We start from the raw sequence: 56,589 nt of genomic DNA, 5'->3' as shown, positions 1-56,589 counted from the left end.
GTGAGATCGGTGCAGGCGGTGGCGCCGTGCTCGCGCAGGCAGGCCGCGGCCCGGCGGCTGGACTGGCACATGCTCTCGAGGGCGGCGTCGATCCAGCGGCCCCGGGCGCCCAGCCGGGCGTGGGCGGCGAACAGCGTGCCGGTGCCGATGGGCTTGGTCAGGATCAGCACCTGGCCCGGGCGCAGGCCGCCTTTCGTCAGGACGCTGTCGCTCAGGGCACCGTCGCCGTCGGCGTCGATCAGGCCGTTGACGGCGAAGCCCAGGGCCAGTTCCATGCCCTCGCCGGTGTGTCCGCCGACCAGGGCGCAGTCGGCGGCGTTGAGCACCTCGAGTGCACCGCTCATCATCTGGAAGACGGTGTCCTCGACCTTGGCCTCGAGCCCCTGGGGGACCGTGGCCACGGCGGTGGCGGTCTGCGCCTCGGCGCCCATGGCGAAGATGTCGCCCAGGGCGTGGTTGGCGGCGACCTTGCCGAACACATAGGGGTCGTCGATGAAGGCGCGGAAGAAGTCCACGGTATGCACCATGGCCTTGCCCGGCGGCACCCGCACCACGGCGGCATCATCCGGGGCGTGAAGGCCCACCAGCACTTCGTCCCGGTCCACCGGCCGAAGGGTCGCGAGGGCCCGGGACAGCACCGAGGCGCCGACCTTGGCCCCGCAACCGCCGCAGCGCATGGCGATGGCCGAGATCGCCTGGGCGTTTTCCTCCTCGTCGAGGGCCACCCGGCTTGTCCGGGGCGCCTTCAACGCGTCGCCTTCCATCGGCGGCAGGTCGTTGAATTTGGCCATGAAGCGCTGATCGATCCAGTCTTTCCAGCGCCACACCCAGTCGCCGGCCAGGCAGAGCCCGCCGCGTGATGCCACGGCGTGACGGTCGCCGGTGCTGATCAGGGCCAGCCACTTCGCCTGGGGGCGGTAGGGCTTCAGGGGGCGGCCGGTCACGGCGGCGCGCAGGTTGTCGGCCAGCGGACGTCCCTGGCGCACGGCGAAGACCCCGGCCTTCTCGCGGGGGTGATTGACCTGGCTGGCGATATCGCCGGCGGCGAAGACCCGCGGATCCGACAGCGACTGCAGGGTGTCGTCGACCCTGATGAAGCCGTCGTCGTCGAGCGCCAGGCGGGTATCGCGCAGCCAGGCGGCGCCGCCGGCGTCGGTGACCCAGACGATCTCGTCGGCGGCGTACCAGGTGCCGTCGGCACCCTGCAGTCGCCCCCCCGCGACGTCGACGATGTCGGTGGCGGTATGGACCTCGACACGGCGCCTGGCCAGCGTGGAAAGGAAGTGCGCGCGCACGCGGGCATTGTGGGTGGGCAGGATCCGCTCGCCGCGGGTGAACAGGGCAAAGGTCAGCTCGCCGGGGTCGCGCTCCAGGGCCACCAGCTCCCTGCGCAGCCGGTACTGCATGGCGAGCAGCAGTTCGACCCCGCCGGCGCCGCCGCCGACCACCGCCACCCGGGTGCGGCCCGCATGGTGCTTGACGCGCTCCAGCAGCGTCTGCCAACGGTCGTTGAAGCGATGGATGGGCTTGACCGGCACGGCGTGATCGCCGGCGCCGTTGACCGAGTCCACGCGGGGCGTCGAGCCGATATTGATCGACATCTGGTCATAGGGCACCGGCGGCCGCGTGCGGCAGAGCACCTGCCGGGCGTCGTGGTCGATGCCGACGACCTCGTCGCCGAAGAAGCGCGCCCCGGCGTACTCCGCCAGTCGGCGCAGGTCGATATGCACCTCGTCGTAGCGGTAATGCCCGGCGACATACCCCGGCAGCATGCCCGAGTAGGGGGTGTGCGTATCGCGGCAGATCAGGGTGAGCCTGACGCCGGGTTCCGGGCGCATGGCGAAACGCTTGAGGACGCCGACGTGAGTGTGGCCGCCGCCGACCAGCACGATATCCCGTAACACCGGTTGCTGCGGTTGCTGCATGGTCAGGCTCGCTCTAGATTGATGAGACGTTGGCGTTGCCGCCACAGTCTAAAGGTAAACCGATAACGCGACGCCATCCCGGCGTCGGCGTAGTGTCGAATCCTGCCCCAGAACCTTTCGCCAGCGAGGGTCCTTGATGTCCACTGCCGTGCATTTCCATGACCAGCACCTCGACGAAGCAGGACTGTCGTTTCGCGATGAGGTGATCGCCGGGCTTGGCGACTCTCCCAAGGCCTTGTCGCCCAAGTACTTCTATGATGAACGGGGCTCCCTGCTCTTCGAGGCCATCTGCCGCCAGCCCGAGTACTACCTGACCCGGACCGAGGAGGGCATCCTGGCCGAGGCCGCCGAGGAGATCGCGGCGCTCGTCGGGCCGGAGTCGCTGCTGGTCGAGCTGGGCAGCGGGGCCAGTCGCAAGGTGCGACTGCTGCTGGAGGCGATGCGCCCGAGTCGTTACCTGGGGGTGGATATCTCCCGCGACTTCCTGCTGCAGAGCACCCGTCGCCTGGCGGCCGACTACCCCTGGCTCGAGGTGCACGCGGCCTGGGCGGATTTCTCGGAGCGACTGCACTTGCCGGCGGGTATCGAGGGGCGGCGGGTGGTGGCCTTCTTTCCCGGCTCGAGCATCGGCAACTTCGCGCCGGCCGAGGCCGAGGCCTTTCTCGGCCGGCTGCGCCAGGCCCTGCCCCCGGGCAGTGGGGTGCTGATCGGCGTCGACCTGGTCAAGGACCGGCGCCTTCTCGAGGCGGCCTACAACGATGCCGCCGGGGTCACGGCGGCGTTCAATCTCAACCTGCTGGAGCGCATGCGCCGGCAACTGGGTGCCTCGGTGGAGCCCGCCAACTTCCGGCATCGGGCGTTCTTCGATGCAGCGGCATCGCGCATCGAGATGCACCTGGTCAGTCAGTGCCCGCAGACCATTATCCTCGATGAGCACCGCTTCGAGTTCGCCCGGGGCGAGACGCTGCATACCGAAAACTCCTGCAAGTACAGTCGCGAGGGGTTCCAGGCGTTGGCCAGGCGAGCCGGGTATCGGTCGAGCGCGGTCTGGAGTGACGCCGAGGGGCTGTTCAGCGTGCACTATCTCTCGAGTGACTGATTCTCGAGTGACTGATTCTCGAGTGACTGACACTCGAGTGGCCGCTGCGGCGCGGCTGGAAGATCCGTTCGGGTGACCGGCCAATGGCTCGGCAGAGACGCTGAGCGAGGGTGGGGCCCTCTGCGCGAGCACGAGGGGGGCGCCCTTGCCGGTTGGGCGGAAGAGGCGCCCTGACGGAAACGTCCCGCCGGATGGCGGGACGTTCGGCGTTCGGGAAGAAGCGCGGCGACTAGTGTGGCGAGGTCTGGGAATCGATGGTGCGATAGAGCTGGCGCAACTCGTCGATCGAGAGGTGCTCGAGGCGGCCGGCCAGCAGGTCGCTGATCTTCTGCATCGGCAAACCGGCGCGGCGGGCGATCTCGCGGCTACCGAGATCGGACACGGCGATCAGCCGGGTGATGATGCGCATGAGGCGTGTACGGTGTTCCAGGTCCCTGACGTCAAGGTCAGGGCTGCTTCGCGGAGGGTCGATCAGTTCCGCGTGGGCGGTATGACGTGCCGTGCTCATGATGCTCCAGGTAACGATGGCGACGAGTACATCATGGGGGCTTTGCGCGCTTTTTGCCAGTGTCGATTCGTTGATGTTCTGGTGGCATGGGAAACGGGGGCCTCGGGGACGCAGGGGCGGTTCGGTCGTGCAAGATAACGAACGCTTCGCCCGGTCGGCCGATGCGCCGACTCGATGCCCCCTGTTGTCGGGTGTTCGTTGGTAACTATTTGACGTAAAGATTGTTTTCTTGATTTATTGACCGAGCCGGAGGGGCCGCGCGAGGCCCGGAGCCGGATGCGGTTGCGACGAAAGCTTGGCGATATTTTACAAAGATATCTTGCTGGGGCTGACCGCCATGTACCTGCCGGGCAGCCCCTCGGCGCTGGCGCCGGTGGAGTGGGCGATGTTCGCCGGCTGGATGCTGCTGGGCCTGGCGCGGGAGCCCAATATCACCTACCGCCGAGCCAAGGCGTTCGCTCCCTGGTCTGGCGGGGGAGCAAAGCGCTTCAGGATATGGTTGGCCATCCCCTTCGCCAGCTCATCATCACCGAAGAAGACGCGATCGACCGCTTCCCTGGCCAGCAGCCTGGCGTCGTCTTCACTCTGGGCACGCACCGCCACTTCGATGTCGGGGTTCAGCGTTCTCGCCGTCTCGGTCATCTTGTGCACGTCGAGGGTATCGGGGATGGCGACGACCAGCATGGCCGCACGGGCGATGTGTGCCTGTATCAGCACGGATGGCTCGGCGGCGTCTCCCGAGACGGCCGCGATATCCTGCTTGCGCAGCGATTCCACCAACTCCCGGTTGTGTTCGACCACGACGAAGGGGATAGCGTGTCCGCGCAGCGCTTCACCGATCTGCTGTCCGACGCGGCCATAACCGACCAGGACCACTTGCCCCTCGAGGTAGCGCTCTTCGGTCGAGGCGGGGAGCTCGGCGAAGGGATCCCGGCGTCGATCCAGTTGGCGGGCAAGGCTGGAGTTCTCCAGCACCTTGCTACGCAACGGCTCGATCAGGCCGAAAATCATGGGGTTGAGTGCGATCGAAATCAGGGCTCCGGCCAGGATCAGGCTCTGCCCTTCCGCCGAGAGCAGACCCAGTGACATGCCGAGACCGGCCAGGATGAAGGAAAACTCCCCGATCTGGGCGAGGCTCGCCGCCACCGTTAAGGCCGTGCTCAGCGGATAGTGAAAGGCGGTGACGAGTACGGCAGCAGCGACGGACTTGCCGATGATGATGATGGCCACTACAGCGATCAGTCTGAGTGGGTGCTCGATGAGCACGCCAGGTTCGAACAGCATGCCCACGGAGACGAAGAACAGCACCGCGAAAGCGTCCCGCAGAGGCAAGGATTCTTCAGCCGCCCGGTGGCTGAACGTCGACTCTCGCATGACCATGCCGGCGAAGAAGGCGCCGAGCGCAAAGGAAACACCGAACAGTTCGGCGGCACCGAACGCGATGGTGATCGCCGCCGCAATGACCGCAAGCGTAAACAGCTCCCGTGATCCTGTCCGGGCCACCTGCCACAGCATCCAGGGCATGACGCGGCGCCCCACGATCAACATCAATGCCACGAAGGCGCCGACCTGCAGGAGCGTCAGGCCCAGTGTCCGCCAGAGGGGAGGCTGGAAGGTGCCGTCTGTCTCGGCCCCGCCGAGTATCCCGGCCAGGGGAGGCAGCAGCACCAGCACCACCACCATGGCCAGGTCTTCCACGACCAACCAGCCGACCGCGATGTATCCATTCATCGACTCGAGGATCCCTCGGGCTTCCAGCGCCTTGAGCAGCACCACCGTACTGGCTACCGACAGCGACAGGCCGAACACCAGGCTGCTGCCGAGACTCCAGCCCCACGTCCCCGCGATGGCCATGCCCAGGAGCGTCGCCACCGTCATCTGGGCAATGGCGCCAGGCAGCGCCACACGCTTGACCGAGAGCAGATTATCCAGAGAGAAGCGCAGGCCCACGCCGAACATCAGCAGCATGACCCCCAACTCGGCCAGTTGGGTCGCGGCCCCCATGTCGGCCACGTAACCCGGCGTGGCCGGCCCGATGGCAATGCCCGCCAAGAGATAACCCACGAGAGCGGGAAGCTTCAATTTTTCGGCGAGGATGCCGAGAACCAGGGCGAGGCCGAAGCCTGCGGCTACCGTTGTGATGAGTGTCGTGTCGTGGGGCATGGACCTTGTATCGCTGTGATCGCTATTGGCTGGACGTCAATTCAAACCATGTCTTCAAATGCCCAGGCTGAACCCAGTATATGACCCAACCTCCGGCGACGCCGTCGACGACGAGTCGCTCCTGGGCTCGCCCTACAAGCAGGGTTCTCCGACATCGCGATCGCGCGCGAGTATTGCCCGAGCCTGACCCCGGACGATGGTGGCGATCCCCATCGGCGCCCATATCGTCGCCAGGGTGAAGGCGCAGGTCGCGGGGTAGGGCGGTGCCTGGCCGCTGGTCGACCATCGGGGAGTTGCCGAAAATCCCTGAAAACGTAGAAATAGTGCCATTGGCCTCCCACGCGGGGGGGTGCTAGCTTTCCGACAGGCGCCCAGTCCTCCCGAGCGCCGTCGATCATCACACCACAACCTGGTTCCAAGGACCGGAGGAGTTCCATGCACATCTTCAAGTACGCCGTTGCTGCCTCGCTGATCGCCACGGCCCCGCTGGCCGCGGCCCAGCAGCTCTCCATCGCCACCGGCGGTACCGGCGGTGTCTACTATCCCTACGGCGGCGGTCTGGCGGAACTGATCAACAACCATATCGAGGGCGCCAGCGCGGTGGCCGAGGTGACCGGCGCCTCCGTCGAGAACATGGGCCTGGTATGGCGCGGCGATTCCGACCTGGCCCTGGCCCTGGCCGACACCGTCTACCAGGCCTACTCCGGCACCGGGGACTTCGAGGGCCGCCAGCTCGACAACATCCGTGCCCTGGCCTCCATCTATCCCAATGCCGTGCAGCTGGTCACCCTGGCGGATTCCGACATCGAGTCGCTCGCCGACCTGGAGGGCAAGCGCGTCTCGGTGGGCGCGCCGGGCAGTGGCACCGAGCTCAATGCCCGCGCCCTGCTGGAAGCCAACGGCATCAGCTACGATGACTTCATGCCCCAGCGCCTCAACTTCAACGAGACCGCCGATGCCATCCGCGACGGCGACATCGATGCCGGCTTCTGGAGCGTGGGGCCCCCCACCAGCTCGATCCTCAACCTGGCCACCACCCGCGACATTCGCCTGATCGGTTTCTCCGACGAGGAGGTCGCCAAGGCGCGGGAGAACGAGCCGGTCTTCGCGCCCTATGAGCTGCGTGCCGGCATCTATGATGGTGTCGAGGAACCGGTCCAGACCATCAGCATTCCCAATGTGCTGGCGGTGAGCAGCGAGATGGACGAGGAACTGGCCTACCAGATCACCCGGATCCTGTTCGAGCACACCGACGAGCTGATCGCCATCCACCCGGCGGCCAACGACACCACCGTGGAGTTCAGCATCGACTCCACGCCGATCGCCTTCCACCCCGGCGCCCTGCGCTACTACGAGGAGGTGGGCGTCGAGGTGGCGGACCACCAGCGGCCGGAATGATCCACCCCCTCGGGCACTGAAGATGGGTGCCACGATGAACCCCCGGAGTCGCCGTGCCTTCGCGCCGGCGACTTGGCGTGCGCTGGCCCTGGGATTGATGCTGGCCGTCTCCCCGGTCGGGGCCGACGACGCGGGGCGGCTGGAGGTGCGCGGTGACGACGACCGCCTGATCCTCGCCCTGCCCATGCCGGAGGGCGAGCGCTGGTGCCTGGAGTGGAACCACTCCGTGACCGGTATCCGGGTCCAGGACTGTTACCGCCACCGCGCGGGGCGTATGGTGCTCGAGCGCAGCCATCAGCCCGATTTCGCCGCGGGGCTGGGCCATGTGCCGGGGCGCGGCCGCCAGGTCTCCGATGGCCGGGGCGGCTACTGGATCGAGGAGATCGACGAGCCCGTCCCCGGCAACCGCTACTACCTCCGGGTCGGCTCCCCGGGGGTCGATCACCGACTGCTGCATGCGGGGCGCCGGCTGAGCATCAGCGAGCGGGCCGCCGGCGAGCGGGTGACGATCCACCTGCGATCCCCATCAACCACTCCCCCTTGAGGCGTGCATGAGCGACTCCCCGACTCCGCCCGTCACCGTGCCCGGTGGCAATGCCATCCAGCCCCGGCCGATCCTCTGGTTGATCACCCTGGTGGCCGTGGGGCTTTCCCTGTTCCAGCTCTATGCCGCCGGCATCCAGCCGCTGGGACTCTTCTACCAGCGCAGCATCCACCTGATGCTGATCATGATGCTGGCCTTCCTGATCTTTCCGGTGTTCGGCACGAAGCGTGCCCGTGGCGCGCTGGGCGGGGTCATCGATGCGGTCTTCTTCGCCGGGGCACTAATCACCGGGGGCTACCTGGTGATCTACCTCGACGAGATCATCGGCCGGGCCGGCTTCTGGAGCCAGACCGACATCGTCGTCGGCTGCATCGCCACCGTGACGGTGCTGGAAGCCAGCCGCCGGGCGGTGGGCCTGGGCATGACCCTCATCGGCGCCGTGGCCATCCTCTACGCCTTCGCCGGCCCGCGGGGCGAGCTGCCCTGGCTGGGCCAGTTCCTTCCCGGCATCCTCGAGCATCGCGGCTACAATATCGACCGCGTGGTCGGCCAGCTCTACCTGGGGCAGGAGGGCATCTTCGGCCTGCCGCTGGGCGTGGCCGCCACCTTCATCTTCGTCTTCGTGCTGTTCGGCGCCTTCCTCGAGAGCACCGGTGCCGGCAAGTTCTTCATCGACATGGCCTACGCGGCCACCGGGCGCCAGCGCGGGGGGCCGGCCAAGGCGGCGGTGCTGGCCTCCGCCGGCATGGGCTCCATCTCCGGCAGCGCCATCGCCAACGTGGTGACCACCGGCGCCTTCACCATCCCCCTGATGAAGCGCCTGGGCTACAAGCCCCACCAGGCCGGCGGCATCGAGGCGGCGGCCTCCACCGGTGGGCAGATCATGCCGCCACTGATGGGCGCCGGGGCCTTCCTGATCGCCGAGTACACCGGGGTGCCCTACCTGGAGGTGGTCAAGGTCAGCATCCTGCCCGCGATCATGTACTTCGCCACCGTCTACCTGTTCGTGCACATCATCGCGCTGAAGCAGGGCATGCAGGGCATGGCCCGCAGCGAGCTGCCCCAGATGCGCCAGGTAATGCGCGATGGCTGGCACTTCCTGCTGCCGCTGGGGGTGCTGGTCTGGCTGCTGGCGATGCACATGTCGCCGATGCGGGTGGGCTTCTATGCGGTGATCACCATGGTCGTCGTGGCGGTCCTGCGCTACACCGTCTGGTTTCTGTTCGTCGCCCCCACCCAGGGCCAGCCGGTGACCCCGGCCGCCATCGGACGGGTGGTCCGGGCCGGCATCGTCAAGCTGGTCGAGGGGCTCGAGCTCGGTGCGCGCAACGCCGTGGCGGTCTCCATGGCCTGTGCCGTGGCGGGGATCATCGTCGGCGTGGTGGGCCTGACCGGCCTGGGCCTGAAGTTCTCGGCGATGATGATGGCCTTCTCGGGCGGCAACATCATCCTGGCGCTGGTCATGGTCCTGCTGGCCAGCCTGGTGCTGGGCATGGGCCTGCCGGTCACCGCCAGCTACATCGTGCTGATCGTGCTGGTCGGGCCGGCACTGACCGCCGAGTTCGGCATCCCGCTGCTGATCGCCCACCTGGTGGTGTTCTGGTACTCCCAGGACTCCAATGTCACGCCACCGATCGCCCTGGCGGGCTTCGCCGGGGCGGCCATCGCCGGCAGCAAGCCCATGGAGACCGGCTTCCAGGCGTGGAAATTCGCCAAGGGGCTCTACCTGATCCCGGTGTTCATGGTCTTCAACCCCGAGATCATCATGGGCGGCCCCTGGCCGGTGGTGATCTGGAACGGGGTGATCGCGCTCCTGGCACTGGGCGCCTTCGCCGCAGCCCTGGAGGGGTATCTCTTCATGCGGATGTCCTGGTTGCCGCGGATCGCCATCTCGGGGGCCATCATCGCCGTCTTCTATCCGGACCTGCTGGTGGAGGTCGCCGGGGTGGTGGTGATGGCGCTGGCCCTTGGCGGCAACTGGCTGGCCAGCCGTCGCCGGGCGCTGACCGCCGGCTGAGCGCGGTCCCCGAACAGCAGGAAGCCCAGCAAGCATGGCCTGCTGGGCTTCGCGGTCAGGCTGACCATCTCACCAGGCCCCGTCCGAGTCGGCCCGGACGGGGCCCTTGCGGTCGGCGCGGCCCTTACTGGTAGTCGTAGCCGTCGTCCTCGGTCGTTTCCGCCTCCTCTGCGGAGGTTTCCGCGTCGTCTGCCATGGGCTCGTCCTCCGCGTCCATGGCATCGCCCTCCTCGGGCATCTCGTCGGTCTCCGTGGCCTCGGTCTCGACGGCGGTGTCGGAGGATTCGGTGCCCGCTTCGGTCTCTTCCTCCAGCATGGCCTCCTGGGAGTCCTGGAGGTCCTCGTCCGGCTCGTTCGCGGCCGCTTCGTCGCCGGCCGTGGTGGCCGGCTCGTCGGCCGCGGTCTCGGTGCTCTGGTCGGTGGTGTCCGTCGCCTCTTCGTCGGCGTTGTCGCAGCCGGCCAGCGCCAGGGTGCCGGCGAGTGCGGCGATCAGGATCATGGAACGCTTCATGGTGTTGTCTCCTTCCCGGGATAAGGCCCGTGAGGTTTCACGAGCGGTGTTTCATTGCCCAAGACTAATGGTTAATCGTCCTGACAAGGCGCAACAAGGGTGCAATCGTTGTCGCCTGTCAACGACAGCAGCAGGCGGCGAGGCTTTCCACGACCCGCGGGAGACGGTATGCTGCGCGGTTTTCGGGCGGCTACGCTTGTGTTGTCGGGCCGTCGTTGCGTGTTCGCGGGGGCCGCGACATCATCATCGAGGGAGTTGTCCATGCAGTCGTCGCACCAGGCGCCACGGGTTGGCGTGATCATGGGATCGAAATCCGACTGGCCGGTCATGGAGCATGCCGTGGCGATGCTCGAGCGTCTCGGGGTCTCCTGCGAGACCTGCGTGGTCTCGGCCCACCGCACCCCGGACCTGCTGTTCGACTACGCCAAGTCCGCCGCCGAGCGCGGCCTGCAGGTGATCATCGCCGGTGCCGGCGGGGCGGCGCACCTGCCGGGCATGGTCGCCGCCCAGACACCGCTGCCGGTGCTCGGCGTGCCGGTGGAGTCCAAGGCGCTGAAGGGCCTCGATTCTCTGCTCTCCATCGTGCAGATGCCCGGCGGCATTGCCGTGGGCACCCTGGCCATCGGCAAGGCCGGGGCCACCAATGCCGGCCTGCTGGCGGCCCAGATCGTCGGCCTGCAGGACGCCACCGTGCGCGCCGCCGTCGAGGCCTTCCGCGCCGAGCAGACGCAGACGGTGCTCGACAATCCCGACCCGCGGGCCGAGTGAGGAGACAGGCATGAACATCGGAGTCCTGGGTGCCGGCCAGCTCGGCCGCATGCTGGCCCTGGCGGGCTATCCGCTGGCCAACCGCTTCACCTTCCTCGATACCACCGGTCACCCCAGCGCGGGCATCGGTGACGTCATGGTGTATACGGATCAGCACCATCTCGACGACTTCCTGGCCAAGGTCGACCTGGTCACCTACGAATTCGAGCACCTGCCGGTGGCGCTGGTCCGGGCCATCGAGGAGGTCAAGCCCGTCTTTCCCTCCAGCGAGGCGATCCGCGTGTGCCAGAACCGCGCCGAGGAGAAGGCGCTGTTCGACCGCCTGGGCATCCCGACCCCGGCCTACCGGCTGGTGGAGCACGCCGACGAGCTCGAGGCCGCCGCCCGCGAGCTGGGCTGCCCGGTGGTGGCCAAGTCGGTGACCGAGGGCTATGACGGCAAGGGCCAGGCGGTGATCCGCGACCCGGCCGAGGCCGCCGAGGCCTGGCGCGCAATCAATCACCCCCGGCTGATCGTCGAGGCCTTCGTCGACTTCGTGCGCGAGGTGTCGATCATCGCCGTGCGCGGCCGCGACGGCGAAGTGGTCTTCTATCCCATGGCCGAGAACGTCCACGTCGACGGCATCCTGCGCTACTCCCTGGCGCCGATGCCGGATCTCGACGACAGCGTGCAGCTGGTCGCCGACGACTATATCCGCGCGCTGCTCGACGAGCTCGACTATGTCGGCGTGCTGACCCTGGAGCTGTTCCAGACCCGCGACGGCGGGCTGCTGGCCAACGAGATGGCCCCGCGGGTGCACAACTCCGGCCACTGGAGCATGGACGGGGCCGTGACCAGCCAGTTCGAGAACCACCTGCGCGCCATCCAGGGCCTGCCGCTGGGTGATACCGCGGCGCGGATGCCCACCTGCATGGTCAATGTCATCGGCCGCGAGGGCGATCCCGCTGCCATCCTGGCCATCGAGGACGCGCACCTGCATCGCTACGACAAGGCCGAGCGCCCCGGCCGCAAGCTGGCCCACGTCAACCTGCTGGCCCCGACCCACGAGGCGCTGCTGGAGAAGGCGCGCGCCTGTGCGGCGCTGCTGCCCGAGGCGCCGGTGCCGCGTTTCAGTTTCGAGTAGGCAGGCGCCCGCCACCCCGCCAGGTTCGAGAAGGCCCCGCACGGCGGGGCCTTTCTATAGCTCGTTCAAGTAATAGTGGTTCTGCGTCTCGCAACGGGAAACGCGGAACTCGAGGGGATTGCCTTGGAGATCCTTGGCAATCCGGTGAATCTCCAGCAGTGGTGTTCCTGAGGGGATTCCCAGATGCCGGTGCTCCTCCTTGCCTGCCGCCACGGCGAAGAGGCGTTCCTCTGCATGGGCGACGCTCTGGTTGAAGCGCTGCTGATACAGTTGGTAGAGGGTGTTGGGGAGTGTCTGGGGCTCGCGCTCCAGGTCCCGGAAGCGATCGGCTGATACCACCAGGTCCTCCAGCAACGCCGGCACCTCCTCCAGCTCCCGTACCCGGCGAATATGCACCACTGCTGCTTCCAACCTCAGTCCCAAGGCTTCGGCCTCTTGCGCCGTGGCTGCACGCCGCTCGCGGATCAGTACCCGGGAGATGGGTAGTGTGCGCGTGCCGTCCAGGCGCACCAGGTGGAAGAACTGGAACAGGGAGCGATCACTGTCATGGGTAGCGACTACCGTGCCCTTGCCCTGGTGACGCAGCACCACGTGCTCGGCGGCAAGGGCATCCAACGCCTTGCGCAGCGTGCCCACGCTGACCCCGTACTCCTTCGCCAGGGCGGATTCGCTGGGAATGAAAGTGCCGGGAGCCCACTCCCCCGAAACGATTCGCTCAAGCAGGACATCCTTGATCTGTTGATACAGCGGGCGGTAACTGGGTGTCAGCGGCTGATCCATGTCTCGATTCCTGTCTGTTCAATCCCGGCCAGGCGCTAGTGGTGACCGGGCATCATGGCTTTAGTCCCGATTATAGCAAAAACATCTAGAGGACTCTTGACTGTTCTATGTCATATGTCATATACATGAGTTGAGGGTTCGCAGCATTCAGTCCGCCGCGGTCTTGTCATCAGGGGGGAAGTGAGACACCCCCAACAAACCTCGCACGTGGAGAGGAGACATCATGAGTATCGACTTCGTAGTACATGATGCCGGCGATAGTGTCGGCGTGGTGGTAGTCGAGGGAATTCAGGCCGGTCAAGAACTGACCGGGTGGGTCATGCACGAGGATCAGACCATCACCTGCCAGGTGAGCGACCCGATTCCGATCGGCCACAAGCTGGCGATCCGGGATTTGGCCGAGGGCGATACCGTGATCAAGTACAGCGTCGACATCGGTCGGGTGGTGAAACCGATCAAGCAGGGTGAGCACCTGCACGTCCACAACGTCAAAACCAAGAGGTGGTAAGGATGGAAATCAAGGGTCGCAAGTTTCTGGGCTATCGCCGTGAGAACGGCCGTGTCGGGGTGCGCAACCACGTCATCGTGCTGCCGGTCGACGATATCTCCAACGCTGCCGCCGAGGCCGTCGCCAACAACATCAAGGGCACCCTGGCTCTGCCGCATCCCTACGGCCGCTTGCAGTTCGGTGCCGACCTGGACCTGCACTTCCGTACCCTGATCGGTACCGGCTGCAATCCCAACGTGGCTGCTGTCGTGGTCATCGGCATCGAGCCGGGCTGGACCCGGAAAGTGGTTGACGGCATCAAGGCTACCGGCAAGCCGGTCGAGGGGTTCTGGATCGAGCAGAATGGGGATCACAACACCATTTGCGCCGCTTCGAAAAAGGCGCGTGAGTTCGTGCAACATGCCACCGAGCTGCAGCGCGAGGAGTGCGACATCGATGAGTTGTGGGTGTCGACCAAGTGTGGTGAATCCGATACCACCTCGGGCTGTGGAGCCAACCCCACCGTAGGCGCCGCCTTTGACAAACTCTACGAGGCGGGTTGCACCCTGGTCTTCGGTGAGACCTCCGAACTTACCGGTGGCGAGCACCTGGTAGCCGAGCGCTGCGCCACGCCACAGGTGCGCGAGCAGTTCCAGGCGATGTTCGATCGCTACAGCGCCATGATCGATCGCCACAAGACCAGCGATCTCTCCGAATCACAGCCGACCAAGGGCAATATCGAGGGTGGCCTTACCACTATCGAGGAGAAGGCACTGGGCAACATCCAGAAGATCGGGCGGACCTGCAAGGTCGACGGGGTACTGGACAAGGCCGAGACGCCGGACAAGCCGGGACTGTGGTTCATGGATTCCTCGTCTGCCGCCGCCGAGATGGTGACACTGTGTGCCGCCTCCGGCTACGTGGTGCACTTCTTCCCCACCGGCCAGGGCAACGTCATCGGCAACCCCATCCTGCCGGTCATCAAGATCTGCGCCAACCCGCGTACCGTGCGGACCATGGGCGAGCACGTCGACGTCGATGTTTCGCACCTGCTCAAGCGCGAGATCAACATGGAAGAGGCCGGCGACCAGCTGCTCGAGATGATGCTGCGCACCGCCAATGGTCGGAATACCGCGGCCGAAGCCCTGGGCCATCGCGAGTTCGTGCTGACCCGTCTCTACGAGAGCGCCTAAGCCAGCACGCCCCCTCTCGTCGGAGGGGGCGTTGGCGTATGACGAAGCCACGAAACACGAGAGGAGGTGCCACCTTATTTTCCATGACGTCGGGTTCAGAGTTCTCGACGTCGAGATGCATGCAAGCTCAGCACGACAACAACACTATCTGGAGGTAAGCCATGCGAGTCTCTCGATCATCCATCGGCCTTGCAGCGGGTATCGGTATGGCCATCGTCACCAGCCTGTCAATGGTGGCGTCGGCGAATGAGTTCCCCTCTAACAATGTTCGGTACGTGATCCCCTTCGGCCCCGGTGGCGAGTCTGACATCAGCGCCCGCCTGCAGCAGAAGTACTTCGAGGAGATCACCGGCGAACAGCTGGTCGTGCAGTATATGCCCGGTGGCGGTGGCGCCGTGGGTTGGTCCCAGCTCAAGGATATGACGGCCGACGGCTATACCATCATGGGGTCCAACCTGCCGCACATCATCCTCAAGCCGATGGGCAAGGACGTCGGCTTCCAGGCCGAGGATCTCAACAACTTCTTCTATTTCCACTATTCCCCTGACGCCATCCTGGTGCGTAATGACAGCCCCTACGAGACCCTCGACGACTTGATTCAGGCCGCCAAGCAGGCGCCCGGTGTAGTCACCCTGTCCGGCAGCGGGACCTACAGTGCCAATGATGTCGCCAACACCCGCTTCCAGCAGCTGGCCGACGTTACCACCACCTACATCCCCTTCAAGGGCACCGGGGCCGCAGTGACAGCGTTGTTGGGCGGACAGGTGCAAGCAGAGTGGGGCTATACCACTGTGGCCGCCAACCACCAGGACAAGCTGCGTATGCTCGCGGTGGCCGCCGAGGAACGCCATCCCATGTTCCCCGACGTACCGACCTTTAAGGAGCTCGGCTACGACATGGTGGGCGGCGCCTACCGCGGCATGGCGGTTCCGGAAGGCACTCCCGTGGAGATCCGGCAACGACTCTCCGACATCTTCCAGCAGATCAATCAGAACCCGGCCTTCCAGCAGAAGATGCAGGACCTCGGCTTCGTGTTGATCGATGTGCCGCTCGAGGAGATGCCGGAATTCATGGCGGAGCAGCGACGCGTCTACGAGGAAACCGCTCGTGAACTCGGCTTGATCGACTGAGCCACGGAGGAGCCGCATGGAGATTCTCACGTATGCGCTCGGGGCCCTCTCGCCGGTCAATCTGGGACTGGCTCTGGTCGGGGTGGCCGCGGGTATCATCATCGGGGCCCTGCCGGGCCTCTCGGCCACCATGGCGGTGGCGGTGCTGGTCCCGGTGACCTTCGGTATGGCGCCGGAATCGGCGCTGATCATGCTGGGGGCCATCTATACGGGTGCCATCTACGGCGGCTCCTATTCCGCCATCTTGGTCAATACGCCGGGGACCCCCTCGGCCATCGCCACCACCTTCGACGGCTTCCCCATGGCCAAGCGCGGCGACGGTGACCTGGCGGTCACCCTCTCGACGCTGGCCTCGGTAGCGGGCGGCTTGATCGGGGTGCTGGCGTTACTGACTCTTGCCCCGCTTCTGGCCCAGGTCGCCCTGAGCTTCGGGCCGGTGGAGTACTTCTGGCTGGCGATCTTCGGGTTGACGCTGATCTCGGCGCTGTCCGAGGGCTCCACGCTCAAGGGCTTCATCGGCGCCGGCTTCGGGCTATTGCTGTCGACGATAGGCGTGGCCGTGGTAGGGGGCGATACTCGCTATACCTTCGGCTCCCAGGTGCTGTTGGGGGGGATCGAGACGGTGTCGGCGCTGATCGGCCTGTACTGTATTCCCGTCCTCATCGATCTCGTGGCGACGCCCGAGGCTCACCTCAAGGTCGACGGGGAGCAGCGGGGGATTCGGCTGCGCGAGGGCCTGGGGTTGGCCTGGTTAGGCAAGTTCAACCTGTTCCGCTCGGCCTCTATCGGCACGCTGGTGGCCATCCTGCCCGGGGCCGGTGGCTCCATCGCCAGCCTGGTGTCCTACTCCGAGGCGCGACGCGCCTCGCGCCAACCCCAAACCTTCGGCAAGGGCAATCCTCAGGGGGTGCTGGCCACAGAAGCCGCCAACAACGCCACCGTGGGCGGCGGCTTCATTCCCACCCTGGTGTTGGGCATCCCCGGCACGCCCCCGGATGCGGTGATCCTGGGCGCGCTGCTGGTGCAGGGCTTCCGCACCGGGCCGGAGCTGTTCACCACCAACGCCAGCATCACCTACACCTTCATCGCCGGCCTCTTCCTGGCCACCTGCCTGCTGCTGCCACTGGGGCTATTGATCGGACGCTATGCCTTCAAGTCGATCATCACTATTCCCAAGGCGCTGTTGGTGCCGACCATCGCCTTCATGACCGTGATCGGGACCTATGCCATTCGTAACAGCATCAGCGATGTGGTGATCATGCTCACCCTGGGAGTGGCAGGGTGGCTGCTCAATCGCTATGGCTTCCGGCCGTCACCCATTGTTCTCGGGCTGATACTGGGCCCCATCGCCGAGCAGGGGTTCGTCCAGGGGTTCCTCATGGGCCGCGCTAGTGGGGCGATGTTCACGACCTTCTTCGGGGGCCCCATTTCCCTGACGATCATCGCGCTGTCCGTCGTCAGTGTGTTCTATCCCATCGTCAAAGAGCGGTTGGCACGGCGCCGGGGTGACCCGGGCAGTCGCGGTTCTCACAAGGAGGCCTCTTCATGAGCAATGCAATGCCCAAGGCCCGGGTGTCGCGCGGCGAGATCCGGGCCGCCTGTTCGGCGCGTGCCGAATACCTGCTGCCCCTGCTGTTCATCGCCCTAGGGAGCCTCTGTCTCTGGCAGGCCCGCGACATGAGCCAGCTGGGGGCGGTCTTCCCCGTGACGATCGCCGCGGTGATGATCTTGGCCAGCGTGCTGCGGCTGCTGCAGCTCACCCTGCATCGGGTCATCGACAATGTCGAGCGCCATCAGGACTCCACGCCACGGCGCGTGCTGCTGGTGGTGGCCATGACTGGCTGGGCGCTGATCATGCCCTGGGCCGGCTTCCTGCTGGCCGGGCTGGCAAGCTTCTTCTTCCTGATGCTGATTGCCCAGCACAAGCCCTGGACGCCGCGCCGGCTACTGGGTCACCTGATGACCGGCGTGGTGCTGGTAGCCTGCTTCTATGGGCTCTTTGCGCTGCTGCTTAACGTGCCACTGCCAATGGGCAGGTGGTTCATGGGCTGAGGCCAACGGGGCGGCCCTTCCTGACCAACCACAATGAGAGCCGGGCATGCCGCCCGGTCGAAGGAGAAAGGTTCTGATGCCCAAGATCGTGATTTCCGAATTCATGGACGAGCAGGCCGCCGCCAGCCTCGAGGACCGCTTCGCGGTGGTCTTCGACACTGCTCTGGTAGAGGAGCGGGCGACACTGCTCGCGGCGGTGGCCGAGGCCGATGGCATCATCGTGCGCAACCGCACCCAGGTGGATGTCGAGCTGCTGGCGGCCGCACCGCGACTCAAGGTGGTGGGGCGCCTGGGCGTGGGGCTTGACAACATCGATCTGGATGCCTGCAAGGCCCGGGGTGTGTCGGTCAAGCCGGCCCATGGCGGCAACGGCAGTTCGGTGGCCGAGTACGTGCTGACCGGCGCCCTGATGCTGCGCCGCCAGGCCTATTTCGCCAGCCACGTCATGTTGGCGGGGGAGTGGCCGCGCCAGGCCTTGATCGGTCGCGAGGTGGCCGGCAGCACCCTGGGGCTGGTGGGCTTCGGCGCCATCGCCCAGGAGACGGCGCGCCGGGCATCGGCACTGGACATGGAGGTGGCGGCCTTTGATCCGCATCTGAGCGCGGAGGCGCCGGAGTGGTCGGGGGTCGAGCGCCATGACAGCCTGGCGTCGCTGCTCGAGGCCGCCGATGTGATCAGCCTGCACGTACCGCTGACCGAGGCGACCCGATACCTCATCGACGCCGAGGCCCTGGGCCGCATGAAGTCCGATGCGGTGCTGATCAATGCCGCCCGGGGCGGCACCGTCGACGAGGCCGCTCTGGCCGATGCCCTGCGTAACGAACGGCTTGCCGGGGCCATGCTCGACGTGTTCGAGCAGGAGCCATTGCCCGCGGGGTCGGTGCTTGAGGGCGTGCCGAACCTGATCCTGACGCCGCACATCGCCGGCGTGACCCAGGAGTCCAACGCCCGCATCAGCCAGATGACGGCCGACAACGTACGCGCGGTGCTGGTGCAGTCGGCGGAGGTGCACTCATGAGCGAGACCGTCAAGCTGGGGGTCGAGCAGGCCCGTGAGCTGGCGTTGGCGGCCATGCGCGGGCGGGGCTTCGGCGAGGCCGAGGCAGCGGACACCGTCGAGGCGCTGCTGGCAGCAGAGCGTGACGGCCTGCCGTCCCACGGTCTGTCACGCTTGCCGTTCTATCTGGATCAGGCCGCCAGTGGCAAGGTCGCGGCCGAGGCGGTGCCGAGCGTCGAGACCGATGGTGCCGTGGTACGAGTCGATGCCCGCTACGGCCTGGCCTTCCCGGCCATGGCCCGCGGGCTCGAGGCCGGCATCGAGTGTGCCTCACGTCTGGGCATGGCGGCGGTGTCCATCGCCCGCTCGCATCACTTCGGCGTCGCCGGGGCGCCGGTGGAGGCTGCCGCCCGGCGCGGCTACCTGGCCCTGGCCTTCAGCAACGCCCCCTCGGCCATGGCGCCCTGGGGCGGCAACCGGCCGCTGTTCGGCACCAATCCCATCGCCTTCGCCTGCCCGCGCCGGCACGCCGATCCACTGCTGCTGGACCTGTCGCTGTCCAAGGTGGCCCGGGGCAAGGTGATGCTGGCCAAGAAGCAGGGCCAGCCGATCCCGGAGGGCTGGGCCCTGGATGCCGAGGGAAGGCCGACCACCGACGCCGACGCCGCCCTGGCGGGCAGCATGATCCCTGCGGGGGACGCCAAGGGCGCGGCCCTGGCGCTGATGGTGGAATTGCTCACCGCGGGACTCGCCGGCAGTCACTTCGGCTTCCAGGCCAGCTCCTTCTTCGAGGCCGAGGGGGAGCCACCGGGCATCGGCCAGTTGATCCTGCTGTTCGATCCGAGGCGTTTCTCGCCCGGCTTCGTCGAGCACGCCGAGACCCTCTTTGCGGTGATGCAGGACCAGCCGGGCGTGCGGCTCCCCGGTGACCGGCGTTATCAGCTGCGTCGCGAAGGCGATGACCAATTGACGCTGCCGGCCGCCCTGGTGGCGGACCTGATGGCCCACGTCACGGCGAGCTGAGCGCCTGGTCGACCTGCTGGCGTCAGGGGCTCTTGGGGATCTCATCCGGGGCATGACCCAGCGAGCGGCCGTCCTCCGTGGTGGTGCCACCGCCTACCTGATGAAGGCGTTGGCGTCCCCCGGCTCCCTCGCGCCCGGATCGGCCGGGTTACCGGGCGACCCCCAACAATCGATGGAGACCCCATGATCCTCGAACGTGGAAAACAGGCCCTGTACTGGCCCCTCGGCATCGCGAAGAGCGCAATGAGCGCCGTTCCCCGGGTGGGACAGGGCGTCCTGGTGTGCGTCACCATCGCCCTGGCGACGACGTTCATCGCCGACCACTACGGTGGGCCGACGCTGCTCTATGCGCTGCTGTTCGGCATGTCGCTGCACTTCCTCTCCGAGGAAGGACGCTGCGTGGCCGGTATCGAGTTCGCGGCACGGACCATCCTGCGCCTGGGGGTGGCGCTGCTGGGCGTGCGCATCACCATCGAGCAGGTCACGGAACTGGGTGTCGGGCCGGTGCTGACGGTCGTCGCCGGCGTCTCGCTGACCATCCTGATGGGCGTGGCCCTGGCCCGCCTGCTGGGATTGCATCGCGACATGGGATTGCTGACCGGTGGTTCGGTGGCTATCTGTGGCGCTTCGGCGGCGCTGGCGCTGTCGGCGGTGATGCCGCGCCACGAGACCAGCGAGCGCAACACCATCCTGACGGTCGTTGGGGTCACCACGCTGTCGACCATGGCCATGGTCACCTATCCGCTGATCGTGGGCGTGCTGGGGCTCAGCGACGACCAGGCCGGCATTTTCCTGGGCGGCACCATCCACGATGTGGCTCAAGTGGTCGGGGCCGGTTACATGATCTCCGAGAGCACCGGCGACGTCTCGACCTTCGTCAAGCTGTTGCGGGTTGCCATGCTGGTGCCGGCGGTGATGGCCTTCATGTTCCTGTTCCGCCACACCCGCAACGCAGAGGGGAAGGGCAAGGTCCCCATGTTGCCCGGCTTCCTGGTGGCCTTCGTGATGCTGGTGATCATCAACAGCCTGGGGCTCATTCCGCCCCTGGTCACCGAGGGCTTCACCAACCTGTCGCGCTGGTGCCTGGTCACGGCGATCGCCGCGCTGGGGATCAAGACTTCCTTCCAGAAGTTGGCGGTGGTCGGCTGGAAGCCGGTGATGCTGATGGCAGCGGAAACGGTATTTCTGCTGCTGGTGGTGCTGGCCTTCATCTTCTTCGGCTGGGTGGGCGCTTGATGCAGAACCATCGCGGCTAGGATGCTGCGGCCACGGGATGACCGTCTAGTCGATCGGTGCCGGGCCGGTCGATTCCCTGAGCGCCAGGGGGGCATCCAACAGCTGGAGGTGGGGCATGATCTTGCCGTCGATGCGCGCGATCAGGGCGTCAGCCACCCGACGGCCGATCTCGATCGCCGGCACCGCGACCGTCGTTAGCGGGGGCGACATGAAGCGGGCCTGAGAGAGGTCGTCGAAACCGGTAACCGAAAGTTGGTCGGGGACGCAAACCCCTTTCCGCTGGGCGGCCAGCATGACGCCGAAGGCCAGGGTGTCGTTCCCACACAGGATGGCCGTGGGGGGCGCCTCTAGTCCCATCAGCGTCTCGAAGGCCCGGGCGCCCTCGGCGATGCCGTATTCCACCGTGACGATGCGTTCCGGCGGCAGGGGACAGCCTGCGGCCTCGGTCGCCTGGCGGAAGCCCTCCAGGCGGGCCCGGGCCCGATCGTTGCCCTCGGTGGGGGCGCTCACCACCGCCAGGCGACGGTGACCGAGCCTCAGTAGGTGTTCGGCAAGGCGGCGGGCCGGGGCGGCGTTGTCGAAGCCGATGCACGGCCAGGCCGGGTCGTCCTCGGCATGCCAGCAGCTCAGAAAGGGCAGCCGGCGTCGTGCGAGCAGGGTGCCGACCGCCGGGCGATGATCGTGGCCGATCAGCACCACCCCGTCGACCCCCTGCTGCACCAGGGTGCGCAGGGCCTGGAGTTCGTCATCCAGGTCATAGCGATAGGTGGCGATCAACAGCCGGCAGTCGTGGTGCTTGAGGCGCTGCTCCAGGCTGTCGATCATGGCACCGAAGATGGGGTTGTCCAGGGTCGGTACCAGGGCCCCGATGGCACCTATGCGCCGCGAGGCCAGGGCTCGGGCGTTTCCGTCCGGCACATAGCCGAGCCGCTCGATGGCGGCCTCGACGCGCTCGCGCAGCCGCTCGCTCACGTGGGGCGCCCGGTTGAGGACCCGTGACACCGATGCTGTCGAGACCCCCGCCTCGCGGGCCACATCCTCGAGCAGCGTGCGCTGCGTCTCCTTGTTCATGGGGTCTCCGCCCTCCTGGTTCGGCCCACGACCCCGGGTCGGGGACGTCGTCATCATGCGGGCATCTTTTTGCTGGACAAGTCCTCTAGAGGAGTCTAGGTTGAGGTCAACGCGGTTGTAAGCGCTTACAAGAAACCTGCTCGCAGTATAGCCCCAACGGGGGCGCCGGCAAGCGCAGCGCCCGCGGAAGCCGGAGGAGGGTGCCTCCGCCGGACCACGACAACAACGACACGCTGGAGCCTACGACGATGACGGATTCTCCACGCAAGGCAAGCGGGCCTAGGACCATCGGCGGCCTGATGTGGCTGGCCCTGGGCCTGTTCGCCGTCTTCTTCCTCAACGTCGCCATCCAACGCTTCCGCCCCGGGCTGCTCGACGTCTCCGCGGCCCAGGAGGCGGCGCTGCTGGTGATCGCCACGGCCTGTTTCATCTCCGCCTGCCTCAGGCTGGAGTCGCGACAGTCCCCCACGCCATGACCCCGGGTCTGGCCGAGCTTCAACAACAATCAAGAGGAGCACGCTGATGATACCCTTCAACAATCCCCTCACTCGCCAGTCCGGTACCGACGGGGAGCCCAGCCGGCCGGAGCGGCGCCAGTTCATGGGCGCCGTGGCCCGTTACGGCTTTACCGCCGCGGTGATCGGCGGTGTCGGCGGTGCCCTGTTCTCGGAGCACGCCATGGCGCAGACCTCCCAGGAGGAGCGCGAGCGCGCGGCCGCCGCCGAGATCACCCTGACGATGGCCACTGGCTATACCCTGGGGTCTTCTCGGGCCTATCCGATCATGCAGCTCAATTTCAAGGAGAACCTGCAGAACTTTACCGGCGGCCGGCTCTACGTGAAGCTGGCACCCGGTGGACAGCTTGGCGCTGGCGGGGACCTGGTGAGCAAGGTGCAGAACGGCACCATCGCCATGGCGCAGCACTCCATCTCCAACCTTTCTCCGTTCGCCCCCGAGGTCGACCTGATCAACATCCCCTACTGGTGCGGCGACAACCAGCGTCTGGTCAACCTGGTCACCTCGACGACCTGGCGTGATGTCGTCCACCACAAGGTGGAGGAGCGTGGCTTCAAGGTGTTGAGCTACGTTTGTATCGACCCGCGGACCGTGGCGGTGCGTAAGGGCCTGCTCGACGGCCCGGTACGGACCCCCGAGGACATCAAGGGCATCAAGTTCCGGGTGCCGTCCTCGGCGATCCTGCAGAAGGTCTATCGTCTGGCCGGCGCCAATCCCACCCCGGTGGCCTGGGGCGAGACCACCTCGGCGATGCAGCAGGGCGTTGCCGATGCCCTGGACCCCAGCGTTCAGGCGTTGCTGGTGTTCGGGTTCACCGACGTGCTGTCGAGCATCTCCACCATCCAGTCGGTCCCCGACGCCCAGGTCTATACCTGCAACAAGAAATGGTTCGATGCCCAGCCCGCCGCGATCCAGGAGGGCATCCTGCAGGCTGCCGATGTCACCTTCCGCGAGAACCTGGCCAAGGTGCCCGCGGCGCGGGCCTATGCCTACCATCAGATGCGCCAGGCCGGGATCGAGATCTATTCGCCCAGCGAGGACGAGCTCGCCCAGTGGAAGGCGCGCTGCGGTCACCAGCTGCCGGCCTGGGAAGATACCAAGCGTGAGCTGGCCGGCTCCCTGGATGTATTCGAAGAACTGCTGGCGGCTACGGAGGTGTCGAATGGCTATTACGTCGACAACAATGCCTAAGAAGGACGCCTGGCGTGCCTTCCGCCTGCGTTGCGATCGCATCGATCGGAAGAGCGAGCGCTGGCTGCTGCTCACCTTCTACGCGCTGATCATCCTGACGGTCGCCATCGAGGTCATTCGCCGCTTCGTGCTGAACTACTCCTCCGTATGGGGCGAGGAACTGGCCCGCTATGCCTTCATCTACCTCGCCTGGATCGCCGCCGCGGCGGCGGTCCGCGACCGCGCCCATATCCGCATCGACGTGCTGGTCAACCTCGGCGGGCCGCGGATGCAGCGACTCGCCTGGTGGCTCTCGGACATCGCCACCCTGGTGCTGGCCGTGTGGGCGCTGTGGCTGTCCGTCTCGCCGGTGTTGACGTCGCTGGAGTTCGGCTCGCTGACCCCGGGGCTGCGCCTGTCCCAGGCCCTGTTCTTGATGGCGATCCCCATCGGCTTCCTGCTGATCGCGTCCCGGGTGGTGCAGACGATGATGGGGGATATCCGTCGCATGCGGCGTGGTGAACCTCCCTTCGATGGCCACAAGTTGTTCGACTGAGGAGGTCCGCTATGGAATTCATGACGATTGGGCAGGCCGCCGCAGATCTGGGGTGGACCTTCTATGGGCCTTTGGCGGTCCTGGTCGGGCTGATCGTGCTGGGCGTGCCGATCTGGGTGGCCATCGGCCTGGGTTCACTGGGCATGCTGACGATGACCGAGACGTTGCCGTTGTCGGTGTTCGGCGAGTCGCTGTTCGAGGGCATCAATGCCTTCGCACTGATCGCCGTTCCGCTGTTCATCCTGACCGGCGATGCCCTGGTGCGATCGGGACTCTCGGACAAGTTGCTCGATGTGGCCGAGGCCAGTGTCGGTGGCATGCGCACCGGGCTCGGTAGCTCCACCACCCTCGGTTGCGGCTTCTTCGCCTGCATCTCGGGTTCCGACGCCGCCGGCGCGGCGGCGGTGGGGCGCATGACCATCCATCGCCTGGTGGAGCGGGGCTACCCCTTGCCGGCAGCCTGTGCGCTGGTGGCCTCCGGGGCCTGTACCGGCATCCTGATCCCGCCGTCGATCGCCTATATCGTGATGGGTCTGGTGCTTGGCATGTCGGTCTCGACCCTGTTCCTGGCTGCTGCGATCCCCGGGGTGCTGGTGATGCTCTCGGTGATGATCACCAATGTGGTGCTCAATCGCCTTTATGGCTTTGAAGGCGATCGGGTGCGTTTCTCCTGGCGCCGCTGGGGAGCCACGGTATGGGATGCCCGCTGGGCGCTGTTCGTGCCGGTGGTAATTCTGGGTGGCATCTACTCGGGCATCTTCACCCCGACCGAGGCGGCCTCGGTAGCCGTGGTGGTGGTTGTGCTGATCGGCTTCCACCAGGGGCGCCTGACTCTCGGCGATATACCGCGAATGCTGGAGTCTTCGGCACGGGTCTGCGGCGTCATCGTGCCGATCATCGCCGTGTCGCTGCCCCTGGCCCAGACGCTGGCCAGTCTGGATATCCCCCAGACTCTAGTCGTCGGCATCGGCGAACTGACCGACTCCCCGGTAATCATCATCCTGCTGATGATCGGCATTCTGGTCCTGGCGGGCTGCGTGATGGAGACCACGCCCAATATCGTGATCTTGTCGCCTTTGCTGCTGCCGGTGGCTCTCCAGGCGGGCATGAACGAGTTCCATTTCGCGATCTTGATGGTGACCACCCTGGGCCTGGGCTTCATCACGCCACCTCTGGGGCTCAACCTCTTCGTGGTCTCGGGACTAACACGCTGCTCGGTACTGGCCATCGCCCGCTACGCCTTCCCCTTTGTGCTGGGCATGCTGCTGGTGGTGCTGCTGATCGCCTTCGTGCCTTGGCTATCGACCTGGGGGCTCTAGGCCGGGCCCAAGGGAGATGACCGCGAAAGCCATCTCCTTGACTCGAAATTGTAAGCGCTTACATAGGTGGTGCACTGACGTAGACACAACCCCTGGCGCTCCCCGCGAGGAATCGCCGACGCCAGGGCAGGGCGGCAGGCGTCGCGACCGCCCAGCAGTGAGATCCGGGCCCCATGGGGCAACGGTGAACCAACGACAACGACCGCAACAACAACCGCAACGAAGAGAGGAAGACAACGATGGCGATCCACTACTACAAGAAGGCCGACAAGAACGCGTCCACCGGCTACGACCAGACCCAGGAGACCGTCTCCCGCATGCTGGCCGAGATCGAGGCCGAGGGCGAGGCCAAGGCCAAGGAGTACTGTCGCACCCTGGACGGCTGGGAAGGGGACGTGGTGGTCGGCCGCGAGCAGATCGAGGCGGCCAAGGCCAAGGTGCCCGAGCAGCTCAAGCAGGACATCCACTTCGCCTACGAGCGGGTGAGCCGCTTCGCCGCCGCCCAGCGCGACAGCATAGGCGAGTTCGAGAGCGAGTTGTCGCCGGGACTGTTTGCCGGGCAGAAGCTGATTCCGATGGAAACCGCCGGCTGCTATGTGCCCGGCGGACGCTATGCGCATATCGCCTCGGCGATCATGAGCGTGGCCACGGCCAAGGTGGCCGGCGTCAAGAATGTTGTGGCCTGTTCCGTGCCGCGGGACGAGAAGGGCATCCACCCGGCGATCCTCTATGCCATGGACCTGGCCGGGGCCGATACCATCCTGCAGATGGGCGGGGTGCAGGGCATCGCCTCCATGGCCTTCGGGCTCTTCACCGGCAAGCCGGCCGATATCCTGGTCGGTCCCGGCAACCGCTTCGTGGCCGAGGCCAAGCGCCAGCTATTCGGGCGCTGCGGCATCGACATGTTCGCCGGCCCCACCGAGATCGGCATCATCGCCGACCAGGATGCGGACCCGGCGATCGTCGCCGCCGATCTGGTGGGCCAGGCTGAGCACGGGCCGGATTCCCCGGCCTGGCTGTTCACCACCTCCCGCGAGCTGGCCGACGCCGTGTCCGCGTGGATGCCCGGCCTGATCGCCGCCCTGCCCGAGACCCAGCGCAAGGCGGCGGACGCCGCCTGGCGGGACTACGGCGAGATCATTCTCTGCGACACGCGCGAGGAGGTCGTCGAGGTCAGCGACCGCTATGCCTCCGAGCACCTGGAACTGCAGGTCGCCGATCTCGACTGGTGGATGGCCCGGCTTACCAGCTACGGCTCGCTGTTCGTCGGAGAGGAGGCCAGCGTGGCCTTCGGCGACAAGTGTTCCGGGACCAACCACATCCTGCCGACCAAGGGGGCGGCGCGCTATACCGGCGGCCTGTGCGCCCAGAAGTTCCTCAAGATCGTCACCTACCAGCGCCAGAGCCGCGAGGCCACCCGCAGCGTGGCGGCGGCCACCGCGCGCCTGTCGCGCTGCGAGGGGATGGAGGGGCATGCGCGTACCGGTGACGTCCGCCTGGCCAAGTACTACCCGGACGAGACCTTCGACCTGGTGATCGCCGAGGAGGTGTGAGATGCGGCCCTGCTTCGAACTCGACGGCCGGGTGGCCCTGGTCACCGGCGGCAGCAGTGGCCTGGGGCGGGCCATGGCCGAGGCCCTGGCCGGTGCCGGCGCCCGGGTGGTGGTGGCCGCCCGGCGGCATGAGGCCCTGGAGGCGAGCGTGGCGACCATCGAAGGGGAGGGCGGCCAGGCGGCCGCCCTCGTCGCCGACCTTGCCGACCCCGGCGCCCTGGAGGAGACCGCCCGCCAGGCGGCCGAGCCCTTCGGGCCGGTGACCATCCTGGTCAACGCCGCCGGCGTCAACCTGCGCCAGCCCATCGAGGAGGTCGACCTGGCCGCCTGGCAGCTGACCCTGCAGCTGCACCTGGGCACGCCCTTCTTCCTGTCCCGGGCCCTGGTGCCCGGTATGCGGGCCGAGGGCTACGGGCGCATCATCAACCTGGCCTCGCTGCAGTCGCAGCGGGCCTTCCCCGACAGCGCGCCCTACGGGGCCGGCAAGGGGGGCATCGTGCAACTGACCCGGGCCATGGCCGAGGCCTGGTCACGCCACGGCATCAACGCCAACGCCATCGCCCCGGGGTTCTTCCCCACCGAGCTGACGGCCCCGGTGTTCGACGACCCGGCCTCGTCCGAGGCCCTGGCCGGGCGCACCGCCATCGGCCGTAACGGCACCCTGGCTGACATCGCCGGGCCCACCGTCTTCCTGGCGTCCCCCGCCTCCGGCTATGTGACCGGACAAACGCTCTACGTCGATGGCGGCTTCACCGCCAAGTGAGTTCACCCCGCAAGGAGATCACGTCATGCAAGCACTCTATTACGTCGGGCCCGAACGGCTCGAGTTGCGCGAGACGGAGGAGGCGCCGCTGGCCGAAGGCGAGTCTCGGGTGCGTATCCAGGCCACCGGCATCTGCGGGTCTGACCTTCATGCCTACCATGGCCATGACCCGCGCCGCCAGCCACCGCTGATCCTCGGTCATGAGGCCGCCGGCGAAGTGGTAGAGGGGGCACTGGCTGGCAAGCGCGTCACCATGAACCCGCTGATCGTCTGCGGGCGCTGCGCTTATTGTCTGGCGGGGCACCAGAACCTGTGCAGCAACCGCACCATGATCGGCATGACGCGGGCGGGCAGCTTTGCCGAGTCCCTGACCATTCCCGATCACTGCCTGATCGAGCTGCCGGACACCCTGCCATCGGTCGCGGCCGCCCTGACCGAGCCGGCGGCCACTGCGCTGCACGGCATCAACCGCCTGGAGCGGGCCCTGTCGCGACCCTTGGCCGAGGCACGTGTATTGGTCATCGGTGCCGGGGCGGTGGGGCTGCTGGCGGGGCTGATGCTGCGGCAGCGGGGGGTACGCACGTTGCAGCTGGCCGACACCAACCCATTGCGCAGGGAAACGGCCGAGAAGGCTGGGCTTGAGGTGTTCAACCCACGGGAGGCAAGCCCGGAGGCCGACTCCTTCGAGGCGGTATTCGACTGTGTGGGGGCGGCACCCACCCGCGACATGGCTGTCAAGGCCGTGCGCCCTGGCGGTGCCATCATGCACCTCGGCCTGCAGGACAACGAGGGTGGCCTCGACGTGCGTGCCATCACCCTCAAGGAGGTGACCTTCCTGGGGGCCTACACCTATACCCCCTCCGACCTGCGGGCGACCGTCGACCTATTGGACTCCCAGGCTCTAGGGCCCCTGGACTGGGTGGAAGTGCGTCGGCTCGATGAGGGGGCTGAAGCCTTCGCCGAACTCGCCGCAGGTCGTACCTCTGCGGCCAAAGTGATCCTGCAGCCTTGAATCACCTCTGGCGCCTCCGACGGGGGGCGCTCGGTGAACCACTCACCCTAGACGGTGGGAGGGCGATCATTGATCAGCTGCCATAGCGTATCTGCGGCGGAGGCACCATCGCCAGCCTGTCGGTAACACGCGACGACCAGCTTGGGACCACCCAATGACTCTACCAGGGACACCAGCTTGCCTGTCTCCAGGTCCTCCTCGATGAGTCCATGGGGAAGCCAGCCGATACCCAGCCCTGTCAGCGCAAGTTCGCGTATACCGATCGTGAAGGCCGTTTCACAGACCAGCTCGACGTCATAACGACGTTGCAGGTTGAGCTGGTATGGGGTGGCCAGCACACCCCCGAGAAAACTGTCGGGGTCGTATCCGATCAGCGGCAGGCGAGTTTCACGCTCGAGGTCAAATACCGGCCGCCCCAGTCGGTCTGCGGCACACACGGGGATCAACTGCTCCGTTCCCAGCGGAACACGCGCGATATCGGTGCGATCCGTGAACAAGGGCGAGCCCTCCAGTTCACTACACAGCAACAAGTCCGCCTCACCCCGCTGGAAGTGGCGGATGCAGTCACTCCGATCGGATGAACTCACTTGAAGCCGTGCTTCAGGGGCGCGGTGGCGGAAGTAACGCAGAAGCCGAGGCAAATAGCTGACGGTCAAGGTGTGCTGGGTGGTCAAGACCGCCCGGGGGCCGTGCTTGGCATCGGCACGTATGCGACTTCGCATGGCATAGAGGCGTGCCAACCAGTCGCGCAGCGGCACTTCATAGGCCTGTGCATGAGCGGTGAGCGACAGCCGAGCGGCACTACGGTCGATCAGCTCGACGCCTAGCCACTCTTCCAGCTGGCGTATGCGGCGTGAGAACGCCGGCTGGGTGACATGGCGTCGTTCGGCGGCCTGCGAAAAGGTGCCTGCCTCGATCAGCGCAAGAAAATCTTCTATCCACTCGATTTTCATAGCAATTTGCTGAGCCCATGGTTGTTTGGTGGTGGTTTTGTTGAGCTATGCAAAAATTTAACAGCTCCTGAGTATCTTGGCATTAGCCGAGACAACACCGTAGGCAGTAGCGTTGTGACAGACCCGTCGTTGGCGAACTCTTGTTCACCGTCATTTTGACCAGGGTCGTCATGAGAGCACGCTTATGCAAAAAATTTCTCGCCTGGAGGCTCGTATGCACCTTTCCCGTTTTCCTCGTGTCCGGCTTGGCCACCTGCCGACACCGCTGGAGCCCATGGACAATCTGAGCCGTCTGCTGGGAGGCCCGCGCCTGTGGATCAAGCGCGACGACTGCACCGGCCTGTCCACCGGGGGTAACAAGACCCGCAAGCTCGAGTTCCTGATGGCCGATGCCCTGGAGAAGGGTGCCGACACCGTCATCACTCAGGGTGCAACCCAGTCGAATCACGCCCGCCAGACCGCAGCGGCGGCCTGCAAGCTGGGCCTGGAGTGCCACATCCTGCTCGAGGATCGTACTGGCAGTGATGATCCCGCCTACAACTACAATGGCAACGTCTTCCTCGACCAGCTGCACGGTGCCACCGTCAGCAAGCGTCCTGGCGGTGCCGACATGACGGCAGAGATGGAAGGGTTGGCCGACCAGCTGAAGAGCGAAGGCAAGACGCCCTACATCATTCCCGGCGGTGGCTCCAACGAGATCGGGGCGCTGGGTTACGTCAATGCCGCCCTGGAGTTGCTGGCTCAGGTCAACGACATGGGCCTTCAGGTCGATCACCTGGTACACGCGACCGGTAGCGCTGGCACCCAGGCGGGACTCGTGACAGGACTGACGGCCTGCAATGCGGGTATCCCGGTGCTCGGCGTCGGCGTCCGCGCCCCCAAGGACAAGCAGGAGGCCAACGTCTTCGCGCTGGCCCAGAAGACGGAGGCCAAGCTGGGGCTGTCCGGCGTCGTGGCCCGCGAGCAGGTGGTCGCCAACTGTGACTATGTCGGCGAGGGCTACGGCATTCCGACCGAGAGCATGGTCGAGGCCGTGACGCTTCTGGCGCGCCATGAGGGCATCCTGCTGGACCCGGTCTACTCCGGCAAGGGCATGGCAGGTCTGATCGACCTGATCCGTAAGGGCCATTTCAAGGCAGGCGAAAACGTCGTGTTCCTCCACACCGGCGGTAGCGTTGCGCTATTTGGCTACCCGGACGCTTTCGGCTTTCTTGACTATCAGGCTTGATCACGGGCGCCTGTGAGCCATTTGCCAGGTGACTTATAGCCCCCCGTGTGTGCCTGAATGACCTCAAGACAGTCCTGAGACGTTAGTTCCACTGCGGAGAACTCAATGACAATTCGACATCTCAAGTCGGCCGAGGCCACCGAGACCGTCGCCGCCGAAGACCAGCGCATCACCACGGCGGTGCGAAACATGCTCGACGATATTCGCCAGCGCGGCGAAGTGGCCGTGCGCGAGTACGCCGAGAAGTTCGATGGCTGGACCGCCAATTTCGTCCTGAGCGACGAGAAGCGCCAGCGGCTCATCGATAGTGTCCCCCAAGCGGTCAAGGATGATATCGACTTCGCTCACCGTCAGATCAGGCGCTTCGCCGAGGCGCAACGCGACAGCCTCGTTTCCTTCGAGATCGAGACCGAGCCAGGGGTCGTGCTGGGACAGCGGGTGCTGCCCGTGGGGTGCGCCGGCTGCTATATCCCAGGTGGCCGCTACGCGCATGTGTCCTCGGCGTTGATGAGCGTCGCCACAGCCAAGGCGGCGGGGGTTGCGCATGTGGTGGCCTGCTCGCCGCCGCGTGGCGACAGCATCAACCCGGCGGTGGCTTACGCACTGGATGTGGCCGGCGCGGACATGATCCTGGAGATGGGCGGCGTGCATGCCATGGCGAGCATGGCCTTTGGTCTGTTCGGTGGTCGTGAGGCCGACATCCTGGTGGGGCCGGGCAATGCCTACGTGGCCGAGGCCAAGCGGCTGCTGTTCGGTCAGGTCGGCATCGATGTGTTCGCCGGGCCGACCGAGTCCGCCATTATCGCCGATGACTCGGCCGACCCCATGACCATCGCTGTCGACCTGGCCTCCCAGGCCGAGCATGGCCCCAACTCGCCTGTCTGGCTTTTCACCACCAGCGAACCCTTGGCGCACAAGGTCATCGAGCTTCTGCCGAAGGTTGCCGATGACATGCCCAACGCCGAGGTGGTGCATGCCGCTTGGCGTGATTACGGCGAGGTGATCGTGGCGGACAGCCGCGAGGAGGTCGTTGAGGTCAGCGATCGCTACGCCTGTGAGCATCTGCAGGTGCTGTGCAAGGATCTCGACTGGTGGAAGGAGCACCTGAGCAACTACGGCTCGCTGTTCCTTGGCGAGGGGAGCACCGTCACTCACGGCGACAAGTGCTCGGGGACCAACCATATCCTGCCGACCAAGCGCGCTGGCCGTTACAGCGGCGGCCTCAATGTGCACAAGTTCATGAAGGTGCTGACCACCCAGCAGCTCAGTGCAGAGGCCAACCACACCTTCAGTGCGGTGGCGTCGCGCATTTCGCGCACCGAAGGGATGGAAGGCCACGCCCGAGCCTGCGACTGGCGCTTGACCAAGTACTTCCCCGATGAGCAATGGGACTTCCCCGTCTACCACCAGCAACGTTATTGAGGTAGGTCACATGCGCCGTTTCTCGAAATCCTTCACCCAGCAGGAGCCGATCTCCGAGGCCGCGATTGAGGCCGCGGTGGCGGTCATGCGCACCGGTCGGCTGCATCGCTACAACCTGGTCGAGGGAGAGAAGGGGGATGCTGCGTTACTGGAGCAGGAGTTTGCCGCCCGTCTCGGGGTTCCCTACGTCCTGGCTTGCGCCTCCGGGGGCTATGCGCTTCAGCTGGCGCTGCGGGCCTGTGGGCTCAAGCCCGGGGATGCGGTGCTGTGCAATGCCTTCACCCTGTCGCCGGTGCCGGGCAGCATCCATGCCACGGGAGGCGAGGCCGTGTTGGTGGACATCCTGGAGGATACCACCGTCGATCCCGATGACCTCGCTGCCGCGGCGCAAGAAACGGGGGCACGCTTCTTCATGCTGTCGCACATGCGCGGCCACATCGGCGACATGGACGCCATCGTGGCGGTCTGTGAGGCCCATGGTATCACCTTGATCGAGGACTGCGCCCATACCATGGGGGCCACCTTCGCCGGTAGGCCCAGTGGCACTTTCGGCAAGGTAGGGTGTTTCAGTACCCAGACGTACAAGCACCTCAATTCGGGGGAGGGTGGCCTGCTGAGCACGGAGGATCCCGAGGTGATGCGCCGGGCGGTGATCATGTCGGGGTCCTACATGCTCTATGACCGCCATCTGGCGGTGCCGGAGGCCGAGTCCTTCAGCGAGACGCGACTGGTGACGCCCAATATGAGTGGCCGCATGGACAACCTGCGTGCGGCGATCCTGCGCCCGCAGTTGGCCGAGCTCGTGTCGCGCAAGGAACGCTGGAACGCGCTCTATCGTCGCCTGGAGGCTGGCCTGGCTGACATGGCGCTGGTCCAGCCCATCCCCCGTCACGAGAAAGAAGATTTCGTTGGCAGTTCGATCCAGTTCCGGCTGCCGTCACTCACCCACGACCAGATCGCTCGGTTCGTCGCAGGCTGTGAAGCCCGCGGCATTCCGCTCAAGTGGTACGGAAAGTCGCAACCGGAAGATTACACCAGTCGCTACGACAGCTGGGGGTATCTCGAGGTAACTCGCCCCCTGCCGAATGCCGACCGTGTGCTGGCCACGCTTTGCGATCTTCGACTGCCGTTGACGTTTGACGAAAGGGACTGTGACGACATCGTCCAGTTGATGGGCGACGCCATGGATCAGGCAACGAACAAGACCGACGCCATGTAGTACCAACTCTATGCAGATTGGAGAGATAACAATGTTCAAGAAAACTCTTTTAACCAGCGCTATCCTCGCCACCCTGACCGCGCAGGCGGCACAGGCCGAGACCTTCAAGGTTGGCATGGGGGACCCGATGGAGTCCGACCAGGGCGCACTGGCCCAGCGTTTCGAGGAGCTGGTCGAACAGCTCTCCGACGGTGAGATGCAGGTCGAGCTTTTCCCCGGTGGCCAGCTTGGTTCCGAGACGGGCATGATCCAGGATACCCGCATCGGTAAGCTCGACTTTGCGCTTGTCGGCGTGGGCAACCTGACGCCCTATGCGCCGCGTCTCGGCGCCCTGACCATGCCATATGCGATCCGCAGCCATGCCGATGCGGTCAAGGCCACCACCGGTCCCCTCGCCGATCGCTGGAATGCCATCGCTGAAGAGGAAGCCGGCGTGCACATCGTCAGCTGGCTGTATTCCAACTTCCGATATCTCACCAACTCGAAGCGACCCGTGACCACCCTCGAGGACATCGAGGGGCTCAAGGTGCGGGTGCCGCAGAACGAGCTGATGCTGGCCACCTATAAGGCCTGGGGGGCCAGTCCGATCAGCATGTCCTGGCCCGAGGTGTTCACCGGCCTCCAGCAGGGCGTGATCGATGGCCAGGACAACCCATACATCGTCAACTACACGATGAAATTCCATGAAGTGCAGGATTACCTCACCGAAGTGCACTACCAATACTCGCTGCAGCCCATCGTGATGGGGGTCAGGACCTACGAGAAGCTGAGTGATGAGGAGCGCGCGATCATCGATCGGGCCGGCCTCGAGGCCCAGCTCTATGCGCTGCAATTCCAGCTGACCGAGGCCTCCAAGGCGCGTGCGGGTATGGAGGCTGAAGGTGTCGAGGTATCCACTCTAGAAGATGAGGATGAGTGGATTCGCATTGCCAAAGAGCAGGTCTGGCCCGAGTTCTATGACGACATTGGTGGCCAGGAAGCCTTCGAGGAAATGCAAAAGGCCTTGGGTCACTGAGATAGGTCTGGCCGGGTGGCCTACTTCCACCCGGCCCACTCCTCCTCCACTCACTCCCACTCGGGAAGGAGGCTTTCGTGTTAGCAAAGCTGCTCAATCATATCGAAGACTACGCCTGCCGCTTCCTGCTCGGGGTGTTCGTGGTATTGCTGTTCATTCAGGTGGTCATGCGTGTGACGCTTGGCATCGGCACGGCTTGGATCGAGGAGTTGGCCCGTTACGCCTTCGTTTGGTTCGTGTTCCTAGGTGCCGCCCATGCGGCTCATCTGGGGGCACATAACCGGTTGCAGATTCACATCAACATGATGCCAAAACGAGTCGCCAATACGCTGTTGCTGCTGGTCGACTTGGTCTGGGTCGGTTTCTGCCTGGTGCTGGCGTGGAAGAGCTTGGATCTGATTAGTCTACTGCTGGAGTTCCCTTATAAATCTCCCGCTTTGGGTTGGTCGCTGGCCTATGTCTACTTCGTATTTCCCATCGCCTTCGTGCTGATGGCGCTTCGTGTCCTGCAGGTCCAGTACCTGAAGCTGGTCAAGGGCATCGAGCCTGGAGACGTAGAGCAGGAAGAGGTCAGCAAGATTACCGAACAGCACGCCCACGAGACCGCAGAGTCTCCCTCGAACAAAGCAGAGGGGTAAGCATAATGGCTGCAACAGTTCTGTTTTCCATGTTTGGAGCGCTGCTACTTTTTGGCGCACCTATTGTAGTGGCCCTTGGTGTTGCCTCCTTGGCGGTTTACGTCATGAGCGGAGATGACATCAGTTCGCTGATCGAGCTGGCCTTTTCAGCGATCAATTCGTTTCCGCTCATGGCTCTACCCTCTTTCATCCTGGCAGGGGCCTTGATGGGGAATGCCGGCATCGCTAGACGTCTCATTCTCATTGCCGAAGAGTTGGCAGGGCCTGCGGCCGGTGGGTTGGGCGCGGCCGCGGTGATGGCCTGCATGTTCTTTGGTGCCATTTCCGGATCCGGACCGGCGACGACGGCCGCCGTCGGGATGCTGGTGATTCCTGCCATGATCGAGCGCGGCTACGGTCGTAGCTATCCCGCGGCGATCACCGCTACTGCCGGCGGGCTCGGGGTTGTGATCCCGCCCAGCATGCCGCTGGTTATTTACGGCGTCACTGCCAATGAATCCATCTCTGCGCTGTTCATTGCAGGGGTGATTCCGGGAATTATGCTCGGTGCTGGTCTTATGGTGGCAAACTACATCACGGCGAAGCGCAACGGCTATCAGACCGAAGGCACGGGTTACGACTGGAAACGTATCGTCAAGGTCCTGAAGGATGGGTTCTGGTCGCTCATGGCGCCGGTGGTGATCTTGGGCGGTATCTATTCCGGAATGTTCACGCCGACAGAGGCCGCGGTAGTCTCCATCTTCTATGCCCTGTTTGTCGGGATCTTTATCCATAAGGAATCGTCTCTTCGCGGGCTCAACGAGGCTTTTCAGAACACTACTTGGCTGACCGGGCGTGTGCTTATCATCATGTTTACCGCTACCGCCTTCGGTCGCATTCTGGTTGAGAATCACATCCCGGCCATGATCGCTCAGGGGATCCTACAGGTTACTGACAGTCTGTGGCTGGTGTGGGTGCTGGTGATTGGCTTCTTGCTAGTTGTGGGCATGTTTATCGAGATTCTTGCTACCATCATGATCGTCACGCCAGTGCTACTGCCAGTGATGGCAGCGCTTGGCGTCGACCCTATCCACTTTGGCATCGTATTGGTGGTTAGCCTCGGTATCGGTTTTTCCACGCCGCCACTGGGTGAAAACATGTTTATCAGCTCCAGTATCGCCAATGTCTCCATCGAGCGCATCTCGGTTCGAGCGCTGCCGCTAGTCGGGTCGATGGTGGTGATCGTATTGCTGCTGGCATTCTTTCCCCAGATTTCTCTATGGCTGCCAGAACTGCTTGGCTTCTGATAACGAATAAATAGGTAACCTATGACGACTCACAATCACGATTCTGAGGCTCACCATTCGGACCGCCATACCATTGTGGGTGTGCTGGGTGGGATGGGCCCTGATGCCACTGTGGCCTTTATGCAACGGGTCATTGATGTCACAGCAGCTGAAGATGATATTGACCATGTCCACCTGCTTGTGGACAACAACCCGAAAGTTCCTTCACGTATCAAGGCGCTGATCGACGGTGACGGCGAAAATCCCGGGCCCGCAATTGCAGAGATGGCCCGGAGACTTGAAGTGGCCGGTGCCGACTTCCTGGTGATGCCTTGTAATACCGCGCACTACTACTGGCAGGATGCTCAGGATGCTGTAGGCATCCCAGTTTGGCACATTGTCGAGTGCACCCTGGACACCATCGCACGCCGCATACCCGGGGCCAGAGTGGGCATGCTCTGCTCGCCGGCGCTACGCAAGATCGGCCTATACGAGGGGTTTATCGAATCACGCGGGCTGTCACTCGTCTATCCCGATGACGAGGCGTCCGTGCTCGATGTGATCCGGGCCGTCAAGCGCGGCCAGGGGCGCCATCCCGATACCCTTGCCGCCATCACCAGGGCCGCTGATGAGCTCAGGGAGCGAGGGGCCGATGTCCTGGTGCTGGCCTGCACCGAGCTGTCGGTGATTGGGGATGCGCTGGATACCTCGGTTCCCGTCGTAGATACCGTCCAAGTGCTGGCCGAGCAAGTCGTTGCCGCGGCGGACGGACGCTGACGCCTCAACTCTCTGAGTGGCCGGGCTTCGTTGCCCTGCGCCGCCCATTATTTTTCTCACCCTGTTGGACCTCCCCCCGCCTGGCTCGGCTTATGTCGGGCCGGGGAAGGGCGAGTGTGTCCCGGCGACGGGGGTCAGGAGAGCATGCAAATGAAACTTCATATCTTCACAACGCCTGGAGCGGGCGGGGTATCTCGACTCATCCGGCAGCTGAGTCGCCATCGTGCCATCGGTCGCGGCCTGCTGGTATGCATCACCATCGCTCTGGCCACTACTTTCATTGCCGATCACTACGGTGGGCCGACGCTGCTCTACGCCCTGCTGTTCGGCATGTCGCTGCATTTCCTGAGTGAAGAGGGGCGCTGCCGCGAGGGGATCGAGTTCGCCGCCCGCACAGTGTTGCGGCTTGGCGTAGCGTTGCTGGGTGCGCGCATGACACTGGAGCAGGTCGGGGATTTGGGCCTTGGTCCTGTGCTCACCGTGGTTGGGGCGGTGGCACTGGTTATCGCCATTGGCGCGGTTCTGGCCAGGGCCCTTGGCTTGACTCGTGATCTGGGGCTATTGACCGGTGGCGCCGTGGCCATCTGTGGTGCTTCGGCGGCCTTGGCTTTGTCGGCGGTGATGCCTCGCCACGAAACCAGCGAGCGCAACACCATCCTGACGGTGGTGGGGGTGACCACGCTCTCCACCATGGCGATGGTGATCTATCCCCTGATCGCCGCGGCCCTGGAGCTGGCCAATACGCAGGCCGGAATCTTTCTCGGTGGCACCATCCACGACGTGGCCCAGGTGGTGGGAGCCGGCTACATGATCTCCGAGCAGACCGGTGACATCTCGACGCTGGTCAAGCTGGTGCGGGTCGCCATGCTGGTGCCGGTGGTGATGATCTTCATGTGGCTATTCCGGAAGTCTCGCAAGGAAGAGGGTGAAACGACCAAGATGCCGATGTTGCCGGGCTTCCTCGTCGGTTTCGTGTTACTCGTCGTGGTCAACAGCCTGGGGCTCATCCCCGAGACGGTGAACGAAGGAATGGCGACTCTGTCCCGCTGGTGCCTGGTCACGGCGATTGCCGCGTTGGGCATCAAGACGTCGTTCCAGAAACTGGCGGTGGTTGGCTGGAAGCCTGTCATCCTGATGGTTGCCGAGACGATATTCCTGCTGCTCGTGGTGATGGCCTTTATCTTCTGGGGTGGTGTGGGTGGATAACATCGATTCCTGAGGACTCTATGCTGCCGAGGGATGCTTTCTCAACGGCAGCTAAGGAGCCGTCATTCGACTCGATGACCCGCAACGCAGCGAGCCCCGCCATTGGCGAAACTCGCTGCATTCGTGCTCACGTATCACGTGCCGATGATGCCGCCGTCCTCGCGGGTAATCACCAGGGTGGCCGAACGGGGAACGGCGCTGCCGCCCTCCGGCCAGTGACTGGCGAAGTCGCCGGCGGCGAAGGCCTCGGCGTCGGTGGTGGCGCCCGGGTGCTGGACATTGACGAACATGGTGCGCTGGTCCGGGGTGGTGATCACGCCGGTGATCTCCTGGCCCACGGGGCCGGTGAGGAAGCGCTTGATCTCGCCGCTCTCCGGGGTGGCGGCCAGCATCTGGTTGTTGCCGAATACCTCGTAGATGCCGTTGTTCATCACCGACTCGCTGATGTCGGTCTGGATCCAGACGCGGCGGTCCGGGTCGATCCACAGGCCGTCCGGGCTGGCGAAGATGGCGTCATCGCCGAGTGGCTCGCCGGCCGGGTTGCGGCCGTTCTCCCGGTCGCCGCCCAGCATGAAGAGATCCCAGGCGAAGCGCGTGCCGGCGTGGGAGCCGTCTTCCTGCCAGCGGATGATATGACCGAAGCCGTTGTCGGACCGCGGGTTGGCGGCATCCTCCTGGCCCGGCTCGCGGCGGGTGTTGTTGGTCAGGGTGAAGTAGACCCGGCCGGTGACCGGGTCCACGGCGCCCCACTCGGGGCGGTCCATCCTGGTGGCGCCGACATGGTCGGCGGCGCTGCGGGTGTTGACCAGGATGTCGGCCAGATCGGTGAAGCCGTTCTCCGGGGTCAGGCCGTTCTCGCCCGGGGCCAGGGCCAGCCACTCGCCGCTGCCATTATCGTGGAACTTCGCCACATGGAGCGTGCCTTCATCCAGCAGCGAGCCGTCGGCCGTGGCGGCATGGAAGGGCCTGGCCGAGACGAACTTGTAGATGTACTCGAAGCGGGCGTCGTCGCCCGAGTAGCAGACCACCGGCTGGCCCTCCACGGCGGGGGCGAAGATCACCCCTTCGTGGGCGAAGCGCCCGAGGTGGGTGCGCTTGACCGGCGTCGATTGCGGGTCCATGGGGTCGATCTCGACCATGTAGCCGAAGGCGTGCGGCTCGTTGCGGTAGTCGTCCCGGGCCGAGGCGCCGCGGGTGCTGGCATCGAAGCGCAGGGTCTCGTCGGCGCCGCCCGCCGCCCGGTGCCACTGGTAACGCCCCGTGTCGCGCGTCTGGATGCCGTAACGCGCCTGGCGGCGCTCGATCTCGGGGTCCTCGTTGGCGAAGTAGCCGGCCCAGTTCTCCTCGGCGGCCAGGTAGGTGTTCCAGGGGGTGACGCCGCTGGAGCAGTTGTTGAGGGTGCCGCGGGTCATGCTGCCGTCGGGGCTGAACTTCGTCACCACGTGCCCGGTGCCGGCCACCGGCCCGGCCAGGCGCATCGGCGTGAGGCCGGTGATGCGACGGTTGCGGGCGTCCTCGACCACCTGCCACTGGCCGTCGGCACCCTGGCGCACGCGAACGACGGAGACGCCATGGGCGTTGAGTTCCTTGAGCACCTGGTCGGGGTCGCGGGAACCGTCCTCGTGTTGCGGAAAGCCCTCCGAGTCGAGGGCCAGGCCCCGGGCGGCGCCGTGCAGGTAGCGCGGCTCCACGTACTCGTGGTTGAGCACCAGCAGGCCGTCGCGGGAGCTGCCGTCGAGGGGGAAGAAGTGCATGCCGTCGTGGTGGCTGCCCACCTGCTGGGCCTGGTCCTCGCCGCTGGCGTCCAGCGAGAAGGCCGGCATGCCGCCGTTGATCGGCGTGCCCCAGGGAATGAAGGTCTGTACCCGGTAGCCTTCCGGCACCACCACGCTGTCGGCGGCGCTGACCGGAATCGCCTTGAAGCCGAGACTGGGGGCCGGGGCACCCGTGCCGGCGGCCAGGACGCGGCCGAAGGGCAGGGTGGTGGCCATGGCGCCGGCCACGGCGGCGGCCAGGCTGCCGCGCAGCAGCGTGCGACGGCTCAGGCGGGCGTCGAGAATGTCGCCGAAGTAGGCATTGGGCGACGTGTTGCTGGCGGGTTCGTCGCCGGCGGCGAGAATCGGGTCGGTGGTGCCGATGTACTGGGGCTGTTTCATCTTGCTGCCTCACATGACGTCACGGGGAGCTCCATGGTCGGCAGGGGATATTGCATCGGCATGAACGAATAGAGTCGATGTCGTGACGGCCTGGTGTCACGTCGGGAGACGACCGAAACGCCGAAGGCCCCGCGTGTGGGGCCTTCGGCGTTCTGCCGGAGCGTGCCGGAGCGTGCCGGCGGGGGCGTCAGCGGGCCTGGCGTCGGGTCATGATGCCCAGGGCGCCGCAGGCCAGGCCGATGAGCACCATCACGGTGATGACCCAGAGCGGGCTGTAGAAGGTGGTGTAGACCTCCCAGCCGGTGAGGCGCAGCAGATCGGAGAACCGGGTCGGCGCGCCGGCCAGGTGGCCACCCAGGGTGCCGGTGGTGGCGAACAGCAGTCCGCCGATCAGCGCCAGGAGTACCAGCACCCAGCGCCGGGCACCGTCGAAGGCGGCGTCGCCGGCGCGCCACACCAGCACGGTGAGCATGGCGTAGAGGCCCAGCGACCAGAGCGCCATGAGGATATGGTTGCGTACCATCGGGCTTGCCAGGTTGGCCTCCAGCGGCCAGACCAGGCTGCCGCTGACGATGGAGGCCAGGGCGCCGAGCAGGCTGAGCACCAGCACCGGCAGCAGGGCGGCGCGGCTGAGCTCGGCCATCCGGCCGGGCAGGAAGGCGCCGACCAGGATCAACAGGGTGGCCAGCGCCCAGAACGCCTCCGGGAAATGGACGAGCATATGGTGCATACCGGTCATGAGCGGTCTCCTCGGCGAGTCGGGCGGAAGGCGGGCAGCAGGGCGAGGGTCACGCCGAGCATGGCGATCAGGCCGGCGGCCAGGGTCATCCACCAGCGGCTGGTGATGGCGTCGTTGAACTCCCTCTCCACGCCGTAGAGGGCGAGTTGCTTCTCGCTGTGGCGGGGCCGAACCGGCGTCCCGGCGGCGATGTCCTCGGCCCCGGCGTGGGCGCGGCTGACCAGCAGCGGCCAGTCCACCTGCCCGGGGTAGAACAGGGTCATCTCGAGCCAGTCGTCGGACCAGTCGGGAGCATCGCCGTCGATACGTTGGGCCTGGATGTCGGCATGGCGGCCGAGCCCCAGTGAATGGGGATGCGAGACGTAGTGCCAGCGACTGCCGGTGGCATTGCGATACACGGCGATGGCGATGTCGTAGACGCCCTGGTCGCGGAAGGCCTTGTCGTCCAGTGGACTGCGGGTATCCATGTCGCGCACCAGGGTCACGTCCCAGTGGCCGTCCTCCCAGCGGGCCTGGCCGTGCACCGCGATGTCGCCGCGGGAGCCGGCGGGATCGCGCAGCAGGCGGCGCGGGATCACGTCGCCGTTCTGCCAGTCGTGATCGGGGTCGAAGTCGGTGCGGTTGGCCTCGGACAGGTAGTAGAGGCCGTCGAAGTCGACCTGGCCGGACGTCACGTCCTCCCAGCGCAGCGCGCGCTGGCCGGTCTGCTCGGGGTCGAGCATCCAGAGCGGGCGGTTGTTGTCGGCGTCCCAGTTGGTGGTGTAGGGCCCGCTGCCGGCGTCGCTGTTGCGATACTCGCCGATCCATTGGTCATCGGAGGCGCCGATGGGGTTGGAGCGTCCGGCGCGCCAGTGCCAGAGGTCGAGGAAGTAGCCGGCCTCGCGCTGGGTCGCCAGGACGTCGGCATCCACCACGCTGCGCCAGTCATGCTGGTCCGTCCGCGTGCCCGGCAGGTACTTGCGCACGTCGCTATGGCCGAGCCGCTCGCCCAGGTGCGGATGGGCGGTGACGTCTGCCGGTGAGGCCGAGTCGCTGAAGAAACGCATCCGGTCGCCGACGGTGACGTAGCCGCCGTAGCGGCCGAAGTCCGGCACGCCACCGTCGTCGACCAGCATGGCCACCCGGTCCTCATAGGTACCGTCGGGATCGGGACCGGCTCGGGAGTTGCCGTGACGGATCCATTCGCCGTCCTCGAAGCGCAACATGTCGTGATAGACGTGGGCGCGTTCGGCGGGCCAGCGGTAGCGGAAGAAGATCTGCTCACCGTTGTAGGCCGCCTGCACCTGCAACGGCATGGTCAGCTCATCGGGGATATGGATATTGCGCTCGTGATCGTTGCCGACCACCCCGGTGCCCTGGGTGATCCAGGCCAGTCCGAGGGCAATCGGCAGGCCGAGGACCAGCCACGGGCCGGCGCCCTTGTCATGACGTGCCATGTGAACTCCTGAATCATGGGGTAAACGGATGTTGCCTGGTGTCAGTGTGGACCACGCACGGATGAACGACCTGACACAGGTCAAGTCGGGCGTGACAAACCACCACCTCGGCGGTGTCAGCCGGCACGACGCCCACGGCCCGAGTCAGCCGATGGTGCCGCTGAGCCACAGCCATAGCGCGATCAGCGCGAAGTGGCCCGGGTACCAGGTGAGCCATAGCCGTCTCGGCATGGCGTTCGGGACCTCGGGGGTCAGGCGATGGGCGCCGGCGGCCAGCCACAGCACCGCCAGGCAGGTGGCGACGGTGAACGACTTGGCCATGTCGGAACTGTTCATCAGCCCGGCCACTATCAGCACCGGCACCGTGAAGGCCACCGCCGCCAGGCGTTCGGTCAGGGCGTCGCCGGCCTGGTGCAGCCGGTGCAGGGCGAGCATGAGCAGCGGGATCAGCAGCAGGCCGCGGTGACCGTACTCGACCCAGCCGCCGAGCAGCTGCCAGACCGCCAGCGAGACCACGATCGCGAGGACCAGCCAGGGCACCTCCAGGTCGCCGCGGTGGTGGCGGGCGAGCAGGCCGCGCAGCCAGGCGCCCCAGGCCAGCCCCGCGGCCAGGGTGAAGCAGACGTTGAGCAGGAACGCATCCGAGGCTCGCGGCATCATCATGTAGGGCCACTGGGCGACCAGGCCGATCACCAGGATGCGCCGGGCGTAGCGCAGCGGGTTACGGGTGTTGAAGAGGCCGTGCCAGGCGACCATGGCGGCGAACAGCGGGAAGGCGATGCGCCCGATCGAGGAGCCGGCCCAGTCGAGCTCCCAGCTCACCGGCAGCACGTAGCGGGTCAGGTGGTCGATGGTCATGGTGGCCAGCGCCAGCCACTGTCCCCAGCCGGTCCAGGTGGAGGAGGGGCGGGCGGCGGCAGTCGCGGCGGCCTGGGCAGTCATCGAGACCTCCATGTGGTGATGACGGGGTGGCACCATTGGCAATGGTGGCTGTTGACCGGAAAACGGCGGCGGGAGTTCCCCGTCGGCGAGCGGGGGCACGAGGGGGAACCGCCATTGCGGTTTGCGGAGCGTCTCGAAACCGCATCACACTGCAGGTATGCGCCGGGTCCCGGTGGGTGGAGGACAAAGCCTTGTGTTCCAACAACAATGAGAGACTGAGGAACGCGCGATGAGCCGAATGCAAGCGAGAGACGTCAAGACCGCGGAGGATGCCCGACGGATCGTCGAGGAGCGCGGCCTGAGCCACGTCAAGGTGGGCATGTTCGACATCGACGGCGTGATGCTCGGCAAGTACATGCACCGCGACAAGTTCTTCTCGGCCCTGGAGGACGGCTTCGCCTTCTGCGACGTGGTGCTGGGCTGGGACAGCAAGGATGAGCTCTACGACAACGTCACCTTCACCGGCTGGCATACCGGCTATCCCGATGCGCCGCTGAAGGTCATCCCCGGCAGCTGTCGCGAGCTGTCCTGCGAGGGCGACGACATGCTGCTGTTCCTGGCCGAGTTCGACGGCCCGGCCGAAGAGCTCTGCCCGCGTGGGCTGTTGAAGCGCGTACTCGAGCGCGGACGCGGGATGGGCTTCGAGGCCTTCGGGGCGCTGGAGTACGAGTTCTTCCTGTTCCAGGAGACGCCGGAGTCGGTGCGCGAGAAGGGCTTTCGCAACCTCAAGCCGCTGACGCCGGACATGATGGGCTATTCGATGCTGCGCAGCTCGGTGCACAGCGAGCTCTATCATGAGCTGCTGGCGCTGTCGGAAGCCATGGACTTCCCTATCGAGGGCCTGCACACCGAGACCGGCCCCGGCGTTCTCGAGGCGGCCATTGGCGTGGACGGCGCCCTGGCCGCCGGCGACAAGGGCGCGCTGTTCAAGGTCTTCACCAAGGTCTGGGCCCAGCGCCGTGGCCTGATGGCCACCTTCATGGCCAAGTGGTCGCCCGACTACCCGGGCCAGAGCGGGCATATCCACCTGTCGCTACGGGAGATCGACAGTGGCGCCTCGGCGTTCTTCGCTGCCGAGAAGCCCTATCAGATGAGCGATATCCAGCGTCACTTCGTGGCCGGCCAGCAGAAGCTGATGCCGGAATTCCTGGCCATGTTCGCACCGACCATCAACAGCTACACGCGCCTGATTCCCGGTTTCTGGGCGCCCACCGAAGCCACCTGGGGGGTGGAGAACCGTACCACGGCGCTACGCGTGATTCCCGGCAGCGCCAAGTCCCAGCGTGTCGAGTACCGCCTCGGCAGCGCCGATGCCAACCCCTACCTGGCGCTGGCGGCGGCCATCGGTGCCGGGCTCTACGGCATCGAACAGCGACTCGAGCCCGACGAACCGGTCGAGGGCAATGCCTACGAGCTCGACCATCCCGAGCACCTGGCCCTGCCGCGCACCCTGTGGGAGGCCGCCCAGCGGCTGAAGGCCTCCGAGGCGGCCCGCGCGCTGTTCGGCGATGCGTTCGTGGAGCATTTCGCCGCGACGCGGGAGTGGGAGGAGCGGCAGTTCCGCCGCCATATCACGGATTGGGAGTTGGATCGGTACTTCGAGATTATCTGAGCTACGGGCTACGGGCTACGGGCTACGGGCGACGGGCGACGGGCGACGGGCGACGGGCGACGGGCGACGGGCGACGGGCGACGGGCGACGGGCGACGGGCTAACGGGCGGTTTTGGGGTTCGCAGCTCGAAGCTCGTGGCTCGAGGCTTTACACGATTCGTCGCCTGTAACGAGAGGATCAAGACACTATGGCCATACAAAGAACGATTTCCCCGGTCGACGGCTCGATCTATGTGGAGCGGGAACAGGCCGATGCGGCCCAGGTGGAGGCGACCCTTGAACGGGCGGTGGTGGCTCAGCGGGCCTGGCGTGAGGTGCCGCTCTGCGAGCGTACCCGGCTGTGCTCGGCGATGGTCGATACCTTCGTCGCCCGCCGCAACGAACTGGCCGAGGAACTCACCTGGCAGATGGGCCGGCCGATCGCCGCCGCCGGCGGCGAGATCAAGGGTTTCGAGGAGCGCGCTCGGGGCATGATCGGCCTGGCCGAGTCGGCGCTGGCGCCGATCGAACTTCCCGACAAGCCGGGCTTCACCCGCTATATCACCCGCGAACCGCTGGGCGTGTCCTTCATCGTCGCGCCCTGGAACTTCCCCTTCATGACCGCGGTGAACGCCATCGTGCCGGCGATCATGGCCGGCAATTCGGTGATCCTCAAGCACTCGGCCCAGACGCCGCTGTGCGCCGAGCGCCTCCAGCAGGCCTTCGACGAGGCGGGGCTGCCACCGGGTGTCTTCCAGCACCTGCACCTGTCGCACGAGGCCACCGAGGCGCTGATTCGCGATGCGCGCATCAAGCATGTCTCCTTTACCGGTTCGGTGGGCGGCGGCGCCATGGTCGAACGCAACGCGGCCGGGCGCTTCATCGCCACCGGTCTGGAGCTGGGGGGCAAGGACCCGGCCTATGTCCGCGCCGACGTCGATCTGGACACTGCCATCAAGGGGGTGATGGACGGCGCCTTCTTCAACTCCGGCCAGAGCTGCTGCGGCATCGAGCGGATCTACGTGCAGCGCGAGATCTTCGACGCCTTCGTCGCGCGTGCGGTGGCCTGGGTTCGCCGGCTCAGGCTCGGCAACCCCACCGACGCCGCGACCACCCTGGGCCCGCTGGTCAAGCCGGCGGCGGCGGACTTCGTGCGCGGCCAGGTCGAGGAGGCGGTGGCGGCCGGCGCCCAGGCCTGGATCGATCCCGGCGACTATCCGCTGTCCACGCCGGGCAGCGCCTATCTGGCGCCCCAGGTGCTGACCGGCGTCGACCACTCCATGCGGGTCATGCACGAGGAGAGCTTCGGCCCCGTGGTGGGGATCATGCCGGTGGACTCCGACGACGAGGCCGTGCGTCTGATGAACGACAGCGACTTCGGCCTGACGGCGGCGGTCTTCACCCGCGATATCGCCGCCGGTGAGGCCATCGCCCGGCGCCTCGAGGCCGGCACGGTGTTCACCAACCGCTGCGACTACCTGGACCCCGAACTGGCCTGGACCGGCATCAAGCAATCCGGCCGTGGCTGTTCGTTGTCGCGGCTCGGCTACGAGACCCTGACGAGGCCGAAATCCTTCCATCTGAAGCATGCTTGAGCCCCTTCGGGGAGCTGTAAGCTGGAAGCCGTAAGCTGCAAGAAAACCCCTTGAGGGCTTGTGTGGCGAATCAAGGCTTGGCTTCGAGCTTCGAGCTTCGAGCTTCGAGCTTCGAGCTTCGAGCTTCGAGCTTCGAGCTTCGAGCTTCGAGCTTCGAGCTTCGGGCTTCGAGCTGACAGCTCCCGGGACGGGTATGGCTTCGAACTCCGCGACATGACGATAGAGGATACGATGAGCCAAGACGATATGAGTCGATTCACCACCGGCTGGCACTATCCGGCCCAGATCCTGACCGGTGCCGGACGCATCCGTGAGTTGCCCGGGGCTTGCCAGGCGCTGGGCATGCGCGCGCCGCTGCTGGTCACCGACCCGGGCCTGGCGGGGCTGGCGATGGTGCGCGAGCGGGTCCAGGCCTGCGCGGATGCCGGGCTGGGCATCGCCGTGTTCAGCGAGATCAAGGGCAACCCCACCGGCAAGAATGTCATGGATGGCGTGGCGGCCTTCCGCGAAGGCGGCCACGACGGGGTGATCGCCTTCGGTGGCGGCTCCGGGCTCGACGCCGCCAAGGCCGTGGCGCTGATGGCGCGCCAGCGCGAGGAGCTGTCGCTGTGGGCGCTGGAGGATGTCGGCGACAACTGGAAGCACGCCGATGGCGAGGCCATCGTCCCCATCGTCGCCGTGCCCACCACCGCGGGCACCGGCTCCGAGGTCGGGCGTGCCTCGGTGATCACCGACGAGGTCGCGCACGTCAAGCGCATCATCTTCCACCCGGGCATGGTGCCGGCCACGGTGATCCTCGACCCCGAACTGACCCTCGGCCTGCCGCCGGCGATCACCGCCGCCACCGGCATGGATGCGCTGTCGCACTGCCTGGAGGCCTGGTGTTCGCCGCTCTATCACCCCATGGCCGAGGGCATCGCCGTGGAAGGCATGCGCCGGATCCGCGACTTCCTGCCGCGCGCCTTCAGGGACGGCGGCGATCTCGAGGCGCGGATGAACATGCTGGTGGCCTCGATGATGGGGGCCACCGCCTTCCAGCGCGGGCTCGGGGCCATGCATGCCCTGGCCCATCCGCTGGGGGCCCTGCATGACGCCCACCACGGCACCCTGAATGCCATCCTGATGCCCTATGTACTGCGCGCCAACGAGCGCGCCATCGGCGAACCCATGGTGCGGCTGGCGCGTTACCTCGACCTGCGTCAGCCCGGCACGGCGACGGTGATCGACTGGGTGCTGGAGCTGCGCGAGCGGCTGGGAATCCCGCATACCCTGGCCGAGCTCGACATCGACACCCGCCAGGCCGACAAGGTCGGGCAGATGGCGGTGGCGGATCCCTCCTCCGGTACCAATCCCGTCGCCTTCGAGGCCGGTGAGTATCGCGAGATCTTCGTCAAGGCTGTCGAAGGACGCCTCTAAGCTGCCAAGGAGATTCATCGATGCATATCGGACTTCTGCAATGCGACGACGTGGCGCCGGAGCTGCGCGAGGCGCATGGCAACTACCCCGAGATGTTCCAGCGCCTGTTCACATCGGTGGATCCGACCCTGACGTTCCGCGTCTGGCGCTGCCTCGACGGCGAGATCCCCGACGACGTGAACGCCGTCGACGCCTGGCTGACCACCGGATCGAAGTTCGGTGTCAACGACGGCCTGGCCTGGGTCGACGCGCTGTGCGGCTTCGTGCGCGAGCTGTGGCATTCCGGCAAGCCGCTGGTGGGCATCTGCTTCGGCCACCAGCTGATCGCCAGGGCGCTGGGCGGGGAGGTGGTCAAGAGCCCCCGCGGCTGGGGGGTGGGGGTGTCGTTCAACCGGGTCACCGAGCGTGCCGGCTGGATGGAGCCGTGGCAGGAGGGGCTCGACCTGGTGGTCAGCCATCAGGACCAGGTGGAAGAACTGCCGCCACAGACCCGCGTGCTGGCGGAAAGCGACTTCTGTCCCGTCTATCTGATGCAGGTCGGCGAACACTTCCTCGGCGTGCAGGGCCACCCGGAATTCGCCAAACCCTACTCCCGGGACCTGATGCAGCTGCGCCGCGAGCTGGTGGGCGCCCATCGGGTGCGCGAGGGCCAGGCCTCGCTCAATGCCCCGGTGGACGATACCCTGATGGTGCGCTGGATCCTGAACTTCATGAAGCGGGCCATGGAGGGTGGCGGAGATGACGGCTGACACATCCTGGGAGTGGCCCATGGCCGAGCCCGGTACCGCGACGGCCAACCTGATCCTCCTGGGACTCATCCTCAGCCTGAGCATCTTTGCCGATGCGGTGGCCAGTCGTACCCGCCTGCCGCGCATCTCGTTGCTGGTGCTGGTGGGTGTCGGGGTGGCGGCCGCCCAGCAGTGGGGCCTGGGCCAGACCGGGGCCCGACCGCTGGATGGCCTGAGCGAGCCGCTGATCCAGGTGGCGCTGGTGATGGTGGCCTTCCTGCTGGGGGGCGAGCTGACCCCGGAGCGGCTGCGCAGCACCGGCCCCTTGATCGTAATCGTCTCGCTGGCGGTGATCGTGATGGGGGTGCTGTTCGTGGGTGCCGGCCTGCTGCTGCTCGGTTTCCCGCTGGCGGTGGCGGTGAGTCTGGCCGCCATCTCGGTGGCCACCGACCCGGCGGCGGTCAGCGAGACGGTGCACGAGAGTGGCGATACCCGCTTGCGCGCCCGCCTGCTGATGGGCATCGTGGCTATCGACGATGCCTGGGGGATTCTCGTCTTCGGGCTGGCCATGGCGCTGCTCGGCTGGCTGCTCTCCGGTAACGGCGGCCTGGCGCTGGCACAGGCCGGCTGGGAACTGGGCGGCGCGCTGGTGCTCGGCGCCGCCGTGGGGCTACCGGCGGCCTGGCTGACGGGGCGGCTGAGACCCGGCGAGCCGACCCAGGTCGAGGCGATCGCACTGATCCTGTTGCTGGCCGGGCTCGCCACCTGGCTCGAGGTCTCGGCCCTGCTCGCGGCGATGATCGCCGGTGCCCTGGTGGCCAACCTCTCCTCCCACCATACGCGCTCGTTCAACGAGATCGAGCACATCGAGTGGCCCTTCCTGGTGTTCTTCTTCGTGCTCTCCGGGGCCAGCATCGACCTGCGCCACCTGGGCGACGCCCTCTGGCTCACCCTGGCCTATATCGCGCTGCGCCTGGCGGGGCGCTACCTGGGCGGCGTGCTGGGAGGCCACCTGGCGCGGCAACGCGGTACCCGCTTGCCCCACGATATCGGCCTGGCGCTGACGCCCCAGGCCGGCATCGCCATGGGCATGGCGCTGCTGGCGGTGGAGCGTTATCCCGAGCAGGGGGCGCTGCTGCTCGCGGCGGTGGTGGCCTCCACCGTGGTCTTCGAGACGCTGGGGCCTTTGCTGGTGCGTCGCGTACTGCGCTGACCCCCCTCGTCGTCATGATCGGGCGGGCTGCGGCGCCGCTTGGCCGGTGCCGGTCGCCGCCGCACCACGGTGCCGGGCCTCGCCGGCCGTGAGCAGGCGCAGGCCGTTGGCCACCACCAGCAGGCTGGCCCCCATATCGGCGAATATCGCCATCCACAGGGTGGCGTGGCCGCTGAAGGCCAGGGCCAGGAATACCACCTTGATGCCGATGGCGAAGACAATGTTCTGCATCAGCACGGCGCGTGTAGCCCTCGAGAGTCGCACGAAGGCCGGCAGCTTGCGCGGGTCGTCGTCCATCAGCGCCACGTCGGCGGTCTCGATGGCGGTGTCGCTGCCGGCGGCGCCCATGGCGAAGCCGATATCGGCGCGGGCCAGCGCCGGTGCATCGTTGATGCCGTCCCCGACCATGCCGACGACGCCGTGTCGGGCATGTTCCTCGATGGCCGTCAGCTTGTCCTCCGGCAGCAGCTGTCCCCGCGCCTCATCGATGCCAGCCTCGGCGGCGATGGCGGCGACGCTGGCCGGGTTGTCGCCGCTGAGCATCAGCGTCGTCACGCCCTGTGCATGCAGGTCGGCGATGGCCTCGCGGCTCTCGGGCCTGAGCGGGTCGCTCACCGCGAACAGTGCCAGCGGCCGGTCCCCTTCACCGAGGATCACCAGCGTCTCGCCGCGGGCCTCGTGGGCGCCGAGTCGTGCCTCCAGGGCCTCGTCCGGGCGGGCGAAGCCTTCCAGCAGGCGGCGGTTGCCGAGCCAGACCGGGCGCCCCTCGACCATGGCGGTGACGCCGCGGCCGGGCTGCTCGTTGAGGGCCTCGACCTCGAGTGCCGCGATGCCCTCCTCCCGGGCGGCCAGGGCCAGGGCCCGGGAGACCGGATGGCCCGAGCGTTCGGCGAGTCCCGCGGCCAGTGCCCTCAGCCGGCGGCGTTCGTCATCGCCGGCGGCCTCGTCCAGCGGTTGCCAGTGGCACTGGGTGGGCGCGCCGCGGGTCAGGGTGCCGGTCTTGTCGAAGGCCAGGGTGCGCAGGCGACGCCCCTGCTCGAGGAAGGTCCCCCCCTTGATCAGGATCCCGGCCCGGGCCGCCGCGGAGAGGCCACTGACGATGGTCACCGGGGTGGAGATCACCAGGGCACAGGGACAGGCGATCACCAGCAGCACCAGGGCGCGGTAGATGCCTTCCAGCCAGGCGACGCCGAGTAGCCAGGGGGCCAGCAGGGCGGTGAGCCCGGCGAGGACGAGCACCACCGGAGTGTAGACGGCGGCGAAGCGGTCGATGAAACGCTGGGTGGGGGCGCGGCTGGCCTGGGCCTGCTCGACGGCGTGGATGATCCGCGCCAGGGTGGTGTCGGCGGCGGCCCGGGTGCTGCGGTAGGTGAACTCGCCGTCACGGTTGACGGTGCCGGCGAAGACGGTGTCGCCCGGTGCCTTGTCCACCGGCAGGCTCTCGCCGGTGATGGGCGACTCGTCCAGTGCCGGGTGGCCGGCCTCGATCTCGCCATCCAGGGCGATGCGCTCGCCGGGGCGCACCCGGACCCGGCTGCCGGGCGCGACCGCCTCGGCGGGTTGCAGCGCGAAACGGCCATCGGCCTGCTCGACCGTGGCCTGCTCCGGGGCCAGCGAGAGCAGCTCACGGATGGCGTGGCGGGCGCGGCCCAGGGAGCGCGCCTCGATACGTTCGGCCAGGGTGAAGAGCACGATCACCATGGCCGCCTCGGCCCAGTGGCCGATCAGCAGCGCTCCGGCCACCGCCACGCTCATCAGCGCATTGATGTTCAGGGTGCGGTGGCGCAGGGCGATGAAGCCCTTCTTCCAGGTCGGCAGCCCCACCATGGCGATGGCCACCAGCGCCAGCAGGGCGGGCAACCAGGGGGTGGCCAGCGCCAGCCACTCGCTCACCTCGGCCGCCAGCGCCACCAGGGCGGCGATGCCCAGCTTCCACCAGTTCTCGCCCCTGCTGGCGGCCTCGGTCCGACGGCTTGGGTCGAGGGCTTCCGGTGTCATGCCGGTGGACGCGATGCGCCGGTGAATCGCGTCCTCGTCGATGTCGCGGTGGTGAACGGTCAGTACACGGCCGATCAGGTCGAACTCCAGCGTCTCGACGCCCGGCATGCCCTCGAGGGCACGGCGCAGCAGCGTCTCCTCGGTGGGGCAGTCCATGGCCTCGATATGCAGGCGCAGGGGGCGTGTTCCCGGAGGCGGCGCCTCACGGGAGGCCGGTGGGGGTGGCGCGTGACCGGTGCAGCAGCTGTCGCAGGTAGACTTCGTGGTCATGTCGGGCTCCTTGCCATCGTCTATGCTGATGACACACCCTGTAGCCACTACAGGGTCAAGCGGCAACGCTGTGCTATAGCCAGTTCTTGTGCTTGAAGTACAGGTACGGCGAGATGCCGGCAATGGCCATCAGGCCGAGGGCGAAGGGATAGCCGACGGGCCAGGACAGCTCGGGCATGACGTCGAAGTTCATGCCGTAGATGCTGGCGATCATCGTGGGCGGCAGGAAGACCACGGCGGCGATCGAGAAGGTCTTGATGATCTGGTTCTGCTGGATGTTGATGAAGCCCTGGGTGGAATCCATCAGGAAGTTGATCTTGTCGAACAGGAAGGCGGTGTGGGTCATCAGCGTATCGACGTCGCGCTTGACCTCGCGGGCCGTTTCCTGGAGCTCGGCATGGACGCGCAGGTGGCGGATCAGGAAGGACATCGAGCGCTGGGTGTCCATGAGGCACAGACGGATCTTGCCATTGCTGTCCTCGAGCTTGGCCAGTTGGTCGATGGCATCCTCGAGGTCTGAGTCGTCCTCCTCCAGCACCAGGTGGCTGACGTCCTCGAGCTTGCGGTGAACGTCCTCCAGGGTATCGGCGAGGTTTTCCACCTTCTGCTCGAAGATCGTCAGCATCAAGCTCTGCGCCGAGTCGGCTTCCACCTGGCCACTGCGGGCACGCAAGCGCAGCAGGCGGAAGTCGGCGATCTCGGTGTCCCGGAAGGTGATCAGCCGTTCGGGCTGCAGGATGAAGGCGACGGTGGTGTTGCCGTGGCGTCCCTCGCTCTGCGACAGGAACAGCGAGTGCACGTGAATGCCGTCGGCGTCGACGAAATAGCGCGCCGATGACTCGATCTCCTCGACGTCGTCGGTGGCCGGCAGTTCATCGGCCAGGAAGGCATTGAGCCGCTCGCGCTCGTCCTCGTCGGGTTCGTGAGCATCGATCCAGGTCGCCTGGGCCAGGCGCTCGGACAGTGGCCGGGTGTCCTCGGAGACTTCCTGGATGGTCTGGCGATTGAGCTGGAAGGTGCGAATCATCGTCGTCCCTGGAGCGTCTGGTTGGATTTGCCCAGATTAGGCGTTTACGACCATCAGGCCAATCACGATGGTCGAGCCGTCCTCGCGTAACGTCTGGTGGTTCACCGTTGCGGGGCACATACCCTATAGTGACTATAAGGTAGGGTGACCGGAGGCGCGAGGCATGAAGATCGGCGAGCTGGCCCGGCGCACGGGGTGCGCCGTAGAGACCATTCGCTTCTACGAGCGTGAGGAGCTGCTGCCCGAGCCGGCGCGCAGCCAGGCCAACTACCGGCTCTACGCCGAGGCGCATGCACAGCGGTTGCGTTTCATCCGCCATTGTCGCGCGCTGGACATGACGCTGGACGAGATCCGCACCCTGCTGGACTACCACGATCACCCGCGCCAGCCCTGCGATGCCGTCAACGGCCTGATCGATGACCACCTGGCGCACGTGGAGGCGCGCCTGTCGCAGCTCCAGGCGTTGCGCGAGGCACTAGTCAATCTGCGTTCGCGCTGCAGGGGCAAGGCCGACTCCGGCCACTGCGGCATCCTGCAGGAACTGTCCCAGCCGTTGCCCGCCGAGGAGTCGACCGGGCTGGTCGACAGCAGCCATGTGCCGGGCCCGCATCGCGGCGGCTGATCGGTGGCGCCATGCCCGGCAAGCCTCCTCCCCCGGCCGGGCCGGGAGAGGAGGTCGGGCGGGGATCATTCCTTGCCGTGCTTATTCTTTACCGAAATAGCGCTCGTGGATCTCGTCGTAGGTGCCGTTTTCACGCAGGGTGGCGAGTGCCTCGTTGAAGGCCTCGGCCAGTTCCTGGTCACGCTGGCGGAAGGCGATGCCGAAGCCCTCCCCGAAGTACTCCTGGGGCTCGGTGATCATCTCGCCGACCAGCTTGTAATCTCCGGCCTCGCTGTCCAGCAGGGTGGACTTGCCGATCGGGAAGTCGAGGAAGACGGCGTCGAGACGGCCGGAGTCCATGTCCAGCACCATGTCGTCGGCGGTGGCGTAGCGATTGACCTCGGCCACGTCGCCATAGAGGTCGGTCACGTAGTTGTCCTGCAGGGTGCCGCGCTGCACGCCTAGGGTCAGCCCTTCCAGGCTCTCCTCGGAGGGGGTGCCGATCTCCACGTCGGCGGGGGCGAACCAGGCGGATGGCGGGGTGATGTAGGGGTCGGAGAACAGCACCTGCTCGCGGCGCTGCTCGTTGATGGTCATCGACGACATGATGGCGTCGTACTTGCGCGCCATCAGGCCGGGAATGATCCCGTCCCAGCCCTGCACGACCCACTCGCATTCGATGCCGATCTCGGCGCACAGGGCATTGCCCAGGTCGATGTCGAACCCGGTCAACTCGCCATCGGGCGTGCGGTATTCCATGGGTTCGTAGGGCACGTCGACGCCGATGCGGATATCGCGGACCTCGGCACTGGCACTGCCGGCGATCATGGCGGCGCCGAGCACGCCGAGGCTCAGGATAGTCTGGAGCTTCATGGGTGATTTCCCCTGTTATTGGTAGTGTCGCTTCGTGAGCGATGACCCGCCCAAGATAACGGATGCCTGGGCACGTCGGAAGAGGGAACCGGCCGGATTCGAACGCTGGTTCCCAACGGTTGTTTGACGCTCCTTGTCGTCGACTGTCAGCCGCTGGCCGGCTTGAGGTGAGCCAGCAGGCGACGTTCCAGGTAGCGGAACAGGTAGAGGATGGCGAAGGTGAGGCAGAGATAGATCGCCGCGACGAACAGGAAGGCCTCGAAGGGGGCATAGAAGCGTGCATAGACGAAGCGAGCCGCCCCGGTGAGGTCCATGATGGTCACCACGCTGGCGATGGCGCTGGCGTGGAGCATGAAGATCACCTCGTTGCCGTAGGCCGGCAGGGCGCGGCGGAAGGCGCTGGGCAGCACGATGCGCCGCAGCATCAACGCCCGGGACATGCCGTAGGCGCGCGCCGCCTCGATCTCGCCCCTGGGGGTGGCCTTGATGGCGCCATGGAAGATCTCGGTGGTATAGGCCGCGGTGTTCAGGGTGAAGGCGATCAGGGCCGGCACGAAGGGCTTCTCGAGGATCACCCACAGCCAGGACTCCTGGATGCCCTCGACGAAGACCACGCCATAGTAGATCAGGTAGAGCTGGACCAGCAGCGGTGTGCCGCGGAACACATAGGTGTAGAGGAAGATGGGCATCTTCACCCAGCGCCTCCGCGAGCCACGGCCGATGGCCAGCGGCACCGCCGCCACCAGGCCGATGATCAGTGACAGGAACACCAGTTGCACCGTGGTGACCAGGCCCTCGCCGTAGTAGGAGAGGGTCTGCAGGGTGAAGATGCTGTTGTCGGCGAGCTGGGCTTCCAGCTGGGCAAGTAGTGCCTCCATCAGTCCGCCTCCCCGTAGCCGACGTTGTAGCGCTTCTGCAGGCGCGCGAAGCCCCATTCCGAGACGCTGGCGATCAGCAGGTAGATGGCGGCCACGATGATCATGAAGGTGAAGGGCTCGCGGGTGGCCTTGGACGCCTCGGCCGCGACGCGAACCATGTCGGAGAGCCCGATCACCGAGACCAGTGCGGTGGTCTTGAGCAGCACCATCCAGTTGTTGGAGAGCCCGGGCAGGGCGTGGCGCATCATCTGCGGGAAGCGGATGCGCCGGAACACCAGCCAGTGGCTCATGCCGTAGGCCCGGCCGGCCTCGATCTGGCCACTTTCCACCGCCATGAAGGCACCGCGGAAGGTCTCGCCCATGTAGGCCCCGAAGATCAGGCCGATGGTGATCACCCCGGCGACGAACTCGTTGACGTTGATGAAGGTGTCGATGCCGAACCGGTCATAGAGCCAGTCGGTGACCATGTTGATGCCGATCTGGCCACCGA

At 66.1% G+C, this 56,589-nt stretch carries 51 protein-coding genes (2 of these 51 only partly in view); 35 read left to right on the top strand and 16 right to left on the bottom strand.

Translation table 11 applies throughout. The features are described from left to right. A protein-coding gene (selD, locus tag CR157_RS05400) for a selenide, water dikinase SelD (RefSeq protein ID WP_110282469.1) crosses the window boundary here: on the bottom strand, positions 1-1,925 show its 5' portion. The gene continues 373 nt to the left of window position 1, outside the view; only the first 1,925 of its 2,298 coding nucleotides appear in the window; its start codon is at positions 1,923-1,925; the stop codon falls past the left edge of the window. A 136-nt stretch (positions 1,926-2,061) separates the two neighbouring features. Between selD and egtD the strand changes: the two genes are divergently transcribed. Beyond that, entirely contained in the window at positions 2,062-3,024 is a 963-nt protein-coding gene (gene egtD, locus CR157_RS05395; RefSeq protein ID WP_110282468.1) for an L-histidine N(alpha)-methyltransferase, read from the top strand. A 229-nt stretch (positions 3,025-3,253) separates the two neighbouring features. Here the strand turns inward: egtD and CR157_RS05390 are convergent, their stop codons facing one another. Together CR157_RS05390 and ybaL are read right to left on the bottom strand one after the other, a co-directional pair. Then, positions 3,254-3,532 (bottom strand): XRE family transcriptional regulator, encoded by a 279-nt coding sequence (locus tag CR157_RS05390; RefSeq protein ID WP_110282467.1) that lies wholly within the window; start codon positions 3,530-3,532, stop codon positions 3,254-3,256. Positions 3,533-3,967: 435 nt separating this feature from the next. Further along, positions 3,968-5,695: a YbaL family putative K(+) efflux transporter gene (ybaL, locus tag CR157_RS05385; RefSeq protein WP_110282466.1), complete on the bottom strand. Its 1,728-nt coding sequence runs from the start codon at positions 5,693-5,695 to the stop codon at positions 3,968-3,970. Positions 5,696-6,130: 435 nt separating this feature from the next. Between ybaL and CR157_RS05380 the strand changes: the two genes are divergently transcribed. Genes CR157_RS05380 through CR157_RS05370 form a run of 3 tightly spaced genes read left to right on the top strand, consistent with a single transcriptional unit; the run spans position 6,131 to position 9,654 of the window. Continuing rightward, the gene (locus CR157_RS05380) at positions 6,131-7,093 is read left to right on the top strand and encodes a TAXI family TRAP transporter solute-binding subunit (RefSeq protein ID WP_110282465.1); all 963 of its coding nucleotides are present in this window, start codon (positions 6,131-6,133) and stop codon (positions 7,091-7,093) included. Positions 7,094-7,127: 34 nt separating this feature from the next. After that, positions 7,128-7,637, top strand: coding sequence for a DUF1850 domain-containing protein (locus CR157_RS05375; protein WP_258364068.1), 510 nt, complete (start codon positions 7,128-7,130; stop codon positions 7,635-7,637). A gap of 7 nt (positions 7,638-7,644) precedes the next feature. Then, on the top strand, positions 7,645-9,654 hold the full coding sequence (locus CR157_RS05370; protein ID WP_110282464.1) for a TRAP transporter permease: 2,010 nt from the start codon (positions 7,645-7,647) through the stop codon (positions 9,652-9,654). Between the two features lie 124 nt (positions 9,655-9,778). On the opposite strand, the gene CR157_RS05365 is transcribed toward CR157_RS05370, so the two are convergent. After that, positions 9,779-10,165: a hypothetical protein gene (locus tag CR157_RS05365; protein WP_110282463.1), complete on the bottom strand. Its 387-nt coding sequence runs from the start codon at positions 10,163-10,165 to the stop codon at positions 9,779-9,781. Between the two features lie 261 nt (positions 10,166-10,426). On the opposite strand from CR157_RS05365, the gene purE reads away from it, so the two are divergent. Together purE and CR157_RS05355 are read left to right on the top strand one after the other, a co-directional pair. Then, positions 10,427-10,933: a 5-(carboxyamino)imidazole ribonucleotide mutase gene (gene purE, locus CR157_RS05360; protein WP_110282462.1), complete on the top strand. Its 507-nt coding sequence runs from the start codon at positions 10,427-10,429 to the stop codon at positions 10,931-10,933. 10 nt (positions 10,934-10,943) lie between these two features. Next, positions 10,944-12,056 (top strand): 5-(carboxyamino)imidazole ribonucleotide synthase, encoded by a 1,113-nt coding sequence (locus CR157_RS05355; protein ID WP_110282461.1) that lies wholly within the window; start codon positions 10,944-10,946, stop codon positions 12,054-12,056. Positions 12,057-12,110: 54 nt separating this feature from the next. Here CR157_RS05355 and CR157_RS05350 read toward each other — a convergent pair whose 3' ends face one another. Continuing rightward, positions 12,111-12,836, bottom strand: a complete 726-nt coding sequence (locus tag CR157_RS05350) for a GntR family transcriptional regulator (protein WP_110282460.1) — start codon at positions 12,834-12,836, stop codon at positions 12,111-12,113. Between the two features lie 223 nt (positions 12,837-13,059). Here CR157_RS05350 and CR157_RS05345 point away from each other — a divergent pair, with 223 nt between their 5' ends. From CR157_RS05345 to CR157_RS05310, 8 genes are all read left to right on the top strand, one after another. Continuing rightward, positions 13,060-13,344 (top strand): UxaA family hydrolase, encoded by a 285-nt coding sequence (locus CR157_RS05345; RefSeq protein ID WP_110282459.1) that lies wholly within the window; start codon positions 13,060-13,062, stop codon positions 13,342-13,344. Between the two features lie 2 nt (positions 13,345-13,346). Further along, positions 13,347-14,516, top strand: coding sequence for a UxaA family hydrolase (locus CR157_RS05340; protein ID WP_110282458.1), 1,170 nt, complete (start codon positions 13,347-13,349; stop codon positions 14,514-14,516). 161 nt (positions 14,517-14,677) lie between these two features. Continuing rightward, positions 14,678-15,646 carry a tripartite tricarboxylate transporter substrate binding protein gene (locus tag CR157_RS05335; protein WP_110282457.1) on the top strand — a complete coding sequence of 323 codons (969 nt, stop codon included), beginning with the start codon at positions 14,678-14,680 and terminating at the stop codon, positions 15,644-15,646. Between the two features lie 16 nt (positions 15,647-15,662). After that, entirely contained in the window at positions 15,663-17,195 is a 1,533-nt protein-coding gene (locus CR157_RS05330) for a tripartite tricarboxylate transporter permease (RefSeq protein WP_110282456.1), read from the top strand. Continuing rightward, the gene (locus tag CR157_RS05325; RefSeq protein WP_110282455.1) at positions 17,192-17,698 is read left to right on the top strand and encodes a tripartite tricarboxylate transporter TctB family protein; all 507 of its coding nucleotides are present in this window, start codon (positions 17,192-17,194) and stop codon (positions 17,696-17,698) included. The genes CR157_RS05330 and CR157_RS05325 overlap by 4 nt, the downstream gene beginning before the upstream one ends. Before the next feature lie 76 nt (positions 17,699-17,774). Beyond that, the gene (locus tag CR157_RS05320) at positions 17,775-18,716 is read left to right on the top strand and encodes a hydroxyacid dehydrogenase (protein WP_110282454.1); all 942 of its coding nucleotides are present in this window, start codon (positions 17,775-17,777) and stop codon (positions 18,714-18,716) included. Then, the gene (locus CR157_RS05315) at positions 18,713-19,717 is read left to right on the top strand and encodes an Ldh family oxidoreductase (protein ID WP_110282453.1); all 1,005 of its coding nucleotides are present in this window, start codon (positions 18,713-18,715) and stop codon (positions 19,715-19,717) included. The genes CR157_RS05320 and CR157_RS05315 overlap by 4 nt, the downstream gene beginning before the upstream one ends. Before the next feature lie 183 nt (positions 19,718-19,900). Continuing rightward, the gene (locus CR157_RS05310) at positions 19,901-20,953 is read left to right on the top strand and encodes a YeiH family protein (protein ID WP_219999878.1); all 1,053 of its coding nucleotides are present in this window, start codon (positions 19,901-19,903) and stop codon (positions 20,951-20,953) included. A gap of 45 nt (positions 20,954-20,998) precedes the next feature. On the opposite strand, the gene CR157_RS05305 is transcribed toward CR157_RS05310, so the two are convergent. Further along, a complete protein-coding gene (locus CR157_RS05305; RefSeq protein ID WP_181421968.1) occupies positions 20,999-22,024 on the bottom strand; it encodes a LacI family DNA-binding transcriptional regulator in 1,026 nt (341 codons plus the stop codon). 248 nt (positions 22,025-22,272) lie between these two features. Here CR157_RS05305 and CR157_RS22180 point away from each other — a divergent pair, with 248 nt between their 5' ends. From CR157_RS22180 to CR157_RS05275, 7 genes are all read left to right on the top strand, one after another. Continuing rightward, positions 22,273-22,500, top strand: coding sequence for a hypothetical protein (locus tag CR157_RS22180; RefSeq protein WP_146218652.1), 228 nt, complete (start codon positions 22,273-22,275; stop codon positions 22,498-22,500). A 46-nt stretch (positions 22,501-22,546) separates the two neighbouring features. Further along, complete coding sequence (locus CR157_RS05300; RefSeq protein WP_110282451.1) at positions 22,547-23,731, top strand: TRAP transporter substrate-binding protein; 1,185 nt, start codon at positions 22,547-22,549, stop codon at positions 23,729-23,731. Continuing rightward, entirely contained in the window at positions 23,724-24,266 is a 543-nt protein-coding gene (locus tag CR157_RS05295; protein WP_110282450.1) for a TRAP transporter small permease, read from the top strand. Before CR157_RS05300 ends, CR157_RS05295 begins: the two co-directional genes overlap by 8 nt. An 11-nt stretch (positions 24,267-24,277) precedes the next feature. Next, on the top strand, positions 24,278-25,585 hold the full coding sequence (locus CR157_RS05290; protein ID WP_110282449.1) for a TRAP transporter large permease: 1,308 nt from the start codon (positions 24,278-24,280) through the stop codon (positions 25,583-25,585). 239 nt (positions 25,586-25,824) lie between these two features. Continuing rightward, positions 25,825-27,138: a histidinol dehydrogenase gene (gene hisD / locus CR157_RS05285; RefSeq protein ID WP_110282448.1), complete on the top strand. Its 1,314-nt coding sequence runs from the start codon at positions 25,825-25,827 to the stop codon at positions 27,136-27,138. Position 27,139: 1 nt separating this feature from the next. After that, entirely contained in the window at positions 27,140-27,901 is a 762-nt protein-coding gene (locus tag CR157_RS05280; RefSeq protein WP_110282447.1) for an SDR family NAD(P)-dependent oxidoreductase, read from the top strand. A 25-nt stretch (positions 27,902-27,926) separates the two neighbouring features. Continuing rightward, positions 27,927-28,913 carry an alcohol dehydrogenase catalytic domain-containing protein gene (locus tag CR157_RS05275; protein WP_110282446.1) on the top strand — a complete coding sequence of 329 codons (987 nt, stop codon included), beginning with the start codon at positions 27,927-27,929 and terminating at the stop codon, positions 28,911-28,913. Between the two features lie 47 nt (positions 28,914-28,960). On the opposite strand, the gene CR157_RS05270 is transcribed toward CR157_RS05275, so the two are convergent. Continuing rightward, positions 28,961-29,866: a LysR family transcriptional regulator gene (locus CR157_RS05270; protein ID WP_110282445.1), complete on the bottom strand. Its 906-nt coding sequence runs from the start codon at positions 29,864-29,866 to the stop codon at positions 28,961-28,963. Positions 29,867-30,080: 214 nt separating this feature from the next. Here CR157_RS05270 and CR157_RS05265 point away from each other — a divergent pair, with 214 nt between their 5' ends. From CR157_RS05265 to CR157_RS05230, 8 genes are all read left to right on the top strand, one after another. Then, positions 30,081-31,094: a D-cysteine desulfhydrase gene (locus CR157_RS05265; protein WP_110282444.1), complete on the top strand. Its 1,014-nt coding sequence runs from the start codon at positions 30,081-30,083 to the stop codon at positions 31,092-31,094. Positions 31,095-31,199: 105 nt separating this feature from the next. Beyond that, positions 31,200-32,516 (top strand): histidinol dehydrogenase, encoded by a 1,317-nt coding sequence (hisD, locus tag CR157_RS05260; RefSeq protein ID WP_110282443.1) that lies wholly within the window; start codon positions 31,200-31,202, stop codon positions 32,514-32,516. Between the two features lie 10 nt (positions 32,517-32,526). After that, entirely contained in the window at positions 32,527-33,735 is a 1,209-nt protein-coding gene (locus tag CR157_RS05255; protein ID WP_110282442.1) for a DegT/DnrJ/EryC1/StrS family aminotransferase, read from the top strand. Positions 33,736-33,766: 31 nt separating this feature from the next. Then, positions 33,767-34,750: a TRAP transporter substrate-binding protein gene (locus CR157_RS05250; RefSeq protein WP_110282441.1), complete on the top strand. Its 984-nt coding sequence runs from the start codon at positions 33,767-33,769 to the stop codon at positions 34,748-34,750. Between the two features lie 77 nt (positions 34,751-34,827). Then, positions 34,828-35,388 carry a TRAP transporter small permease gene (locus tag CR157_RS05245; protein WP_110282440.1) on the top strand — a complete coding sequence of 187 codons (561 nt, stop codon included), beginning with the start codon at positions 34,828-34,830 and terminating at the stop codon, positions 35,386-35,388. Between the two features lie 5 nt (positions 35,389-35,393). Further along, positions 35,394-36,674 carry a TRAP transporter large permease gene (locus tag CR157_RS05240; protein WP_110282439.1) on the top strand — a complete coding sequence of 427 codons (1,281 nt, stop codon included), beginning with the start codon at positions 35,394-35,396 and terminating at the stop codon, positions 36,672-36,674. Positions 36,675-36,695: 21 nt separating this feature from the next. Next, a complete protein-coding gene (locus CR157_RS05235; RefSeq protein WP_110282438.1) occupies positions 36,696-37,430 on the top strand; it encodes an aspartate/glutamate racemase family protein in 735 nt (244 codons plus the stop codon). Between the two features lie 150 nt (positions 37,431-37,580). Next, positions 37,581-38,636, top strand: a complete 1,056-nt coding sequence (locus CR157_RS05230) for a YeiH family protein (RefSeq protein ID WP_110282437.1) — start codon at positions 37,581-37,583, stop codon at positions 38,634-38,636. 134 nt (positions 38,637-38,770) lie between these two features. On the opposite strand, the gene CR157_RS05225 is transcribed toward CR157_RS05230, so the two are convergent. The 4 genes from CR157_RS05225 to CR157_RS05210 all read right to left on the bottom strand — a co-directional run bounded on the left by CR157_RS05225 (position 38,771) and on the right by CR157_RS05210 (position 43,909). After that, entirely contained in the window at positions 38,771-40,792 is a 2,022-nt protein-coding gene (locus tag CR157_RS05225; RefSeq protein ID WP_110282436.1) for a PhoX family protein, read from the bottom strand. 187 nt (positions 40,793-40,979) lie between these two features. Next, positions 40,980-41,531, bottom strand: a complete 552-nt coding sequence (locus CR157_RS05220; protein WP_110282435.1) for a heme ABC transporter permease — start codon at positions 41,529-41,531, stop codon at positions 40,980-40,982. Continuing rightward, the gene (locus CR157_RS05215) at positions 41,528-42,967 is read right to left on the bottom strand and encodes an ethylbenzene dehydrogenase-related protein (protein WP_240567010.1); all 1,440 of its coding nucleotides are present in this window, start codon (positions 42,965-42,967) and stop codon (positions 41,528-41,530) included. The genes CR157_RS05220 and CR157_RS05215 overlap by 4 nt, the downstream gene beginning before the upstream one ends. 144 nt (positions 42,968-43,111) lie before the next feature. Further along, positions 43,112-43,909 (bottom strand): TraX family protein, encoded by a 798-nt coding sequence (locus tag CR157_RS05210; RefSeq protein ID WP_110282434.1) that lies wholly within the window; start codon positions 43,907-43,909, stop codon positions 43,112-43,114. Between the two features lie 229 nt (positions 43,910-44,138). Between CR157_RS05210 and CR157_RS05205 the strand changes: the two genes are divergently transcribed. The 5 genes from CR157_RS05205 to CR157_RS05175 all read left to right on the top strand — a co-directional run bounded on the left by CR157_RS05205 (position 44,139) and on the right by CR157_RS05175 (position 50,452). Continuing rightward, on the top strand, positions 44,139-45,521 hold the full coding sequence (locus CR157_RS05205; protein WP_110282433.1) for a glutamine synthetase family protein: 1,383 nt from the start codon (positions 44,139-44,141) through the stop codon (positions 45,519-45,521). Positions 45,522-45,709: 188 nt separating this feature from the next. Next, complete coding sequence (locus CR157_RS05195) at positions 45,710-47,095, top strand: aldehyde dehydrogenase family protein (protein ID WP_110282431.1); 1,386 nt, start codon at positions 45,710-45,712, stop codon at positions 47,093-47,095. 231 nt (positions 47,096-47,326) lie between these two features. Then, positions 47,327-48,511 (top strand): iron-containing alcohol dehydrogenase, encoded by a 1,185-nt coding sequence (locus tag CR157_RS05185; RefSeq protein WP_219999876.1) that lies wholly within the window; start codon positions 47,327-47,329, stop codon positions 48,509-48,511. Between the two features lie 20 nt (positions 48,512-48,531). After that, positions 48,532-49,260 (top strand): glutamine amidotransferase-related protein, encoded by a 729-nt coding sequence (locus CR157_RS05180; protein ID WP_110282430.1) that lies wholly within the window; start codon positions 48,532-48,534, stop codon positions 49,258-49,260. After that, on the top strand, positions 49,250-50,452 hold the full coding sequence (locus tag CR157_RS05175) for a cation:proton antiporter (protein WP_110282429.1): 1,203 nt from the start codon (positions 49,250-49,252) through the stop codon (positions 50,450-50,452). The genes CR157_RS05180 and CR157_RS05175 overlap by 11 nt, the downstream gene beginning before the upstream one ends. A gap of 12 nt (positions 50,453-50,464) precedes the next feature. Here the strand turns inward: CR157_RS05175 and CR157_RS05170 are convergent, their stop codons facing one another. Then, entirely contained in the window at positions 50,465-52,720 is a 2,256-nt protein-coding gene (locus CR157_RS05170; RefSeq protein WP_110282428.1) for a heavy metal translocating P-type ATPase, read from the bottom strand. Between the two features lie 73 nt (positions 52,721-52,793). Next, on the bottom strand, positions 52,794-53,747 hold the full coding sequence (corA, locus tag CR157_RS05165; protein WP_110282427.1) for a magnesium/cobalt transporter CorA: 954 nt from the start codon (positions 53,745-53,747) through the stop codon (positions 52,794-52,796). A gap of 163 nt (positions 53,748-53,910) precedes the next feature. Here corA and cadR point away from each other — a divergent pair, with 163 nt between their 5' ends. Beyond that, a complete protein-coding gene (cadR, locus tag CR157_RS05160) occupies positions 53,911-54,369 on the top strand; it encodes a Cd(II)/Pb(II)-responsive transcriptional regulator (protein WP_110282426.1) in 459 nt (152 codons plus the stop codon). An 81-nt stretch (positions 54,370-54,450) separates the two neighbouring features. Here the strand turns inward: cadR and CR157_RS05155 are convergent, their stop codons facing one another. The 3 genes from CR157_RS05155 to CR157_RS05145 all read right to left on the bottom strand — a co-directional run. Continuing rightward, entirely contained in the window at positions 54,451-55,221 is a 771-nt protein-coding gene (locus tag CR157_RS05155; protein ID WP_110282425.1) for an ABC transporter substrate-binding protein, read from the bottom strand. A gap of 146 nt (positions 55,222-55,367) precedes the next feature. After that, entirely contained in the window at positions 55,368-56,099 is a 732-nt protein-coding gene (locus CR157_RS05150) for an ABC transporter permease (RefSeq protein ID WP_110282424.1), read from the bottom strand. Beyond that, a protein-coding gene (locus CR157_RS05145) for an ABC transporter permease (RefSeq protein ID WP_110282423.1) crosses the window boundary here: on the bottom strand, positions 56,099-56,589 show its 3' portion. The gene runs 214 nt beyond the window's last position; only the last 491 of its 705 coding nucleotides appear in the window; its start codon lies beyond the right edge, outside the window — the gene reads right to left on this strand; its stop codon occupies positions 56,099-56,101. Before CR157_RS05145 ends, CR157_RS05150 begins: the two co-directional genes overlap by 1 nt.

Source organism: Halomonas sp. LBP4 (genome assembly GCF_003202205.1).
GTDB lineage: Bacteria > Pseudomonadota > Gammaproteobacteria > Pseudomonadales > Halomonadaceae > Halomonas > Halomonas flagellata.
Note: the sequence above shows the minus strand (reverse complement) of the source record. Positions and strands in the feature narration are given on the sequence as shown.

What these genes read in the sequence shown, in the direction of transcription:
- CR157_RS05390 (WP_110282467.1), bottom strand. Translation starts at nt 3,532, where the DNA reads ATGAGCACGGCACGTCATACCGCCCACGCGGAACTGATCGACCCTCCG.
- CR157_RS05275 (WP_110282446.1), top strand. Translation starts at nt 27,927, where the DNA reads ATGCAAGCACTCTATTACGTCGGGCCCGAACGGCTCGAGTTGCGCGAG.
- CR157_RS05270 (WP_110282445.1), bottom strand. Translation starts at nt 29,866, where the DNA reads ATGAAAATCGAGTGGATAGAAGATTTTCTTGCGCTGATCGAGGCAGGC.
- CR157_RS05365 (WP_110282463.1), bottom strand. Translation starts at nt 10,165, where the DNA reads ATGAAGCGTTCCATGATCCTGATCGCCGCACTCGCCGGCACCCTGGCG.
- CR157_RS05210 (WP_110282434.1), bottom strand. Translation starts at nt 43,909, where the DNA reads ATGACTGCCCAGGCCGCCGCGACTGCCGCCGCCCGCCCCTCCTCCACC.
- CR157_RS22180 (WP_146218652.1), top strand. Translation starts at nt 22,273, where the DNA reads ATGACGGATTCTCCACGCAAGGCAAGCGGGCCTAGGACCATCGGCGGC.
- CR157_RS05220 (WP_110282435.1), bottom strand. Translation starts at nt 41,531, where the DNA reads ATGACCGGTATGCACCATATGCTCGTCCATTTCCCGGAGGCGTTCTGG.
- CR157_RS05215 (WP_240567010.1), bottom strand. Translation starts at nt 42,967, where the DNA reads ATGGCACGTCATGACAAGGGCGCCGGCCCGTGGCTGGTCCTCGGCCTG.
- CR157_RS05240 (WP_110282439.1), top strand. Translation starts at nt 35,394, where the DNA reads ATGGCTGCAACAGTTCTGTTTTCCATGTTTGGAGCGCTGCTACTTTTT.
- CR157_RS05150 (WP_110282424.1), bottom strand. Translation starts at nt 56,099, where the DNA reads ATGGAGGCACTACTTGCCCAGCTGGAAGCCCAGCTCGCCGACAACAGC.
- egtD (WP_110282468.1), top strand. Translation starts at nt 2,062, where the DNA reads ATGTCCACTGCCGTGCATTTCCATGACCAGCACCTCGACGAAGCAGGA.
- corA (WP_110282427.1), bottom strand. Translation starts at nt 53,747, where the DNA reads ATGATTCGCACCTTCCAGCTCAATCGCCAGACCATCCAGGAAGTCTCC.
- CR157_RS05205 (WP_110282433.1), top strand. Translation starts at nt 44,139, where the DNA reads ATGAGCCGAATGCAAGCGAGAGACGTCAAGACCGCGGAGGATGCCCGA.
- CR157_RS05370 (WP_110282464.1), top strand. Translation starts at nt 7,645, where the DNA reads ATGAGCGACTCCCCGACTCCGCCCGTCACCGTGCCCGGTGGCAATGCC.
- CR157_RS05175 (WP_110282429.1), top strand. Translation starts at nt 49,250, where the DNA reads ATGACGGCTGACACATCCTGGGAGTGGCCCATGGCCGAGCCCGGTACC.
- CR157_RS05295 (WP_110282450.1), top strand. Translation starts at nt 23,724, where the DNA reads ATGCCTAAGAAGGACGCCTGGCGTGCCTTCCGCCTGCGTTGCGATCGC.
- CR157_RS05355 (WP_110282461.1), top strand. Translation starts at nt 10,944, where the DNA reads ATGAACATCGGAGTCCTGGGTGCCGGCCAGCTCGGCCGCATGCTGGCC.
- CR157_RS05290 (WP_110282449.1), top strand. Translation starts at nt 24,278, where the DNA reads ATGGAATTCATGACGATTGGGCAGGCCGCCGCAGATCTGGGGTGGACC.
- CR157_RS05265 (WP_110282444.1), top strand. Translation starts at nt 30,081, where the DNA reads ATGCACCTTTCCCGTTTTCCTCGTGTCCGGCTTGGCCACCTGCCGACA.
- cadR (WP_110282426.1), top strand. Translation starts at nt 53,911, where the DNA reads ATGAAGATCGGCGAGCTGGCCCGGCGCACGGGGTGCGCCGTAGAGACC.
- purE (WP_110282462.1), top strand. Translation starts at nt 10,427, where the DNA reads ATGCAGTCGTCGCACCAGGCGCCACGGGTTGGCGTGATCATGGGATCG.
- CR157_RS05330 (WP_110282456.1), top strand. Translation starts at nt 15,663, where the DNA reads ATGGAGATTCTCACGTATGCGCTCGGGGCCCTCTCGCCGGTCAATCTG.
- CR157_RS05335 (WP_110282457.1), top strand. Translation starts at nt 14,678, where the DNA reads ATGCGAGTCTCTCGATCATCCATCGGCCTTGCAGCGGGTATCGGTATG.
- hisD (WP_110282443.1), top strand. Translation starts at nt 31,200, where the DNA reads ATGACAATTCGACATCTCAAGTCGGCCGAGGCCACCGAGACCGTCGCC.
- CR157_RS05345 (WP_110282459.1), top strand. Translation starts at nt 13,060, where the DNA reads ATGAGTATCGACTTCGTAGTACATGATGCCGGCGATAGTGTCGGCGTG.
- CR157_RS05350 (WP_110282460.1), bottom strand. Translation starts at nt 12,836, where the DNA reads ATGGATCAGCCGCTGACACCCAGTTACCGCCCGCTGTATCAACAGATC.
- CR157_RS05185 (WP_219999876.1), top strand. Translation starts at nt 47,327, where the DNA reads ATGAGCCAAGACGATATGAGTCGATTCACCACCGGCTGGCACTATCCG.
- CR157_RS05300 (WP_110282451.1), top strand. Translation starts at nt 22,547, where the DNA reads ATGATACCCTTCAACAATCCCCTCACTCGCCAGTCCGGTACCGACGGG.
- CR157_RS05180 (WP_110282430.1), top strand. Translation starts at nt 48,532, where the DNA reads ATGCATATCGGACTTCTGCAATGCGACGACGTGGCGCCGGAGCTGCGC.
- CR157_RS05225 (WP_110282436.1), bottom strand. Translation starts at nt 40,792, where the DNA reads ATGAAACAGCCCCAGTACATCGGCACCACCGACCCGATTCTCGCCGCC.
- CR157_RS05250 (WP_110282441.1), top strand. Translation starts at nt 33,767, where the DNA reads ATGTTCAAGAAAACTCTTTTAACCAGCGCTATCCTCGCCACCCTGACC.
- CR157_RS05255 (WP_110282442.1), top strand. Translation starts at nt 32,527, where the DNA reads ATGCGCCGTTTCTCGAAATCCTTCACCCAGCAGGAGCCGATCTCCGAG.
- hisD (WP_110282448.1), top strand. Translation starts at nt 25,825, where the DNA reads ATGGCGATCCACTACTACAAGAAGGCCGACAAGAACGCGTCCACCGGC.
- CR157_RS05380 (WP_110282465.1), top strand. Translation starts at nt 6,131, where the DNA reads ATGCACATCTTCAAGTACGCCGTTGCTGCCTCGCTGATCGCCACGGCC.
- CR157_RS05310 (WP_219999878.1), top strand. Translation starts at nt 19,901, where the DNA reads ATGATCCTCGAACGTGGAAAACAGGCCCTGTACTGGCCCCTCGGCATC.
- CR157_RS05235 (WP_110282438.1), top strand. Translation starts at nt 36,696, where the DNA reads ATGACGACTCACAATCACGATTCTGAGGCTCACCATTCGGACCGCCAT.
- CR157_RS05155 (WP_110282425.1), bottom strand. Translation starts at nt 55,221, where the DNA reads ATGAAGCTCCAGACTATCCTGAGCCTCGGCGTGCTCGGCGCCGCCATG.
- CR157_RS05170 (WP_110282428.1), bottom strand. Translation starts at nt 52,720, where the DNA reads ATGACCACGAAGTCTACCTGCGACAGCTGCTGCACCGGTCACGCGCCA.
- ybaL (WP_110282466.1), bottom strand. Translation starts at nt 5,695, where the DNA reads ATGCCCCACGACACGACACTCATCACAACGGTAGCCGCAGGCTTCGGC.
- CR157_RS05375 (WP_258364068.1), top strand. Translation starts at nt 7,128, where the DNA reads ATGAACCCCCGGAGTCGCCGTGCCTTCGCGCCGGCGACTTGGCGTGCG.
- CR157_RS05325 (WP_110282455.1), top strand. Translation starts at nt 17,192, where the DNA reads ATGAGCAATGCAATGCCCAAGGCCCGGGTGTCGCGCGGCGAGATCCGG.
- CR157_RS05195 (WP_110282431.1), top strand. Translation starts at nt 45,710, where the DNA reads ATGGCCATACAAAGAACGATTTCCCCGGTCGACGGCTCGATCTATGTG.
- CR157_RS05315 (WP_110282453.1), top strand. Translation starts at nt 18,713, where the DNA reads ATGAGCGAGACCGTCAAGCTGGGGGTCGAGCAGGCCCGTGAGCTGGCG.
- CR157_RS05320 (WP_110282454.1), top strand. Translation starts at nt 17,775, where the DNA reads ATGCCCAAGATCGTGATTTCCGAATTCATGGACGAGCAGGCCGCCGCC.
- CR157_RS05280 (WP_110282447.1), top strand. Translation starts at nt 27,140, where the DNA reads ATGCGGCCCTGCTTCGAACTCGACGGCCGGGTGGCCCTGGTCACCGGC.
- CR157_RS05340 (WP_110282458.1), top strand. Translation starts at nt 13,347, where the DNA reads ATGGAAATCAAGGGTCGCAAGTTTCTGGGCTATCGCCGTGAGAACGGC.
- CR157_RS05230 (WP_110282437.1), top strand. Translation starts at nt 37,581, where the DNA reads ATGAAACTTCATATCTTCACAACGCCTGGAGCGGGCGGGGTATCTCGA.
- CR157_RS05305 (WP_181421968.1), bottom strand. Translation starts at nt 22,024, where the DNA reads ATGAACAAGGAGACGCAGCGCACGCTGCTCGAGGATGTGGCCCGCGAG.